The 57,671-nt window shown below is 45.7% G+C and carries 60 protein-coding genes (2 of these 60 cut by a window edge); 38 read left to right on the plus strand and 22 right to left on the minus strand.

The window, feature by feature from the left end; all coding sequences use genetic code 11:
• On the minus strand, positions 1–218 hold the beginning of the coding sequence (gene yiaK / locus ABIN91_RS03845; protein WP_348048629.1) for a 3-dehydro-L-gulonate 2-dehydrogenase. Its footprint begins 772 nt before the window's first position; the window shows 218 of its 990 coding nt (coding positions 1–218); the start codon lies at positions 216–218; its stop codon lies beyond the left edge, outside the window.
• A gap of 71 nt (positions 219–289) precedes the next feature.
• Between yiaK and coaBC the strand changes: the two genes are divergently transcribed.
• The 7 genes from coaBC to ABIN91_RS03880 all read left to right on the plus strand — a co-directional run bounded on the left by coaBC (position 290) and on the right by ABIN91_RS03880 (position 8,806).
• The gene (gene coaBC, locus ABIN91_RS03850) at positions 290–1,492 is read left to right on the plus strand and encodes a bifunctional phosphopantothenoylcysteine decarboxylase/phosphopantothenate--cysteine ligase CoaBC (RefSeq protein WP_348048631.1); all 1,203 of its coding nucleotides are present in this window, start codon (positions 290–292) and stop codon (positions 1,490–1,492) included.
• Entirely contained in the window at positions 1,489–2,388 is a 900-nt protein-coding gene (locus ABIN91_RS03855; RefSeq protein ID WP_348048633.1) for a DUF4835 family protein, read from the plus strand. Before coaBC ends, ABIN91_RS03855 begins: the two co-directional genes overlap by 4 nt.
• A 470-nt stretch (positions 2,389–2,858) precedes the next feature.
• Positions 2,859–3,230 carry a BlaI/MecI/CopY family transcriptional regulator gene (locus ABIN91_RS03860; RefSeq protein WP_348048635.1) on the plus strand — a complete coding sequence of 124 codons (372 nt, stop codon included), beginning with the start codon at positions 2,859–2,861 and terminating at the stop codon, positions 3,228–3,230.
• A 3-nt stretch (positions 3,231–3,233) separates the two neighbouring features.
• Entirely contained in the window at positions 3,234–5,231 is a 1,998-nt protein-coding gene (locus ABIN91_RS03865) for a M56 family metallopeptidase (protein ID WP_348048637.1), read from the plus strand.
• Positions 5,232–5,295: 64 nt separating this feature from the next.
• A complete protein-coding gene (recN, locus tag ABIN91_RS03870) occupies positions 5,296–6,957 on the plus strand; it encodes a DNA repair protein RecN (RefSeq protein ID WP_348048639.1) in 1,662 nt (553 codons plus the stop codon).
• A gap of 62 nt (positions 6,958–7,019) precedes the next feature.
• Positions 7,020–7,832: an energy transducer TonB gene (locus tag ABIN91_RS03875; protein ID WP_348048641.1), complete on the plus strand. Its 813-nt coding sequence runs from the start codon at positions 7,020–7,022 to the stop codon at positions 7,830–7,832.
• 161 nt (positions 7,833–7,993) lie between these two features.
• Complete coding sequence (locus ABIN91_RS03880) at positions 7,994–8,806, plus strand: SDR family oxidoreductase (protein ID WP_348048643.1); 813 nt, start codon at positions 7,994–7,996, stop codon at positions 8,804–8,806.
• 91 nt (positions 8,807–8,897) lie between these two features.
• On the opposite strand, the gene ABIN91_RS03885 is transcribed toward ABIN91_RS03880, so the two are convergent.
• Positions 8,898–9,563, minus strand: a complete 666-nt coding sequence (locus ABIN91_RS03885) for a dihydrofolate reductase family protein (protein ID WP_348048645.1) — start codon at positions 9,561–9,563, stop codon at positions 8,898–8,900.
• Between the two features lie 101 nt (positions 9,564–9,664).
• Positions 9,665–11,689, minus strand: coding sequence for an HRDC domain-containing protein (locus tag ABIN91_RS03890; protein ID WP_348048647.1), 2,025 nt, complete (start codon positions 11,687–11,689; stop codon positions 9,665–9,667).
• A 95-nt stretch (positions 11,690–11,784) separates the two neighbouring features.
• Between ABIN91_RS03890 and ABIN91_RS03895 the strand changes: the two genes are divergently transcribed.
• Positions 11,785–13,098: a protein kinase gene (locus ABIN91_RS03895; protein WP_348048649.1), complete on the plus strand. Its 1,314-nt coding sequence runs from the start codon at positions 11,785–11,787 to the stop codon at positions 13,096–13,098.
• Between the two features lie 68 nt (positions 13,099–13,166).
• Positions 13,167–14,378: an ABC transporter substrate-binding protein gene (locus ABIN91_RS03900; protein ID WP_348048651.1), complete on the plus strand. Its 1,212-nt coding sequence runs from the start codon at positions 13,167–13,169 to the stop codon at positions 14,376–14,378.
• 63 nt (positions 14,379–14,441) lie between these two features.
• On the opposite strand, the gene ABIN91_RS03905 is transcribed toward ABIN91_RS03900, so the two are convergent.
• Both ABIN91_RS03905 and ABIN91_RS03910 read right to left on the minus strand, forming a co-directional pair.
• A complete protein-coding gene (locus ABIN91_RS03905) occupies positions 14,442–15,026 on the minus strand; it encodes a DUF4142 domain-containing protein (RefSeq protein WP_348048653.1) in 585 nt (194 codons plus the stop codon).
• A 66-nt stretch (positions 15,027–15,092) separates the two neighbouring features.
• Positions 15,093–15,467: a response regulator gene (locus ABIN91_RS03910; protein WP_348048655.1), complete on the minus strand. Its 375-nt coding sequence runs from the start codon at positions 15,465–15,467 to the stop codon at positions 15,093–15,095.
• A gap of 70 nt (positions 15,468–15,537) precedes the next feature.
• Between ABIN91_RS03910 and ABIN91_RS03915 the strand changes: the two genes are divergently transcribed.
• Both ABIN91_RS03915 and ABIN91_RS03920 read left to right on the plus strand, forming a co-directional pair.
• Complete coding sequence (locus ABIN91_RS03915; RefSeq protein ID WP_348048657.1) at positions 15,538–15,717, plus strand: hypothetical protein; 180 nt, start codon at positions 15,538–15,540, stop codon at positions 15,715–15,717.
• A 1-nt stretch (position 15,718) separates the two neighbouring features.
• Positions 15,719–16,480, plus strand: coding sequence for an HAD-IIB family hydrolase (locus ABIN91_RS03920; protein WP_348048665.1), 762 nt, complete (start codon positions 15,719–15,721; stop codon positions 16,478–16,480).
• An 11-nt stretch (positions 16,481–16,491) separates the two neighbouring features.
• On the opposite strand, the gene ABIN91_RS03925 is transcribed toward ABIN91_RS03920, so the two are convergent.
• Entirely contained in the window at positions 16,492–16,710 is a 219-nt protein-coding gene (locus tag ABIN91_RS03925) for a hypothetical protein (protein WP_348048667.1), read from the minus strand.
• A gap of 229 nt (positions 16,711–16,939) precedes the next feature.
• On the opposite strand from ABIN91_RS03925, the gene ABIN91_RS03930 reads away from it, so the two are divergent.
• The 4 genes from ABIN91_RS03930 to ABIN91_RS03945 all read left to right on the plus strand — a co-directional run bounded on the left by ABIN91_RS03930 (position 16,940) and on the right by ABIN91_RS03945 (position 21,556).
• Positions 16,940–18,814, plus strand: a complete 1,875-nt coding sequence (locus ABIN91_RS03930; protein WP_348048669.1) for a beta-L-arabinofuranosidase domain-containing protein — start codon at positions 16,940–16,942, stop codon at positions 18,812–18,814.
• 508 nt (positions 18,815–19,322) lie between these two features.
• Positions 19,323–20,555 (plus strand): glutamyl-tRNA reductase, encoded by a 1,233-nt coding sequence (hemA, locus tag ABIN91_RS03935; protein ID WP_348048671.1) that lies wholly within the window; start codon positions 19,323–19,325, stop codon positions 20,553–20,555.
• Between the two features lie 140 nt (positions 20,556–20,695).
• Positions 20,696–21,067 carry a 6-carboxytetrahydropterin synthase QueD gene (gene queD, locus ABIN91_RS03940; protein ID WP_348048676.1) on the plus strand — a complete coding sequence of 124 codons (372 nt, stop codon included), beginning with the start codon at positions 20,696–20,698 and terminating at the stop codon, positions 21,065–21,067.
• Between the two features lie 81 nt (positions 21,068–21,148).
• Complete coding sequence (locus ABIN91_RS03945; RefSeq protein ID WP_348048679.1) at positions 21,149–21,556, plus strand: hypothetical protein; 408 nt, start codon at positions 21,149–21,151, stop codon at positions 21,554–21,556.
• A 314-nt stretch (positions 21,557–21,870) separates the two neighbouring features.
• Here ABIN91_RS03945 and ABIN91_RS03950 read toward each other — a convergent pair whose 3' ends face one another.
• Positions 21,871–22,248 carry a response regulator gene (locus ABIN91_RS03950; RefSeq protein ID WP_348048681.1) on the minus strand — a complete coding sequence of 126 codons (378 nt, stop codon included), beginning with the start codon at positions 22,246–22,248 and terminating at the stop codon, positions 21,871–21,873.
• A gap of 248 nt (positions 22,249–22,496) precedes the next feature.
• Here ABIN91_RS03950 and ABIN91_RS03955 point away from each other — a divergent pair, with 248 nt between their 5' ends.
• The 16 genes from ABIN91_RS03955 to hemN all read left to right on the plus strand — a co-directional run bounded on the left by ABIN91_RS03955 (position 22,497) and on the right by hemN (position 37,703).
• Positions 22,497–22,745: an alcohol dehydrogenase catalytic domain-containing protein gene (locus ABIN91_RS03955; RefSeq protein ID WP_348048683.1), complete on the plus strand. Its 249-nt coding sequence runs from the start codon at positions 22,497–22,499 to the stop codon at positions 22,743–22,745.
• Positions 22,732–23,532 carry a zinc-dependent alcohol dehydrogenase gene (locus ABIN91_RS03960; RefSeq protein ID WP_348048685.1) on the plus strand — a complete coding sequence of 267 codons (801 nt, stop codon included), beginning with the start codon at positions 22,732–22,734 and terminating at the stop codon, positions 23,530–23,532. Before ABIN91_RS03955 ends, ABIN91_RS03960 begins: the two co-directional genes overlap by 14 nt.
• Before the next feature lie 96 nt (positions 23,533–23,628).
• A complete protein-coding gene (locus ABIN91_RS03965; protein ID WP_348048687.1) occupies positions 23,629–24,096 on the plus strand; it encodes a 5-fold beta-flower protein in 468 nt (155 codons plus the stop codon).
• Positions 24,097–24,257: 161 nt separating this feature from the next.
• A complete protein-coding gene (locus ABIN91_RS03970; RefSeq protein WP_348048689.1) occupies positions 24,258–24,692 on the plus strand; it encodes a hypothetical protein in 435 nt (144 codons plus the stop codon).
• A 6-nt stretch (positions 24,693–24,698) separates the two neighbouring features.
• The gene (pta, locus tag ABIN91_RS03975) at positions 24,699–26,816 is read left to right on the plus strand and encodes a phosphate acetyltransferase (protein ID WP_348048691.1); all 2,118 of its coding nucleotides are present in this window, start codon (positions 24,699–24,701) and stop codon (positions 26,814–26,816) included.
• Positions 26,813–28,060, plus strand: a complete 1,248-nt coding sequence (locus ABIN91_RS03980) for an acetate kinase (protein ID WP_348048693.1) — start codon at positions 26,813–26,815, stop codon at positions 28,058–28,060. Before pta ends, ABIN91_RS03980 begins: the two co-directional genes overlap by 4 nt.
• A 48-nt stretch (positions 28,061–28,108) precedes the next feature.
• The gene (locus ABIN91_RS03985) at positions 28,109–29,032 is read left to right on the plus strand and encodes a universal stress protein (protein ID WP_348048695.1); all 924 of its coding nucleotides are present in this window, start codon (positions 28,109–28,111) and stop codon (positions 29,030–29,032) included.
• A 41-nt stretch (positions 29,033–29,073) separates the two neighbouring features.
• On the plus strand, positions 29,074–29,664 hold the full coding sequence (locus ABIN91_RS03990; RefSeq protein WP_348048697.1) for a YceI family protein: 591 nt from the start codon (positions 29,074–29,076) through the stop codon (positions 29,662–29,664).
• A gap of 14 nt (positions 29,665–29,678) precedes the next feature.
• Positions 29,679–30,098, plus strand: a complete 420-nt coding sequence (locus tag ABIN91_RS03995) for a hypothetical protein (protein WP_348048699.1) — start codon at positions 29,679–29,681, stop codon at positions 30,096–30,098.
• A 2-nt stretch (positions 30,099–30,100) separates the two neighbouring features.
• Positions 30,101–30,508 carry a hypothetical protein gene (locus ABIN91_RS04000; protein ID WP_348048701.1) on the plus strand — a complete coding sequence of 136 codons (408 nt, stop codon included), beginning with the start codon at positions 30,101–30,103 and terminating at the stop codon, positions 30,506–30,508.
• Positions 30,509–30,777: 269 nt separating this feature from the next.
• Positions 30,778–31,422, plus strand: a complete 645-nt coding sequence (locus ABIN91_RS04005; RefSeq protein WP_348048703.1) for a YceI family protein — start codon at positions 30,778–30,780, stop codon at positions 31,420–31,422.
• A gap of 6 nt (positions 31,423–31,428) precedes the next feature.
• Positions 31,429–32,811, plus strand: coding sequence for a hypothetical protein (locus ABIN91_RS04010; protein WP_348048705.1), 1,383 nt, complete (start codon positions 31,429–31,431; stop codon positions 32,809–32,811).
• Between the two features lie 162 nt (positions 32,812–32,973).
• Positions 32,974–34,161 carry a PAS domain-containing sensor histidine kinase gene (locus ABIN91_RS04015; protein WP_348048707.1) on the plus strand — a complete coding sequence of 396 codons (1,188 nt, stop codon included), beginning with the start codon at positions 32,974–32,976 and terminating at the stop codon, positions 34,159–34,161.
• A complete protein-coding gene (locus ABIN91_RS04020; RefSeq protein WP_348048709.1) occupies positions 34,158–35,210 on the plus strand; it encodes a response regulator in 1,053 nt (350 codons plus the stop codon). Before ABIN91_RS04015 ends, ABIN91_RS04020 begins: the two co-directional genes overlap by 4 nt.
• 82 nt (positions 35,211–35,292) lie before the next feature.
• Entirely contained in the window at positions 35,293–36,321 is a 1,029-nt protein-coding gene (locus ABIN91_RS04025; protein WP_348048711.1) for a 2-hydroxyacid dehydrogenase, read from the plus strand.
• Complete coding sequence (hemN, locus tag ABIN91_RS04030; RefSeq protein ID WP_348048713.1) at positions 36,318–37,703, plus strand: oxygen-independent coproporphyrinogen III oxidase; 1,386 nt, start codon at positions 36,318–36,320, stop codon at positions 37,701–37,703. Before ABIN91_RS04025 ends, hemN begins: the two co-directional genes overlap by 4 nt.
• A gap of 289 nt (positions 37,704–37,992) precedes the next feature.
• On the opposite strand, the gene ABIN91_RS04035 is transcribed toward hemN, so the two are convergent.
• From ABIN91_RS04035 to ABIN91_RS04080, 10 genes are all read right to left on the minus strand, one after another.
• Positions 37,993–39,903 (minus strand): hypothetical protein, encoded by a 1,911-nt coding sequence (locus ABIN91_RS04035; protein WP_348048715.1) that lies wholly within the window; start codon positions 39,901–39,903, stop codon positions 37,993–37,995.
• Entirely contained in the window at positions 39,846–40,199 is a 354-nt protein-coding gene (locus ABIN91_RS04040) for a hypothetical protein (RefSeq protein ID WP_348048717.1), read from the minus strand. Before ABIN91_RS04040 ends, ABIN91_RS04035 begins: the two co-directional genes overlap by 58 nt.
• Before the next feature lie 96 nt (positions 40,200–40,295).
• Positions 40,296–40,985 (minus strand): sulfite exporter TauE/SafE family protein, encoded by a 690-nt coding sequence (locus tag ABIN91_RS04045; RefSeq protein ID WP_348048719.1) that lies wholly within the window; start codon positions 40,983–40,985, stop codon positions 40,296–40,298.
• A complete protein-coding gene (locus tag ABIN91_RS04050; RefSeq protein ID WP_348048721.1) occupies positions 40,982–41,401 on the minus strand; it encodes a FixH family protein in 420 nt (139 codons plus the stop codon). The genes ABIN91_RS04045 and ABIN91_RS04050 overlap by 4 nt, the downstream gene beginning before the upstream one ends.
• A 4-nt stretch (positions 41,402–41,405) precedes the next feature.
• Positions 41,406–42,785 carry a cytochrome c oxidase accessory protein CcoG gene (gene ccoG, locus ABIN91_RS04055; RefSeq protein ID WP_348048776.1) on the minus strand — a complete coding sequence of 460 codons (1,380 nt, stop codon included), beginning with the start codon at positions 42,783–42,785 and terminating at the stop codon, positions 41,406–41,408.
• Positions 42,786–42,812: 27 nt separating this feature from the next.
• On the minus strand, positions 42,813–43,733 hold the full coding sequence (locus ABIN91_RS04060) for a cbb3-type cytochrome c oxidase N-terminal domain-containing protein (RefSeq protein WP_348048723.1): 921 nt from the start codon (positions 43,731–43,733) through the stop codon (positions 42,813–42,815).
• On the minus strand, positions 43,730–43,921 hold the full coding sequence (locus tag ABIN91_RS04065) for a hypothetical protein (RefSeq protein WP_348048725.1): 192 nt from the start codon (positions 43,919–43,921) through the stop codon (positions 43,730–43,732). The genes ABIN91_RS04060 and ABIN91_RS04065 overlap by 4 nt, the downstream gene beginning before the upstream one ends.
• 4 nt (positions 43,922–43,925) lie before the next feature.
• Positions 43,926–46,055 (minus strand): cytochrome-c oxidase, cbb3-type subunit I, encoded by a 2,130-nt coding sequence (gene ccoN, locus ABIN91_RS04070; RefSeq protein WP_348048727.1) that lies wholly within the window; start codon positions 46,053–46,055, stop codon positions 43,926–43,928.
• 63 nt (positions 46,056–46,118) lie between these two features.
• Complete coding sequence (gene ccoS, locus ABIN91_RS04075) at positions 46,119–46,298, minus strand: cbb3-type cytochrome oxidase assembly protein CcoS (RefSeq protein WP_348048729.1); 180 nt, start codon at positions 46,296–46,298, stop codon at positions 46,119–46,121.
• On the minus strand, positions 46,295–48,667 hold the full coding sequence (locus ABIN91_RS04080) for a heavy metal translocating P-type ATPase metal-binding domain-containing protein (RefSeq protein WP_348048778.1): 2,373 nt from the start codon (positions 48,665–48,667) through the stop codon (positions 46,295–46,297). The genes ccoS and ABIN91_RS04080 overlap by 4 nt, the downstream gene beginning before the upstream one ends.
• Here ABIN91_RS04080 and ABIN91_RS04085 point away from each other — a divergent pair.
• Positions 48,605–48,736, plus strand: coding sequence for a hypothetical protein (locus ABIN91_RS04085; RefSeq protein WP_348048780.1), 132 nt, complete (start codon positions 48,605–48,607; stop codon positions 48,734–48,736). The two genes, ABIN91_RS04080 and ABIN91_RS04085, sit on opposite strands and share 63 nt — an antisense overlap.
• Before the next feature lie 59 nt (positions 48,737–48,795).
• Here the strand turns inward: ABIN91_RS04085 and ABIN91_RS04090 are convergent, their stop codons facing one another.
• Together ABIN91_RS04090 and ABIN91_RS04095 are read right to left on the minus strand one after the other, a co-directional pair.
• Complete coding sequence (locus ABIN91_RS04090; protein WP_348048731.1) at positions 48,796–49,680, minus strand: universal stress protein; 885 nt, start codon at positions 49,678–49,680, stop codon at positions 48,796–48,798.
• 29 nt (positions 49,681–49,709) lie between these two features.
• Positions 49,710–51,197: a L,D-transpeptidase family protein gene (locus tag ABIN91_RS04095; RefSeq protein WP_348048733.1), complete on the minus strand. Its 1,488-nt coding sequence runs from the start codon at positions 51,195–51,197 to the stop codon at positions 49,710–49,712.
• A gap of 144 nt (positions 51,198–51,341) precedes the next feature.
• Between ABIN91_RS04095 and ABIN91_RS04100 the strand changes: the two genes are divergently transcribed.
• Positions 51,342–52,187 (plus strand): universal stress protein, encoded by an 846-nt coding sequence (locus ABIN91_RS04100; RefSeq protein WP_348048735.1) that lies wholly within the window; start codon positions 51,342–51,344, stop codon positions 52,185–52,187.
• A gap of 22 nt (positions 52,188–52,209) precedes the next feature.
• Positions 52,210–52,431: a hypothetical protein gene (locus tag ABIN91_RS04105; RefSeq protein WP_348048737.1), complete on the plus strand. Its 222-nt coding sequence runs from the start codon at positions 52,210–52,212 to the stop codon at positions 52,429–52,431.
• 68 nt (positions 52,432–52,499) lie between these two features.
• Here ABIN91_RS04105 and ABIN91_RS04110 read toward each other — a convergent pair whose 3' ends face one another.
• Positions 52,500–52,898, minus strand: coding sequence for a hypothetical protein (locus ABIN91_RS04110; RefSeq protein WP_348048739.1), 399 nt, complete (start codon positions 52,896–52,898; stop codon positions 52,500–52,502).
• 64 nt (positions 52,899–52,962) lie between these two features.
• Positions 52,963–53,130 (minus strand): hypothetical protein, encoded by a 168-nt coding sequence (locus ABIN91_RS04115; protein ID WP_348048741.1) that lies wholly within the window; start codon positions 53,128–53,130, stop codon positions 52,963–52,965.
• A 72-nt stretch (positions 53,131–53,202) separates the two neighbouring features.
• Between ABIN91_RS04115 and ABIN91_RS04120 the strand changes: the two genes are divergently transcribed.
• The 4 genes from ABIN91_RS04120 (at position 53,203) to ABIN91_RS04135 (ending at position 56,970) form a co-directional block, all read left to right on the plus strand.
• Positions 53,203–53,766 carry a DUF1569 domain-containing protein gene (locus ABIN91_RS04120; RefSeq protein WP_348048742.1) on the plus strand — a complete coding sequence of 188 codons (564 nt, stop codon included), beginning with the start codon at positions 53,203–53,205 and terminating at the stop codon, positions 53,764–53,766.
• Between the two features lie 32 nt (positions 53,767–53,798).
• Entirely contained in the window at positions 53,799–54,563 is a 765-nt protein-coding gene (locus ABIN91_RS04125) for an SDR family NAD(P)-dependent oxidoreductase (RefSeq protein ID WP_348048744.1), read from the plus strand.
• 38 nt (positions 54,564–54,601) lie between these two features.
• The gene (locus tag ABIN91_RS04130; RefSeq protein WP_348048746.1) at positions 54,602–56,017 is read left to right on the plus strand and encodes a coniferyl aldehyde dehydrogenase; all 1,416 of its coding nucleotides are present in this window, start codon (positions 54,602–54,604) and stop codon (positions 56,015–56,017) included.
• 65 nt (positions 56,018–56,082) lie between these two features.
• Positions 56,083–56,970: a helix-turn-helix transcriptional regulator gene (locus ABIN91_RS04135; protein ID WP_348048748.1), complete on the plus strand. Its 888-nt coding sequence runs from the start codon at positions 56,083–56,085 to the stop codon at positions 56,968–56,970.
• A 135-nt stretch (positions 56,971–57,105) separates the two neighbouring features.
• Here the strand turns inward: ABIN91_RS04135 and ABIN91_RS04140 are convergent, their stop codons facing one another.
• A protein-coding gene (locus ABIN91_RS04140; RefSeq protein WP_348048750.1) for a family 78 glycoside hydrolase catalytic domain crosses the window boundary here: on the minus strand, positions 57,106–57,671 show its 3' end. It continues 2,677 nt past the right edge of the window; only the last 566 of its 3,243 coding nucleotides appear in the window; the start codon falls outside the window, past its right edge; it ends in the stop codon at positions 57,106–57,108.

Here is a 57,671-nt window from a genome sequence, read left to right on the forward strand (position 1 = left end):
AAATGGTTTTCCAGTACGGGTTCAGCATCAATCCTAATCAAGCCTTCCTTTATCAACTCAACAAAAACAGGGAAACGGTTCAACCCATGCGTATAAACACCATCCCTGCTGTTTTCAGCAAATATGGTAGCGCATTGTTCAGCTTTCGCGGGATGCATGTTCAGCTTAATCAGTATCCTTAAAAATTCAGATCGTAAAGTATCAAATGGTATTCTCATAGCAACTGTTTTAATAGAAGTTCACTAAATTAAGCAACAATATATTGACAGATAAAACATATTTTTGCTTTATGCTTGAGGGTAAAAAAATTGTGCTGGGCGTTTGCGGAAGTATTGCCGCCTACAAAACCGCTTTCCTGGTGCGCCTACTGGTTAAGGCCGGTGCCGAAGTACAGGTGGTAATGACACCCGACTCAACCAATTTTATCACGCCCTTAACTTTATCCACCCTATCCAAAAAGCCCGTATACGTTCAATACTTTGAACCCGAAACCGGCGAGTGGAACAACCACGTCGAGCTTGGCCTCTGGGCCGATCTTATGATCATCGCCCCTGCATCAGCAAACACCATGGCCAAAATGGCTACCGGATTAGTTGATAACCTGCTCACCGCTGTTTACCTATCGGCCAAATGTCCGGTTTATTTTGCCCCAGCCATGGACCTCGATATGTGGAAGCACGAATCTACGTTACATAACGTAGATCAACTTAAAACATACGGCAACATTTTCATCCCGCCCGGCTACGGCGAACTTGCCAGCGGCTTAGTAGGTGAAGGCCGCATGGCCGAACCCGAAGATATGATCAGCTTTATTGAAGCCGACCTAAAAAAAGGCTTACCGCTGCTCAATAAAAAGGCTTTGGTTACCGCCGGGCCAACTTACGAGGCCATTGATCCTGTCCGTTTTCTCGGCAATCATTCATCCGGAAAAATGGGTTTCGCTATAGCGGATGCATTGGTTAAGCTTGGCGCAGATGTAACCTTAATATCCGGACCAACATCCCTGAAAAGCAAATCAAAATCCATCAAACGCGTCAACGTAACTTCTGCCGATGATATGCTGAACGCATGCCAACAGCATTTTACAGATGCCAGCATCTGTGTAATGAGTGCCGCTGTAGCTGATTATACTCCGGTTACGGTATCCGATATCAAGATCAAAAAGAAGACCGATGAATTCAGCATCGATCTCAAAAAAACCACCGATATATTAAAAACACTCGGTGCCATAAAACGCCCTGATCAAATACTGGTTGGCTTTGCTTTAGAAACTAACGACGAGGAAACCAACGCCATCGAAAAACTCAAAAAGAAGAACCTTGATTTCATCGTACTCAACTCTTTGAACGATACAGGTGCAGGTTTCCAAACAAATACCAATAAAATAACTATAATTGACCGCCATTTGCATAAAACCGATTTTGACCTTAAAACCAAAGACGAGGTTGCTGCCGATATTTGCCGTAAAATTATTGACCTGATCAACGCATGAAAAAAGTATTCGCCTATATCGTCATACTCACCAGCTTTGCCCTATCGGCACAAGCGCAGGATCTGAACGCGCGTATACAGGTGTTATCACCCAAAATACAAACCAGCAACAAGCGGGTTTTCCAGGTACTGGAAAATGCCATGAAAGATTTTCTGAACAACCGCCGCTGGAGCAACGACCAAATTTTACCGCAGGAGCGTGTTGATTGCAACTTTGTACTCAGCATAACCGCCTGGGATGGCAGCAGCAAATACAGCGGCGAATTGCAGGTACAATCAACCCGCCCCATTTACGGCTCAACCTACACCAGTACCTTATTGAGCGTTAACGATCGTGATTTCGACTTCACCTACACCGAGGGCCAGCAACTGGATTTTAACGAACAAACTTTCCAAAGCAATATCACATCGGTATTAGCCTATTACGCCAACGTCATCATGGGTATGGATTACGATTCCTTTTCCCGCTTTGGCGGTACGCCTTATTTCGCCCGTGCCAAAACCATTGTAACCGCGGCGCAAGGTGCATCTTATAAAGGCTGGAACGCCTTCGATAGCAACCTCAACCGTTATTGGCTAACCGAAAACCTAAGCAACAAACGCTACGCCGTTATCCGCGATTTTATCTATAACTATCACCGTTTGGGGTTAGACTTAATGTCTGACAATGCGGCCAACGCCCGCAAAGCGATCTCTGCCTTCCTGCCCGATTTATCCCAAATAGATCGCCAGGGTTTAGGCGCCATGCTTCCGCAGATCTTCTTCGCCGCCAAAAGCGATGAGTTCGTATCCGTCTTCAGCGCCGCCGATCCACAATCCCGCATCAAAGCCTACAACATCCTCAACGAAGCCGATCCATCAAACGGCAACAAATACCAGTCCCTGCAAAAAAACTAATCCTAATAATTCCGCTAACCCGGATAACAAATTATGCTTGCCTTCGGCAGACCGGGGTATATATGGTATTTTTTAAGTTGTCATTGGCTGTGAGGCACGAAGCAATCGCGAACTATGCAAGGCCGCTTTTTCTCTGTGTCCTTGCTTCGTACCTCGCAATGAACAGAGAAAAAGGGGGATATTGTAAGATTTTTTTCAAGTCTTAACTTAATTCCCAAGCGCCCGCTCGTGACTAATATTCCCAGGCCTCCGGCCTTAACTAGCAATACAGGGGGAAATAGTAGGAATATTTCACACCTTGATTCCTGAGTCTTACTTCTTGCTTCTTCTTCCATACAATATACAAATAAACCCGCAATCCGCCAAAAAAAATCCGAAATCGAACATCAGAAATCCGAAATAAAAAAATAATTTGAAATTACGAAATCATTCGTATATTTGAATTACGAAAATATTCGTATAATAAATTTATGGAACTGAAACCCACCGAAAGCGAGTTAGAAATTTTACAGATCCTTTGGAAAAAAGGCCAGTGCAGCGTTCGTGATGTGCACGAAATATTAGCCGCTACCAAAGATGCCGGCTATACCACAACCCTAAAGCTGATGCAGATCATGCTGGAAAAAGGATTGGTAGAGCGCGATGCAACCAGCCGCACACACATCTACAAAGCGTTGGTAAAACAAAGCGATGCCCAAAAGCACTATCTCGATAAAATGATCAACAACGTATTCAACGGCTCGGCTGCCAATTTGGTAATGCAGGCCCTGGGTAACCACCGTTCATCAAAAGCCGAGATCGACGCCATTAAACAATATTTGGATAACCTTAAAAACCAATAGGCCATGCAAACCTTATTCGATCAATACAGTCAGGTGCTGGGCATCACATTGCTGCACTCACTATGGCAGGGGCTAATTATTTATGCGCTGTTACGTATGGTTTTACTGTGTATCCCTTCGGCAACATCAGCCAACAAATACAACGTTGCCTTGTTGGCTTTAACCGCGTCGATATTATGGCCTTTAGCTACCTTATTAATTGAAATAAGCAAGCATCAAACCTTTGATGTTATCATCGATAATAAATTTGAACCGCTTGATTTTGTCCCCCTCGCCCATACGAACGCGGTATCAGTACCCAACACCTGGTCAGTAACTATTGATCATTTCATACCTTATCTGGTTGTACTATGGTTCATCGGCATCATACTTAACTCAACTCGTTTACTATGGGGATGGCGCAATATTTACCACATTAAACAAAACGTAATTAACGATCCCGCTTTCCAGGAAAGCGTACAACTCATAGCCCAACTACTGCAAATCCCTCAAAAGACAAAGGTTTTTTTGAGCGATCATATTGACGTACCCTGCATTATAGGCTATCTAAAACCAATGGTAATTTTGCCCACAGCCATCATCACCCAGTTTTCGGCCGAGCAGATCAAATCTATTTTAGTTCACGAGATGGCCCACATCCGCCGTAACGATTATATCATCAATCTGCTACAGCAATTTATTGGTATCCTGTTCTTTTTCAATCCATTCACACACCTTATCAATAAGATCATCTACAGCGAACGTGAGCATTCCTGCGACGATCTTGTTCTGCAGGTAACCGGCGAACCTTTGGTTTATGCCCAAACCCTGCTACAACTCGAAGAAAACCGTGCTCAAAACTTTCAACTGGCCTTAGCCGCAACTGGCAAAAAATATCATTTATTAAACCGAATTAAACGCATTATGGAAACCAAAAAACAAGCAAGCAATATCCGCCACATTTTAGCGGCAGTATTATTACTGATGGGCAGCATGGGCACCATAGCCTGGCTCAATCCCGAAATTAAAGACGGTAAGGTAACAATATCACCGGCAGGCAAACTTCCGTTCTTCTCAAACCTTACCGATACAACTAAAAAAGCATCTGTTAAACCTAAAAAAGTTAAACATACAGGCTCCCATGTTGCTCCCGGCAAAATTGCTTTCCCAAAACCAAAATCAGTAAGCGCAAAAGTAGTCTCTCATGATCTGTATACCGATAACCCCATATTGGATAAGCTTTCTGCCGAAGTTGATAAACAAGCCAAAGAACTGGAAAAGGTTTACCACAGCGCTCAATACAGAAGCATCGAAAAACAAATGGAGTTAAAAGGCCGTACCCTCGATTCCATTTATAATAACCCGCAATTGAAAAAGCTACAGGAAGATATGGAGCAACAAAGCAAGGCTTTCAATAAGATTAATGAAAGCCTTGAAGTAAAAGAGATAGAGGAGAAAATGGAGAAGTTAGGCAAAAATCAGTCTGCCTATTTTAATACTCCTGAATATAAAAAACTCCAAAAAAACTTTGACAACGAGGGCAAATGGTTTGAAAAAGAGAATGCCTCAAAAAGCCCCGACTTTCAGGCACATAGCGATGCCTTAAAAAAGGCTGGCGAAGAGCTGCGCAATTACACCAGCAACTCCCAATTTAAAACAGATAACGAGCAGATAAGGGAATACAGCAAAAAAATGCAGGAATATTACAGCAGCCCTGAGTATAAAAAACAACGCGAGGAACTCAATAAAACCAGTCAGAAAATTCGCGAGGCTTTTAACGACCCGGTTATTAAGCAACAGCAAAAAGAGTTAAACGCGCTAAGTAAAAAAATGCGTGATTACACTAACGGTCCGGACATCAAAAAGCAAAAAGAGCTATTTAATCAGGCCCGCGCTCGTTTAGTTGCTTATACAAACAGCCCGGCATTCAAAAAACTGCGTGAAGAAACCATCAAAAACCTGAAAGCCATGAACGGTAACTACACTTACAATACCGACACAGTAAACAAAGGAAGCAAATAAATAAGGTCAGTTATTAAGCGCCAAATTTGTAATTTAGTATCCTCAAAACGGGGGTACTTTTTTTATGCTTCAACAGCTCAAAATAAATAACTATGCTTTAATTGATAACCTCGAGATCAGCTTCGGCTCGGGGTTAAACATCCTTACCGGCGAAACCGGTGCAGGTAAATCAATTATTTTAGGTGCGCTTTCGCTGATATTAGGCCAGCGTGCCGAAAGCCGTTACTTTTTTAACCAGCAAAAAAAATGCATCATAGAAGGTACTTTCCAGATAGGTCAGTTTCATATCAAAGCTTTTTTTGAGGATAACGATCTGGATTACGCTGCCGAAACCGTTCTTCGCCGCGAGATCTCCGCCGATGGTAAATCACGCGCCTTTGTAAACGATACCCCGGTCAACTTAAACACCCTGAAACAACTTGGCGAAAAGCTGATCGATATTCACTCACAGCATGCCACGCAAGAGATCAACGATGCTACTTTCCAGTTATTGGTGATCGATTCGGTATCCAAACACCCTGATCTGCTGAACGAGTACCACGCCACGTACCGCGCCTATAAAACATCCACAACAAAACTCAAAACTTTACAGGAGGAAAGCGACCGCGCCAAATCCGAACTGGATTACCACCAGTTTCAATACGACGAATTAGAAAAAGCTTCGCTTACCGCAGATGAGCAAGAAAAACTGGAACAAGAATTATACGCCCTAAACAACGCCGGCGATATCAAACGCAACCTGGCAGGCGCCTACTACTTAATGGACCAGGGCGAAACCTCGGCCCTGCTCCAACTCCGCGAAGCAGCGCATCAGTTATCCGCCTTAGAAAAATTCAATCCCTTTATCGAAGAGTTGAACCAGCGCCTGAAAAGCGCGGTGATCGAGTTGAAAGACATCGCGTCCGAAATTGAGATCCTGGAGCAAAGCACCATCATGAACGAAGGCCGGACAGTTATCATTAACGATCGCCTAACCATTATCTACAATCTCCAAAAAAAGCATCGCGTAAGCAGCAATGCCGAACTATTACAGATTCAGGACGATCTCTCAGAAAAGATCCAGCAAGTACTCTCCGGCGACGAAGAGATAGAAGCTTTACAACAACATATCAACACCCAAAAAGACACGCTACAAAAACGGGCCAAACAACTCTCAGATAACCGGGCTAAAACCATCCCTGTTATCGAAAAGCAGGTACAGCAAACTTTAGCCGAAATGGGTATGGGCAATGCTACCCTAAAAATAGAGAACACCATTTCAGCTTCCGCGGATTTCGACCAGAACGGCATCGATCATATCCGCTTCCTGTTCTCGGCCAATAAAGGTTATGCTTTGTCCGAAATGAGCAAGGTAGCATCCGGCGGCGAGTTATCCCGCTTAATGCTCAGCATCAAATCGCTCATCGCAAGCAACACTGCCCTGCCAACCATTATATTTGATGAGATAGACACCGGAGTATCCGGCGAAGTAGCCAACAAAGTGGGCCAGGTAATGGAACGCCTATCGCAAAACTTACAGGTAATTACCATAACCCACTTACCACAAATAGCCAGCAAAGGCCAAAGCCATTACTTTATTTATAAAGACGATAGTGCCGCCACAACCTATACCCGCATCAAACCACTAAATAACGATGAGCGGGTATTAGAAATAGCCAAAATGCTAAGCGGCGCCAACCCCGGCAATAGCGCCCTGCAAAATGCAAGGGAATTATTAACACAATAACCTTATTCCTACTCAACCGTCATGCCTAATTTATTTCGGCATCCCACAGAACAAGGTGTACAATGGAGAAAGTAACCTATTTATGGAAAAGCAAAGGCAGCATGCATCTTATAAGCATGAAAACCATTGGTACATTATTAATCATTCTAATTGCTTTTACATCGGCATTAGCGCAAAAAACAGATACGCTGACCATCCGGAAAGACACCATCAACCTGAGCGGTATAATTTACGATGCCACAGGTAAGCCTGCACAACGGGTAATGCTGATATCTAAACAAAAAGACATTAAGCACGATCAGTACAACATAATTACTCATACAGATACCAATGGCCATTTTAAAATAGAAGGCGCAAAGTTTAACGATACCATTACCGTGCAGCGGGCTTTTGATAAATACACCTACCTCAATAACGGCAGCCGGTTTATCACCATACACTTACCCTTGCAAACCATTACTAACATAACACCACTCCAGCCAGTCGAAGTCTATGCCCTAAGGATACATCCCAAAATAACGCCAACTTTTAAAGTGACTAAGGAAGATAACCCCGAGATATTTGCTGCTATCGAAATACGCCCGGAGTTTCCTGGTGGCATCGAAAAATTCAAAGCTTATATCAAAACCCATTTAAGCTATCCCGAAAAGGCCGTCCAAAACAATATTGAAGGTACGGTGCAAATTGCTTTTACCGTTGAGCGCGATGGTACTTTAACAGCATTTGAAGTATTAAACGGTATAGGCTACGGCTGCGATGATGTAATAATAAACATCCTTAAACAAAGTCCGCACTGGAAGCCCGGCATCGCTTACGGCAGGGTGATAACTTGCCAGCAAACCGTTTCGGTTAAATTTGCTTTAACTGATAAATAGCTCATTCGCCCCAAACTCCTGTTACTTCTTCTATTTTTAATCACATCATCAATAGCCTGATCAGATTTTCGCAATACAGGCGACAAAGAAAACCAGCGGCATAATAATTCTCATTACCGATAAATAATTTTAATTTTACGCCGTAAATCAAAATACATCAAATGGCATTTAACTTATTAAAAGGTAAAAAAGGAATCATCTTTGGCGCATTAGACGAAAACTCTATCGCCTGGAAAACAGCTCAGGCATGTCATGCCGAAGGCGCCCAACTGGTATTAACCAACGCCCCTATCGCCCTGCGCATGGGTACTATTAATAAACTGGCCGAAGAAATTGGCGCACCGGTAATACCTGCCGATGTTACCAGTAACGAAGATGTAGAAAACCTGTTTGCCAAAAGTATGGAACATTTTGGTGGCGGTGTCGATTTTATTTTACACTCTATCGGGATGAGTATCAATGTGCGTAAAGGCATTCACTACACCGAAAACAATTACGATTTTACCCATAAGGGATTAGATATATCAGCCCTGAGCTTACACCGCGTATTAGCTACCGCCATGAAAATGGACGCGCTAAACGAGTGGGGATCAGTAGTGGCCTTAACCTACATCGCGGCCCAACGCATATTCCCTGATTATAACGATATGGCCGATAACAAGGCGTACTTAGAAAGTATTGCCCGTAACTTTGGTTACCAATACGGTATCAAAAAGAATGTACGTATCAACACCGTATCACAATCACCAACCCGCACCACAGCAGGTAGCGGCGTTAAAGGTTTCGACGGTTTCATTAGCTACGCCGAAAAAATGAGCCCGCTTGGTAACGCCACTGGTGATGATTGCGCTAACTATTGCGTATCCCTTTTCAGCGATCTAACCAAAATGGTTACCATGCAGAACTTGTTCCACGATGGCGGTTTCTCTTTCACCGGAGTTAGCCAGGCTGTTATTGAGCAAATGGAGAAATAAGAAAACAGTATGATCTTATATAAACAAATCGGGCCTTCAATTGAAGGCCCGATTTGTTTTAGATAGGTTTGTTATGATAGGCAGAACAACACTACCACTGTCCTCTTTCTATCCTTTCGCGCCTGGCTTTTTCTTTCTCACTGGGATCATCCGCAACGAACGAGCCCAACTTAACATCGCCATCAGGCACATAGCTGGCTATAATTACACCGGTGCTGGCAACTATGCTATTTGTTAGCTTCCAGTTTGCGGGCTGGGTTCCTTCTTCAAATAATTTTTTACCGCCGCCTAATGTTATCGGGTGTATCCAGGTATGTAACTCATCAATCAAATTGTGCTGCAATAACGTTTGCACTAACTTGCCACTACCGTGTACCAACAGGTTAGGCCCATCTTGCTGTTTTAATTTTTTTATACCTTCCACCACATCCCCGGTGATAAGCGTTGAATTTTCCCAACTCAGATCAGGCGATTGACTCGATACCACGTATTTTCCGATACTGTTAAACTTTTCTGCCACGGGATGATTTTCCTGGTAAGGCCAATAAGCCGCGAATATCTCGTAAGTGCGTCTGCCCAGCAGCAAGTCAAAGGGTTGATGCATTAATTCAGCTATAGCTTTATCCGTCACATCATCCCCATGCGGAAACATCCACCCGCCCCATTTAAAACTGTTAGTTCTGTCTTCTTCAGGCCCGCCGGGTGCTTGTAGCACCCCATCCATTGATATAAATGTGGTAACAATAATTTTTCTCATGGCTTTTGTTTTTGTTTACACACAAATTTAATGGGCTTTGGGTAATTTATAGCGGTGTGAACACGACATTAAAAGGGTCAATTCGCGACAAATTCCACCCGTTAAAACAAAGTCCCCTGCTCGGTATCAGCAGGTTGTGTTTCTAGCTGATAGGCTCTTATCAGCGCGATGATATCCGGCCCATATTGCACAGCTTTGGGTTGGCCAACACCCTTAATAGCACCGAGCACTTTCAAGGTTTGCGGCAGTTTCTCTGCAATAGTAGCCAATGTTTTTTCTGATAGTACCATATTCGGCATAATCATACTTTGCTCCGCCACATTTGCCCGCCATATCATCATATCATTAAATAGCTTCTCGTTAGGCTTCGCGTTCAACGCCTTCACATACGACCGCGATTTATCCGAAGCAGATTTAGCATTCGCATCCTTTTTAACCTGCAAATATGCTTCGGCAGTAAAACTTTCATTTGCAAAATAAGCCATCAGCTCAATCCGAGCCATAAAGCGTAGCATCAACTGATCAGCTTTAGCCGCAAGTACTTTTTGTGCTGATGATTGCTTCACCATATCCGGTATCAGCCCATGTAAAACCTCCGTTATGGTTTCCAGCTTCTGTTTAAAGTAACCTGCCGCCTTCTTAACTCTATCCGCATCTACATTATCAATTTGCCTGCATAGTTTCTCAGCTACGGCAATCACATCGGTTTTAAAAGTTGGGATAACTTCCCCAAAATCACCCATCCGGCTTTGAATAGGTGCAAAATTAAAAAGCTCTGTCAGTAAAAACCGGCAATACAGTTCCTGGTCCAGTACTAACTTTTCCCGGTTGGGCCGGATAACCTGCGTCTGCTCACTAAATAAAGCTACCGCCCTATCGCCAATAATATTATGAACAGCCACAGGGTTTCTTAAAACCATACCCTGCAAAGTACGGCACCGGCTCAAAGCCACATAAACCTGCCCATGCGCAAAAGCCTCGCTCACATCAATAATCGCTTTATCAAAACTTAAGCCCTGGCTTTTATGAATAGTAATTGCCCAGGCTAACTTCAACGGAATTTGCGCAAAGCTCCCCGCGTTGGTTTCGTTGATCTGCTCCTCATCCAATTGATATTTAATATTGGTCCACTCCAATGCTTGTACTGCTATTTCCTTACTTTCATTTCCGCATTGTACAAACACGGTGTCACTTTCAATAGCGGTAACCAAACCTATCTTACCGTTATAAAACAGTTTCTCTGCCGATGTATCATTCTTCACAAACATCACCTGCGCGCCTATCTTCAATTTCAAATTAACTTCCGTAGGATAAGCGTCCTTTGGAAACTCCCCGCGAATGGTAGCCTTAAATTCAAGCTCCTTACCTTCAAGTGCCTCAATAAACTCATTATTTAGTTTTTGCGCTATGCCGTTATGCGTGGTAAGCGTAATATAAGGTTCTTCTACCGTTGGCCGGAAATTGGGTTGATACCGTGCGTTAAGTACCGCCAAACTTTCGGCACTGATGGCGTTATTGCGCACCTCGTTCAAAATATCAACAAAGGCCTGCTCCTTCTGCCTGAAAACATGATCAAGCTCAATCCGCACAAACGGTGTTCTTTGTAAAACCTGGCTGCTAAAAAAATACTGATTGGCATAATAACGGCTCAGCATCATCCATTCTTCATCACGAATAATAGGACTAAGCTGCGACAGATCGCCGATCAAAAACAACTGTACCCCACCAAACGGAAACGAAGAATCTTTAATATTGCGCAAAACCAGGTCAATATAATCCAGCACATCCGGCCTAACCATACTCACCTCGTCAATAACCAATAATTCAAGGTTAAATAACAACTCCTTTTTCTCCGGACTAAAATGCACCTCGGGCCGGGCCGTACTCGATGGAATGATAGGGCCAAAAGGCATCTGAAACATCGAGTGTATCGTCATCCCTCCGGCATTAATGGCAGCCACCCCGGTAGGTGCCACAATCGCCATCTTCTTTTTTGAGTTTTTCTTTACAAACTGAAGGAAAGTTGTTTTACCTGTACCCGCCTTTCCGGTTAAAAAAATTGTAGTGTTGGTTGTTTCTACATAGTCATAGGCCAAAGCCATCGCCGGGTTCATCTCTTCCATCATCTCAGCTACAATTTTATACAGAATAAATTGATCAACCCAATTTGTTGGCGTTTTTAAAGTAAAATTCTCCTGCTTTTTTTGTTACTTTAAAGCCAATGCAAACGTTACAACAACTACAAAACGGAGAGTTAAAAGGAGCAACCTCGCTTAAACTTTCCGAAGAGCTTTCACACTTCCCGCAAGAGATATTTGAACTGGCAGATACACTTGAAATTCTCGATCTGTCGCGCAATAATTTAAGTTCGCTACCTCCCGATTTCGGCAGACTAAAAAAGCTCCGAATCCTTTTCTGTTCCGAAAACCCATTCACCACGCTACCCGAAGTATTAGCCGATTGCCCGTTGTTGGATATCGTTGGTTTCAAGTCAAATCAAATCGGAGTAGTACCGCCAAAATCAGTCAATCCCAATATACGCTGGCTAATTCTCACCAATAATAAAGTTGAAAAACTACCTGCCGAAATAGGCAATTGCCACCGCATGCAAAAACTGATGCTTGCCGGGAATAAACTTCAGGAATTACCGCAACAGCTTAGCCAATGCCGTAACCTGGAGCTGTTGCGCATCTCGGCCAACCAGTTAAAAGAGTTGCCATTATGGTTATTAACTATGCCTAAACTATCCTGGCTGGCATTTTCAGGCAATCCCTTTTGCAAAAAGCCTGCTGCTCAACTGCTTGATCTCATTCATTGGAATGAATTCCAGATCAGCCATTTGCTTGGCGAAGGTGCATCAGGCATCATATCCCAAGCCACCTGGAATAACGGTAATGAACCAAAAGATGTAGCCATCAAAATTTTCAAGGGCGCGGTAACCAGCGATGGCCTTCCTGAAGATGAGATGAACGCCTGCATCATCGCGGGCGCGCATCCCGGTTTGGTACAAATTATCGGTCAAGTAACCGCGCATCCCGAAGACAAAAAAGGCCTGATCATGGAACTCATCCCCCAGCGTTTTTACAACCTGGGCCTGCCCCCAAGTTTTGAAAGCTGCACCAGGGATGTTTTCACAGAAGGTTTGAGTCTTTCGGCTGAACAAGTATTAAAAATTGCAACTACAATCGCATCGGTAGCCACGCAACTACATAGTAACGGAATTATGCACAGCGATATGTATGCCCACAATACTTTGATAGATGATAAGGGCAACACCCTTTTCGGAGATTTTGGAGCAGCCTGTTTTTATGAGCTGTCAGGCAAAGAATCTGCCTCTGCGTTAGAGCGCATCGAAGTGAGGGCTTATGGCTGCCTGATAGATGATTTGCTGGGTTTATGCCACCAAGCAGATCAAGCCTTAATTAAACTCGCTAAATTAAGAGATGCCTGTATGAATAAGGATGTCGCATCCCGGCCAGATTTTCAATATCTGGAAAATGAATTGCTAAATTGCAATACAAAACAGGATTCTTAGTAACTGATTCGCAATATTTTATGTATTTTTAACACCACATTGTCCTAAGTTATCATACATCACTATCAATGAAAAAACTACTTATTCCTGTAATTGCATTATTGGCAATTGCGATCACATTCAACGCCTGTACCAAACACGACGGCGTTGACCCTCAAACCATTAATATTACCGGCCTTTTCTCGCTAACGGGCAACTGGTCGTCATTAGGTATTACCTCAAAAGCGGCTTTAGAACTGGCTACCGATGATATCAATGCTTATCTCGCTAACAAAAACGCGGGTTTCCGGATGGCGGTTTCCGTATCGGATACCAAGCTCGATACCACAATTGCCAAAACGTTTTTCACCAAAGCCAAAAACGATAAAGTAAGCTTTGTGATCGGTCCGCAATCAAGCGCCGAACTGGCAGCCATTAAACCATTGAGCGATGCTGCCCAGATTATTGTAGTAAGTCAAAGCAGCACAGCAGGTAGTTTGGCCATAGCCAATGATGCCATCTTCCGCTTTTGTCCGTCTGATAAAATTGAGGGTGCCGCCATTGCCGCTACCATAGCCAAAAAAGGCTTTAAAGGTTTGGTTACCGTATCACGCGATGATGCGGGTAATAAAGGTTTACAAACCTCAACAGGTACGGCGTTTATCGCCAAAGGTGGTATAATCTCGGCCATTGCACCCTATGCAACAACCACTACAAATTATGCCGCATTAATAGCAGCAATTAAAACACAGGTTAATACCTTGATCGCCTCACAAGGTGCCGATAAAGTTGCCATTTACTTATCATCATTCGACGAAGGTGCCGATATTTTTAAACTAGCCGCTTTAGATCCCGTTTTGAGTAGCGTGAAATGGTTTGGTGGCGATGGTGTGGTTTTAAGCACCGCCTTTACAAGCGATGCCGCCGTGGCCGATTTTGTGATCAAAACGGGTTTCTTCGCGCCATCATTCGGTTTACCAACTGCTAATCAATCCAAATGGAAACCCATTGCCGATAGGATCAAAGCCAAAACCAATACAGACCCCGACGCTTTTGCACTGGTAGCTTACGACGCCATGTGGACCATAGCCTACACTCTGGAAGCCACCAAAGGAAGCGTTGCAGATTTTACCGCGCTTAAAACATTGTTTATTCAGCAAGCAAACGCCAATACCGGGATAGTAGGCGCGGAAGCTTTAGATGCTGCCGGCGACAGGGCCAATGGCACCTTTGATTATTTCAGCATCGCCAAAACCGGAACTACGTATAGCTGGACTTTGGTTGGAAAGTCTGACGATTAAGAGTACAAAAAAGGGGGAACAAGCATAACCTGTTCCCCCTTTCAATCAAACAAAAGTTTTTGATTATTTCATTGCATCATGGATCTTGTTGATATGATCCAGGTGTGTTTGTACAACCGGAGCTGTTTTAGCGGCAAACGCTTTCAATTCAGCATCTTTACCGTCTTTGGCTTCGTCATTCATTAAGTCCAATGTCTTTTTGTGGCCATCAACCATGGCATCAACATAAGCTTTGTCAAAGTCTTTACCGTTCATCTTGGTCAGCTCATCCATTTTTTTCTGGTGTGTTGAATCAACCGCGGCTGGTAACGTAATATTTTTAGCTTTGGCAATAGCCATTAATTCATCATTTGCTTTACCATGGTCTGCAACCATCATGGTAGCAAATTCTTTAATGCTTGCATTGCTGGTTTTACTTAATGCAAGTTTACCCAAAGCAACCTCGGCCATACCACCATCGGCGGCTGTAGTGGCAAATTTTGCATCATCATTAGTAACTGCAATACCACCGGTATTCATGGCATTGGTTGTGGTGTCTTTAGTTTTGTTCAGGCTGTCGGCAGTTTCTTTGGCATCTTTGTGCCCACCGCAACCCTGAAACGTGTAGGCGGCAGCCGCAATCATCAATAAATAGCTTAGCTTTTTCATAATGTGGTTTGTTTAATTTTTAATTAACGCACGTTATTAAAATAAGTTTGAACGATTAATAATAAACTATAAGTTATTATTCGTTAATTGCTTTTTGATTCTTTTAAGTACATTATCAATATCAAAAGGCTTGGCTATAAAATCATCGGGCGAACCAGGTTCACCAAGTTTTGGCCTCAGGTCTGATCGTGCCGATATCATGATCACCTTTGTATCCTGAGTTGCAGGGTTTTCTTTAATAGCGCTGCAGATAGACCGTCCATCCAGATCAGCCAGCATCAGGTCCATCAATATCAGGTCGGGTTTAAATTCTTTGATCGCGTACCATATGTTATCGCCATGTGAGCTACCACGGATGTCGTACCCGTCTTCCTTCAATAAATAAGAAAGTATATCCAGTATATCTTCGTCATCATCAAGTATCAATATCTTATTTTTCATAGCCGTGGCAGGTATATTTTTTAATAAAACCACAATGAGCCCAAGTTGTTGTAAATAAAAACAGAATATTATGCCCTGGATAAAAGGCGACTATCCGCCGTCAATGAAAAACCTGCCTTTACCTATCCGCAACAAGGCGGTGGAAATAGCGAACGCCTTGCTTGCCGAAGAAAATATGGACGAAGGTATAGCCATTGCCATTGGTGTAAAAAACGCCAAAACATGGGCAAAAAAACAATCCAAAGCATAATATGAAAAAATTAATTGTGTTTGACCTTGACGGGACACTGGCCGAAAGCAAAGCTGCTATTGATAGTGAAATGGCAAGTATATTAAGTGATTTGCTGGCTGTTGCCCATGTCGCCATCATATCTGGCGGCGACTGGCCCCAGTTTGAAAAACAGGTTTTATTACACCTTCCCAATAAAAAGCTCTTTAAAAAATTATCTATCCTGCCAACCTGCGGCACTAAGTACTACCAGTACAAAAAAGGATGGAAAGAGCTCTACGCCGAAAACTTTACCGAAGAACAAAAGCATATTATTATAGACACCCTGAACGAAGCCGTTGCCGCATCGGGCTTTAAAGCCAGCAAAACATGGGGTGAGCAGATAGAAGACAGAGGCAGCCAGATCACCTTTTCGGCATTGGGCCAAAAAGCGCCTCTGCCGCAAAAGAAAAAATGGGACCCTAAATTTGCCAAACGCCAAAAGATCAAAACAAAACTGGATAAAACTTTATCGGCATTTTCGGTGCATTTGGGTGGCGCTACATCTATCGATATCACCAAACCCGGAATTGATAAGGCTTATGGCATCCGCAAACTCAAAAAAGTACTGGATATTAAAATAACCGAAATGATTTTTATTGGCGATGCCTTGTTTAAAGGCGGCAACGATTACCCTGCTCGTAAAACGGGTGTAAATTGCATACAGGTAAGAGACCCGGAAGAAACTAAAAGAGTTATTGAGGCGATAACTGCATGCCTTGCTGTAAAACAGAAAAAGAAATAAAAGCAAAAGTATTAGCCACCTGGAAATAAGTTTCCATAGTTATTAGCTAACACGCTGGTACCTATAGATGCGCCTGGCGGTTTGCTATGGCCTTGTATACCACCGCTATCGTAAACCAGGCCTGTAGGCCAACACCGCCTGCCGTCCAGGTGGCGCCTACCAACAAATAGTTTTTTGCGCACATCGCCGGCAGGCATTAATCGCTGTATGGTGGAAAAACCACAGACCATTGACCCCTCCTGCCAAAATTGAATTCCCTCTTCGCATCCTGATAATGAGTTTTATACACATAATTTAAAATTGGCGAAGAGGGGTCAATCAAATTATTTTCTCCAGTAAACATCACTGGCTATGATCTATTTGGCTTCCATAAAACTACTATTGAGCAAAACTTAAACAGTTTCTAATATCAAATTGATATTTTTACGAACACGTTTGCACTAAAGAAAAACCATCACGTTGAAAAAATCGCATACTAAGCTGTCCATCACCCGGTATTTATTTGTTTACTTATTATTGGGTGCTAATTCGGCGTTAAAAGCGCAGCAGGCCTTTCAACCTCCCGCGCTAAAAGCGGTTACCTTTGAAAGCTCAGCCGTAACGCTCGATTCATCGTGGGTGCAGCGTCGCGAAGACCTCAACACGGCTTATTTAAAATCGCTCGACCCCGACCGCTTGCTGCACAACTTCAGGGTGAATGCCAAACTCCCCTCAACCGCCAAACCGCTCGAAGGCTGGGAAGCGCCTGGCATTGGAATACGGGGGCATTTTGTTGGGCATTATCTTTCGGCAATTTCAAGCCTGGTTGAGCGCTATAAAGACCCCTTATTAATCCAGCGATTAACTTACATGGTAGATGAGTTAGATAAATGCCAATTGGCCCTGGGTAACGGTTATCTGAGTGCATTTCCCGAAAGAGATTTTGATGTACTGGAAACCCGCTTTGGCGGTGTTTGGGCACCTTATTATACTTACCATAAAATAATGCAGGGGCTGCTTGATGCTTATGAACGCACGGGTAACAAAAAAGCCTACGGTATGGTTATTAATATGGCCTCGTATGTTGAAAAGCGTATGGCCAAACTGGATGCGGCAACCATTGATAAAGTGCTGTATAGCGTTGAAGCCAACCCTGGTAACGAAGCAGGTGCCATGAACGAGGTTTTGTATAAGTTATATACAGTTTCTAAAGACCCTCGACACTTGGCCTTGGCTAAGTTATTTGATCGCGACTGGCTATTGCAACCATTAGCCCAAAATAAAGATATGCTATCGGGCCTCCACGCTAATACCCACTTGGTGTTGGTTAATGGCTTTGCGCAACGATATACCCTAACAGGCGAAAAGCAATATCATGATGCGGCATGCAATTTTTGGGATATGCTTATTGGCAGCCACGCTTATACCAACGGATCAAGCAGCGGGCCACGGCCAAACGTTACTACCCCCACCTCGCTTACAGCCGAGCATTGGGGAGTACCTAACCAGTTAAGCAATACCATGACCAGAGAGATAGCCGAATCCTGTGTATCACATAATACACAAAAACTTACGGCTTCGCTTTTTGAATGGACTGCGAATGCAAAATATGCCAATATGTACATGAATACTTTTTACAATGCGGTTATGGCCTTACAAAATGCCCATACCGGGCAAGCTGTTTACTACTTGCCACTCGGCTCGCCAAGAAGTAAGGCGTTTTTAAAAGACAACGATTTTCGCTGTTGTAACGGCACCACTGTCGAAGCGTTTGCCATGCTTAACAGTAATATTTATTTCCATAATGATTCTGCCTTATGGGTTAACCTGTATGTGCCGTCAAAGGTAAATTGGCTAAGCAAAAACATCACACTAATGCAAACAGGTAGTTTTCCGGCCGACACTGTAGTGGAGTTTAGTCTCACAGCCACAAAGAAAACCACATTCGCGTTAAAGTTATTGGTGCCAACGTGGGCAGGCAAGGCAGAGGTGTATATAAATGATCAAAAGCAAAATATTGGCATTTCACCCGGCACTTATATCAGCCTTAACCGCGAATGGAAAAATAACGACAAGGTTAGATTAGTGTTTCACTATAATTTTTACCTCAAAGCTATGCCGGATGATAAAAATGTAGTGGCCCTATTTTACGGCCCCACTATGCTGGCATTTGAAAGTAAAGCGGAGCTTATTTTAAAAGGCGCACAGCAGGACGTACTGAACAGCATTGCAGCCACAGATAAGTCCACTCTTACTTTTACATTAAACAATAATGGCAAGAGCTATAAATTGCGCCCTTTCTTTGATATTGATAACCAATCTTACGGTGTTTACGCAACTTTCAGAGATTTTTAACGCTATTGGCTGGCCGCGTATTTATGCCTTAATTAGTTTATCGTTGTTTGTATTGGTTTCTATTGAGGTATAAGTGGCCTTTCCTGGTTGGTCTGCCTTATTGGCATTGAGCGCAGAGCAGGTAATTGGCATTCCAGTATCGCCGAAGCCATAAATTTTCTATACACCATGCTTGGAAAAACCACAGACCATTGACCCCTCCTGCCAAAATTGAATTCCTTCTTCGCATCCTGATAATGAGTTTTATACACAATAACTTAAAATTGGCGAAGAGGGGTCAATCAAATTGTTTTCTCCAACCTGGGGCCAGGAAATGGTATTGAATGCCCGCTCGATTAACGTTGGATAATTGATTATTTTGATCGTTTTTTCCGAGCTTTGGTGTTTTGAAATATGAGCATTATCACATTTTTCCATGATGGTCATCAGGAACGGTCCTCTTGCATTTGATGACTTTTATGGCGGTCATAAATGGACTAAAAGGCCATATTCGCTGGAGAAATAACAGATGGTAGAAATCAATACGAACGGGCTTGCAGGTTTTTTTGTCGCTGGCATCAGTTACAGAAATATGGATGCAGAAATGCGCGGCACATTTGCGATAAGCAAACAAAAGTATGAGCGTATCTTAAAAGATGCACAAGCAGGCGGCATCTCGTCGCTATTTGTGCTATCAACCTGTAATCGTACCGAGATATACTGTCTCGCCGAAAATACAGATCAGGTTCTCACTATGCTATGTGGTACGGATCCAGATCCATTAGCGCTGTTTGAAACTTTTGGGTATATCAAACACGGGGTACGGGCGGTTGGGCACTTATTTGAGGTCGCGGCAGGCATAGACTCCCAGATATTAGGTGATTATGAAATTATAGGACAGCTAAAGTGTGCGATCAGATTTTCCAGGGAGCGTAACATGATCGACCACTTTTTGGAGAGATTGAGCAACTGTGCTTTGCGGTCATCAAAACGGATCAAAAATGAAACCCAATTGAGTAACGGGAGTGTTTCGGTCGCGTTTTCTGCGGTACGATACATCCGGGAAAAATATGACATCACCAAGCACACCAGCATTCTTGTGATCGGGACGGGTAAGATCGGTCGCAATACCTGTAAAAACCTTATTGATCAAATAGGGATCACCAATATCACTTTGATCAACCGGTCATTTGACAAAGCTTTGGCATTAGCGAATGAATTAGGTTTAGATTGCCGGGAGATAGGCGAGTTAAAGGCGGAGATAGCCAAGGCTCATATCATTCTGGTAGCCAGTAATTCTCCCACCCCTGTACTACTGAAAGAACATTTCACCGCTGATAGCAAAAAACTGATCATCGACCTTTCTGTTCCCGCCAATGTGGCCCCGGAAATAAAAATGTTAGCGGGGGTCGAACTGGTAAATATTGATACCATTTCCGCCCTTCGCGATGCGACCATAGAACAACGTAAAGCGGAAATACCCAAAGCCATGGCGATAATTTCGGATGAGATCGATTCCTTTTTGCAATGGGAAAGATCGCAAACGAATGCACGTATTCTAAAATCCTTAAAAATGCAGTTGCAAAGCATCTACCGTCAACATGCGATCATGGTCGTACCGTCACATGATCCGGTGTTGACCATTCAAAAAACCGTTAATGACCTTGCCGGTAAAATGCGGCATCATGATCAGATAGGTTGCCATTCGATCAACGCGCTTAATGAATTTATGGTCAGCACCTGCATTATCAATAGGTCCTGATCTTTTTGATCATCAATTCCAGTACTTGGATAATGACCTGGTATTTGACATAATGTGGTAATTCATAATTTCATGCACCGGTAAACGACACCTGCGCGCAACTATGATATCCGGTCTGGTTAAAACGTCACAATAAAAATATGCTGATCTATAAACAGTTTTCTTTTGATTCCGCCCACTTTCTTCCGAATGTCCCTGAAGGCCATAAATGCAAAAACATGCATGGGCATACTTATCATTTGACAGTCTATGTCGAAGGTGAAATCCTGGATCACGAGGGCTGGGTGTTTGATTTTGGCAACCTGAAAGAGATTATGCGGCCGGTACTCGAAAAACTGGATCATCATTTATTGAATGATGTTGAAGGCCTGTCTAACCCTACCGCTGAATTGCTGGCTGTTTGGATCTGGGATCAGGTCATGCCGAACGTAGCCGGACTTATCAGGATCGAATTAAAGGAGACCATTTCCTCCGGAGTGATCTATGAGGGGACACGACCGGTTAAGCCCTGATCTTTGTTTCAGAGGGGCGTTACCGATCAGCATGGCCTAAATTTGAGGAGGTATCGGTATTACGACCAATGTCTTTTTGCAATGCCTCATGACCTCTTCGGCCACACTACCCATGATAAAATGGGAAAAGCCCTTACGACCATGCGTACCCATTACGATCATATCCGCCTGCCATTCTTCTGCTATTTTGTTGATCGCTTCGCCGGGTTTACCCATTTCAATAAAACACCTGACCGGAACATCTTTAAAGACCCGGTTAATGACACGCTGCTGCGAAGCGTGGTTATAGTTGTCGATCATATCCTCGATCTCTTTTGGCGTAGCATCGTCATAGTTGACAGGCAGCAGCGGGTTAATGATGCTGACCAAACCTATTGCCGCATGGAACTGGTTGGCGAGTTGAAGCCCGTTCAGAGCGATCATTTCCGCGCTCGGCGTATCGTCGATAGCGATCAGAATTCTGTGAAGTTTCATTTTATTGATGATTAAGTTGAGCTACTTTTTCTCTGGCCTTTTTCTTTTGTTTTTCGAGGTCTTTAAAGTACCCTTTAAATAGAAAATTATATTTTATCGCTTCCATGGAGAACCGGGAACTCTTTCCAGTCTCGTCAAAAAAAACTTTTGTTTTTGCAGATAAAGCCATCGTAGGGCCAAAGTTCGGTACTGTTCAGGCAAAGAAATGTGACCGGCATCAACCAAAGTCATGATAAGGGTCATATTATGAGCTGTCCCGCGGCAAGCCTGGGCCACCTGTTTTAAAGTAACTTCGCCCTATTAAACAGGGCGACATAATGACCGCTGTCTTACATGCCTAAACATTTCCGGATGCACCGGATCAATTCGTCTTCATCGAAGGGTTTAACCAGGTAATGATGAACTCCGATCTTTTCAGCCCTCAAGCGGTCTGAATCCTCCGCTTTTGCTGTCGAAAACAGTAGGCAGATATGAGCCGTCAAGTGGTTTTGTTTTAATGAGTTGTACACTTCATAGCCGTCCATTTCAGACATCACGATATCGCAGATCACCAGGTCGGGCTGAAGTTCGATCGCCATCACCAGACCTGTTTTTCCCGAATCCGCGATATGGGTGTGAAACCCGGACAACTGCAGCAGCTCTGCGGTACTCTCCCTGATATCCTCGTTGTCGTCTATAAGCAGGATCGTTTTATTACGATAAGGCATGTCAAAATGGGTTCTTCGGTACAAATCAAAAAAACATTGACCGGTTGTAAAATGCCATACTAATGTACGGTTTTTATTTCTACATAAGGACGAAAAATAAAGTTGATAGGTTAAGGTAAACAGTAATACAGATGTGCTTAGTGTCAGACTTTTATTGTGATGTTAGTCATTCATATTGATGATGACCGTCATTTCTGTTTACCCACCCAGTCACAACCTTAGCTGTTACATTTTTAATCCATAAACTTATGATCCCTAAAACAATGAAGGCAGCGGTTGTCCGCGAATTTGGAAAGCCATTGCAGATAGAAGAAATGCCGGTGCGCATGCCCGGCAAAAATGAAATATTGGTCAAGGTCATCGCCAGCGGGGTGTGCCATACCGACCTGCATGCTGTCGACGGTGACTGGCCGGTCAAACCCAAAATGCCACTGATTCCCGGCCACGAAGCTATCGGCTACGTTTGTAGCTTTGGGGCCCGATGTGAAAGATGTTAAAGAAGGTGACATCGTTGGTGTCCCCTGGCTATACAGTGCCTGCGGTTGCTGCGAGTTCTGCATCACCGGCTGGGAAACATTATGTAAAGATCAGCAGAACGGCGGGTATAGCGTGGACGGCGGATATGCCGAATACGTGGTCGCCGATGCCCGGTACGTGGCACACCTTCCCGCGAATACCAACTGCATCGAGATCGCCCCGATCGTTTGTGCCGGGGTCACGGTGTATAAAGGATTGAAAGAGACCGAAGCCAAACCGGGGGAATGGGTGGCTATTTCAGGCATTGGCGGTTTAGGTCATCTGGCCGTGCAATACGCCAAAGCGATGGGCCTGCACGTGGCGGCCATAGATGTGGACGATGATAAACTGGACCTGGCAAAAAGCCTCGGTGCAGAGTTGACCGTCAATGCACGGAACACAGACCCCGGCGCGTTCCTGCAAAAGGAAGCCGGAGGTATGCACGGTGTATTGGTAACGGCCGTATCACCGATCGCCTTCAAACAAGGCCTTTCGGCACTGCGCAGAAAAGGAACGATCGCCCTCAACGGATTACCACCGGGCAGTTTCGACCTGCCGATATTCGAGACCGTACTCAATCGTTATACCGTACGCGGTTCTATCGTCGGCACCCGTAAAGACCTGCAGGAAGCGGTCGGCTTCGCGCTCGAAGGCAAGGTAAAAGCTACCGTACATACCGCCAAACTGGAAGATATCAATACGGTACTGAGCGACCTCAAAAATGGGCACGTCGAAGGGCGCATTGTTTTGGATATCGCCAAGCAGTAATACCAAATAATCTAAATACGACCATGTTTTTACATGATCAGTAATCGTTAACAAGTTTATTTTCACGATCAGGTTTGCCTGAGAAAACTAAAATCCATGAAAAAGATAAATATAATATGCGTCAGCATTTTAGCTATTTTAATGATATGTACTATCAACACATTTGCTCAAAAACCGCCGGAAAAAGCCAAACCAGCTCAAATTCGCATTAATGCAAAAGGAGGCATTTATGATCAGGCGGGTACCAAATTGGGTTACATCACAAAAAACGATATCGTAAAAAACAATAAAGGAGAAAAACTTTATTTTATTGATAACAACGGGAACGTAATAGATTCGAAAGGCACCAAATTAGGCATGGCAAAGAAGAATGGCAATTATTACAACAATCAGGGACAGGTTGTGCTTCAGTTGAAAAACATTAACGAAACTACCTGCGAATTATTAGACCCCGAGGGGCATAATATGGGAACTACGCACAAAAATTATAAACTGCACGCCTGCGCTGCCCATTGCTTTTTTCTACAACAAAAAAAGGACAAGGAGAGTCCGCATCACATGTAGCCGAAAGTTAGCTGACGTAAGAATATGAACTTACGTCAGCTTTTCACATTTAGGCAGGCAAACTTTGCTATCCCTAAAACTGATCTTGATCACTCTTATTGGTGACCCCGGTCAACATTTACAAGGTGATCATTCCTGAACTTTGAATAAAAATAAAAATCATGACAACGATCATCGAAGACAACCAACTCAACACTGAATTACAGGAACTTTACCTCGTCAGCAAACAATGGCTATCTGAACTGGCCTTTTTAGAAACTGAATATGAATTTTTAAAAAAGCGCGCCGCGGACCTCCTGGCAACCGAAGCTCACCCTGCGGAATTTGAACAGATCGCCGCTATCGGCATCAGGTACCATGACCTTAAACAAACCATAGAAACTTACCTGCACCAACTGGAACCACTAATCACCACGGCCAGTTCAGCACTGCACCTCACCCTGATCGAGCAGTATGCTGGCATCGAAAAAGAGCTTGCCGGATTTACGGAAGAGCTGCATACCACCAAAAGTACTGTACTGGAACTGACCAAGGCGGAACATTTAAAGATCCGCCAGATACCAGCCACGCCGGGAGCACCCACCCTAAAAAAATAACACGCCATGGCAAAAAGTATCTTCGTCGCCTCGTCTGAACCGTATAGCGGCAGATCCGTGGTCACACTCGGACTGATCAATGCCCTGATAGTTAATGGCCATAAAGTCGGTTATTTTAAACCGATCATCACGACCGGGCTGAACGAAAGCCAGGATGTACACATTCAAACGGTGTTAAGCCAATTCGCGTTGGCCGCTACCTACCAAGATTCTTATATTTTCACCCGTCAGCAGGCGATGGAATACCATGAAAAAGGGATGGACGGTGACATGATCAAGCTATTGGTCGCGAAATACAGAATGCTGGAAGAGCGGCACGATACGCTTGTCATCGAAGGTAGTGATTTCACAGGCGAAGGTACGGCATTTGAGTTTGAGATGAATCTGCTGATCGCGAAAAACCTATCCTGCCCTGCCGTGCTGGTCGTTTCTGGTGAAAGTAAGACCGCCGATCAGATCGTGCATGAGGCGCTTAGCTTTTTGCGCGGCTTTAAAGATCATGGCGTAGATGTTCTTGCTATCGTGATCAATAAGGTCGATCCTAAAATGCAGACCATCCTTGAAAAAACCATTAAAACGGTATTAGATGCCGATGTTTTATTGGTCGTGATCCCGTATTCCGCGCTTTTAAAAAATCCCACCATCGAAGATATCAACGATACCCTAAAAGGGCAGATCCTATTTGGCGCCGGCCAGTTAAAGAACAGGGTGGATAATTACGTGACCGGGGCCATGCAGCTACCCAGCTTCCTGGGTTACCTGAAAGAGAACGTCCTGATCGTAACCCCGGGCGACCGGGGCGATATCATTCTCGGCGCGTTGCAGGCGAATGTGTCGGACAGTTATCCGAGTATCGCCGGGATCGTGCTGACCGCGGGTATCCAGCCGGACGACCAGGTCATCCGCCTCATCGAAGGCTCTCATCATGTTGTGCCCATTATCGCCGTGACTACGGGAACCTTTGAGACCATCAACGCCATCGGCAACATCAAAACAAGGATCAAACCGGACAATAAACAAAAGATCGCTTATGCTATCCAACTGTTCGAAGAACATGTGCCGGTCAGTGAACTCGAAGAGCGGCTTCAGGCTTACCACTCCAACAGGATCACGCCGCCGATGTTCCAATACCAGATCGGGCGTTGGGCCGCACAACATCAAAAACATATCGTTTTACCTGAAGGTAACGACGACAGGATATTGAAGGCCGCTGCGCAACTGATCAGGCAAAACATCGTGACCCTGACCTTATTGGGCGATCCTTTAGTTATAAGCGCGTCGGTCAAACGTCTGGGCCTCGATCTGGACATGAATGGGGTCACCGTGATCGATCCTAACCATGCGGGAAATTCGGAAGATTACGCCCAAACCCTCTTTGATCTTCGTAAAAGTAAAGGCTTGTCCTTACCAGAGGCAAGGGAGCTGATCCGTGATATTTCATACTACGGCACTATGATGGTTTACAAAGGTGATGCCGATGGCATGGTATCGGGTGCTGAACATACTACACAGCACACCATTAAACCAGCTTTACAGTTCATCAAGACACAGCCGGGCGTTTCTACGGTATCCTCGGTATTCTTTATGTGCCTGGCCGATAGGGTATGCGTATTCGGCGATTGCGCCGTTAACCCGGACCCAACCGCGCAGCAGCTGGCGGAGATCGCCATCTCATCCGCGCGGACAGCCGAGCGTTTTGGTATCGAACCACGGATAGCCATGTTGTCTTACTCGTCCGGAAATTCCGGTATCGGTGAGGATGTGGACAAGGTCCGGATGGCTACGAAGATCGTTAAAGAGACCCGTCCCGATCTTTTGATCGAAGGTCCGATCCAATACGATGCGGCGGTAGATCCATCCGTAGCCAAACAGAAAATGCCGGGATCCCCGGTAGCCGGAAAGGCCAATGTGCTCATCTTCCCCGACCTGAATACGGGGAATAATACTTATAAAGCGGTGCAGCGGGAGACCGGCGCGCTGGCGATCGGCCCCATGTTACAGGGCTTAAATAAACCGGTCAATGACCTAAGCCGCGGCTGTACCGTGGACGATATCTTTAACACAGTCGTGATCACCGCCATCCAGGCACAGGATATCCACGAACCACAAACCGTAAACCAATGAATATATTGATCATCAACTTCGGGAGCAGTTCCATCAAATATCAGCTGTTTAAAATGCCTGCCATCAGTCCTGTTTGCAGCGGGTTGATCGAAAGGATCGGCTCCCCGGATGCCAGGGTCATTCACAAGGTGCTTCAGGATAACCTGGTGTATACGGGGACAGAGGACCTCCCGGTGAAGGACCACGAAGCCGGGTTATTGAAAATAGTTGCCCTGCTGACCGACCGGTTTACCGGCGTCATCAAAAATATTGACGAGATCGAAGTGGTCGGGCACCGTGTCGTGCAGGGCGGGAGAAACCTATCTGCTACCACCGTCATCACAGAATTCGTCAAGGCTGAGATCAAACGCCTGTTCCCTCTGGCCCCGCTGCACAATCCCGGCCATTACCAAGGTATCGAGGTGTCCGAAAAGATATTCTCCGATGCCGTTCAGATCGCGGTTTTCGACACGGCATTTCATCAAACCATGCCTCAAAAAGCTTTCAGGTATGCTATCCCCAACGCTTTATATACCGAGCACGGCCTGCGGGTCTATGGCTTCCACGGCACCAGTCACAAGTATGTGGCTGAACAGGCCCTGAAGCATCTTGGCAATCCTGATGCGAAAATGATCACCATACACCTGGGCAATGGTTGCAGCATGGCCGCTGTAAAAGGCGGGAAGTGTATCGACACCAGTATGGGCCTTACACCTTTAGACGGACTGATCATGGGGACGCGCTGCGGATCCATCGATGCCTCGGTGGTGACCTATCTTTCTTCACACCTCGGCTACACGACCGCGCAGATAGACACCCTGCTGAACAAACAAAGCGGGATGCTGGGCCTGACCGGTTGCAGCGACATGCGGGATATCGGGAGGTTAGTGGACGACGGCGATGAGAACGCTGTTTTGGCCTATGATATGTACGCCTATCGCATCCAGAAATTCATCGGCTCCTATGCGGCCGCGTTGAACGGGCTGGATGCAATCGTGTTCACCGCAGGTGTGGGCGAGAATGATACGCGTACACGCGACCTGGTCTGCACCGGTATGGAATATTTCGGTATTAGGCTTGATCCGGAAAAAAACGGCCTGAGAACCGACGGGATCAGGGATATTGGCCTCGAAAGGTCGAAGACCCGGATCCTGGTCATACCGACCAATGAAGAACTGGAGATTGCCACGCAATGTATGGAACTGCTGACCGCAGCCGAAAATAAGGGAGAAGCATCACTTTTACAGATGACGGCGGTCATATAGCTCCCCGATGTATTGCGCGACCTTTATCCTAAACCAATTGACAAAAACATGAAAACGATCCTTGTACTGACCGACTTTAGCATCAGGGCCGGATATGCGGCCAAATTTGCCACCCACATGGCCATTAAGGCCGAAGCGAATGTTTTATTATGCCATGCCATCGAGGGCACGGCCGCCGTGACTGATGGTAACGGCCTGGATTGGCCTGTGCCTACACATACGGTATTGACCAAAGAATGTGACCACGACCTCGCTGAAATTGTCCAAAAACTGGAAAAACTGATCAAGAATGACGCCGGTACCTTTAAACCAAAAGTCCATTGCAGATCGGTGATCGGTTCACTGGCGGAAATTGCCGCTAAGATCGTTTTGGAAAAAAAGGTCAGTCTGGTAGTGATGGGTTCACACCGCACAAGTCTTTTAGGCAAAGTATTGACAGAAAATCACGCCCATACGATCATCGATCAGTTGAACTGCCCGGTCTTAATATTGCCAGAATCCTATAGCTTTAAAGGGATCGGCTCCATCGCCTATGCCACTGATCTTACTTTCGGCAACGCTAAAGTGATCAGCTATCTTGCTGATATCGCAGTAAAGTTCGATGCGCTGCTATCCGTCGATCATATCACTACATCTGCCGACGGTTCCGCGCAGTTTGAGATCGCGGAACGCACTTTTCGTACAGAACGTGCGCTTTATCCGAATCGGAACATCAGATTCCGCAACATCAAAAGAAACAGCGTTAAGAACGGCCTGCTGGAAATGGTCAATTATATTCAGGCTGACATCCTGGCCCTTGTCCATAAACGTTACGGATTTTTTGAAGGCTTATTTCATACAAGCCTAAGTAAAAAAATGGTGGATATCGCACCCGTGCCGATACTGATCCTTCCACATTACTTTAGCCAGGATGTGGCAGATCTGTCCGAGGCACAACTGGAAAGCTTCTGCTTTGAGACCGGGAACCGCTAACCATACTTTGGAACTGAAGATCGTTTATGAGAGGGCTGTTCATGTTGTTAGTACTCGGGTTCGTCATCACTGCCGGAACCGTCGCGGAGCAGAAACGCCCGGGTACGGTAAAATGGGTATTGAACAAAGAGTGTTCGCTCACCGTGAACGGCAGTACCAATATCAATCACTTTAGCTGTGTGATCGCCCATTACAACAAGGCCGACACCATCAGCATCGGTAAAGGGGGCGGCAATGATGCGGTAAGCCTGAAAGGCGCACTTATTCTGGACATCCTCGATTTTGACTGTCACAACAGGATGATGACCGGCGACCTGCGCAAAACACTCAAACAAAAGGATTTCCCGCAACTGAAGGTGTCCTTTATCGGCCTCAGCAGGTACCCGCACTTCAGCGATCCGTCAAAAGCGATCAGAGGGTTCGTGGACATCGAACTGGCCGGGGTGGTCAAACGGATCGAGGTCAATTATAAAGCCACCTTTCAGAATGCCGGTGCCTTTACATTGGTTGGCACACAGGACGTCAATTTTTCTGATTTCAATATCATTCCGCCCAGCCGCCTGGGTGGGATGATCAAAACGAACCAGTTGCTGAACGTAGCGTTCAGCCTGAATATTAAAACGATCGATTAACCTTTTCAGGAACGATGATGATACAGGAAACAACGCAGGTGTTACAGGTGCTTCACCAGGTAGCCAAAGAACAAAGGTCGAACCTGACCTTTTTGGATGTAGAAACCGGCATCATCAAAAGCCTGGTGGAGAACCATTGCCAATGGTTTAGGGATGGTCCCGATATGTATAAATTTCAATTCATGTGCGGACAACTATCGCAGCTGGCGATGCTGAAACTGAATATCACAAGGGATGTGATGCACTATCATGATAGCCTGAACGCTACAATAGATGGTTCCCATGTGAAAAGTGATGATTTTTTAATGCACGAGAATGAAAGGATCAACAAGGAGCTGATCGATCTCGACAAAAGTTTCAAAAGATTAAAAAAACAACTGCTGACGCTGAAAAGATCGTTCGCCATACAGCCTGTCCATAAAAATCAATGCTGATCATGAAAAAAATAATTATCAACGGAATATTGGTCGGCCTGATCCTGTTCATCGTCAGTTATGGCGGATTATATATCACAGTCAGGTTCTTCCCGCAACTATTTGTTCAGTACAATAATCCGCTGTTCAAGTCAGATGGCAGCCGTGACATCCTTTTCTATCTCCATGCGTTTGTGATCAGCTTATCTTTATCCTGGTTCTGGGAACGGTTCAAGTCCCTATTTCACGGCCCTTTTTTACTGCGGGGGATTGAGTTCGGATTGGTTTACGCCCTGGTAGCCCTGCTTCCCGTGATGTGGATCACCTTCAGTTCGCTGGATATTTCTGTGACAACAGTAGCCAGTTGGTTCATCTATGGCCTTTTACAGGCGATCATCGCCGGTATCGCTTTCGCCAGGATAAACCCTTGACCGGCACTTTTTAAATTGACACTCCTGCGCGGGGGCCGACCGGTAGCCGTGCTAAACCCTTTACCTTTCATCTGTTAACATGGAGCGCCCCCCGGCTGCGCGTTATCGGTTCCCCTACCCCGGCATTTTAATTAAGTGTTTCCTGTCAGTAAAATGGGTGATCCCTGTCACTTAAATCCCTGTTCACCATCATTCCCCAGGGACCATGGACCCGGTACTTTTGGGTGTCGATCAAATGGTCGATCAAACAAAAATCAACCCACATAAAAATGAAAGATCAAAGAACACAGCGAGATGGATACCGAATGATCAGATCGCTAATTATCGCTTCAGTGTTAGCCGCAGTTTGCTTTTACACCGCAAAGGCGCAAACCGCATACAAGCTCTCGGCCTCACCCGAAAACGTGATCAAGGTACTGGGATCGTCCAATGTACACGATTGGGAAATGAAATCATCGACACTGGTGTGTGAAGCGGATTTCGTAACTGCCGGCGGCGAGGTAAGGTCACTGAAAACCTTAAGTTTTACGGTGAACGCCAAAACCCTTAAAAGCGAGCACTCGTCAATGGATGACCGAACTTATAAGACGATCAAAGCGAACGACTTCCCACAGATCAGTTTCAAACTTTCATCGGCCACCATCAGCCAGGGCGAAAAGAGCAGGTTCACCATCAAAGCAACTGGTACGCTAACCATCGCAGGGGTAAGCAAGGTGGTCACTTTGCAGGTCAACGGCGATACCAAAGCTGATCAATCGATCCTTTGTACCGGCGAAGAGAAGATCAAACTGACCGACTTCAAGATCACTCCGCCCTCCTTTATGCTTGGTGCCATGAAGGTCAAAGATGACCTGACCATACAATACACCCTGAACTTTAAAAACAGCAACAAGATCGTTTCACAAATAAATTAAACAACTATGAAAACTAACAGACTAATAAGAACCATAACAGGGCTGACATTGACCGCCTTTGCCATGGCACCACTATTTACCAGCGCACAGGAACAGCAGCTACAGTTCTATCGCCCGAACAATAAATTAGGTATCAATACCTTTGAAACAAGTAAAGTTGATACGATCCCATTTACCGGATTAAAAGTTAAGGTAAACGGTGGCTTTACGATCAACTTTCAATCATTGAGAGCTTCGAACACGGCTACGCCGCTGATCAAGACCGTAGGTACCGCGACCGGGAATGTCAACAGCCTGACACCGCTGATCGACGGCTTTAACCTGCCGATGGCCAATCTTGGCTTCGATGTACCGCTGGCTGACGGTGTGCGCCTTAACCTGACGCTATACCTGGCCTCAAGACACCACGAAGAGACCTGGGTAAAAGGCGGTTATTTACAGATCGACAAAATGCCCTTCCTGCACAGTGACCTGATCGATAAGGTCATGAAAAACGTCACCTTTATCATCGGTCAGAACGACATTGATTACGGTGACCAGCATTACAGAAGGTCCGACGCCGGTAATACCATTTACAATCCGTTTGTAGAGAACTACGTGATGGATGCCTTCGCTACTGAAATGGGTATGCAGGTTTATTACAAATGTCAAAAAACCGGACTTTTTGCTATGGCAGGTATTACTAATGGTGAGTTGAACCCAACTACGATCGAACCGACCAAAATAGACGCGGCGACTGGCAATACCAATAAATATCCACCTGCATACCTGGGTAAGTTAGGTTTTGACAAACAACTGAACGCTGACCTGAGGTTAAGATTAACCGGGTCGTTTTATACTGTGAATAGCGCAAACAGCAGTACTTTATATGGTGGTGACCGTTCCGGTTCAAATTACTATAATGTTATGTCAAACCCAACCACCGCTGCAGGTACCGCGCTAACCCAGGCTATTGATTATAATGCGTTTTCAGGAAGGTTCAACCCGGGCTTCAGCGAAGAGGATCATTCTTACATGGCCAACCTGTTCGTGAAATACAAAGGGCTGGAATTTTTTGGTACGATAGAAACTGCCAAAGGCAGAACCATTAATGAGACCAGCAACCGTTCTGCTAAACAGTATGCCGCCGATGTGGTGTACAGATTTCCGGCTCAAAAGGAGAATTTCTGGGTAGCCTATCGTTACAATACCGTTAGCGCTACTATCGTTGGTAACCCGGATGATGTGACCGTGAACCGTTCAGTAGGTTCAGCAGGCTGGTTCATGACCAAAAATATCTCCTTAAAAGCAGAGTATGTTGACCAGCAGTATAAGAATTACGCAGCGACCAATATCCTGAACGGCGGCGAATTCAAAGGATTTATGGTTCAGGCAGCCATCAGTTTTTAATTAAAATATTCATTTTTCCTAATTTGAAGACCCGCCACCCTGCGGGTCTTTTTTGGGTTGATCTTCAAAAAGTGAGATTCATCACTTTTTCACATGTTTGTTATCATTTCATAACCTATCAGTTATTATTGATATTTGTGAGCAATATCACATAGATCAAACATGGAGAACGCCGCCTTACTCAAAGCCATCATTGAAAACGCAATCGACGGTATCATTACGATCAGTGACCGGGGGATCGTCGAATCGATCAACCCCGCGGCCTGTAATTTATTTCAATGCGTTCCCGAAGATATCATCGGGAAAAATATTTCGGTATTGATGCCCCCGCCAGACCGGAACCTCCATGACGCCTACCTTCACAGGTATCAACGTACGGGAGAGCCTCATATTATCGGTATAGGACGCGAGGTTACCGGGCTGCGAAAAGATGGTACGATATTTCCTTTCCGCTTAGGGGTAAGTGAGGTGCAATACTCTGGACGAAAGATATATACCGGCTTTATCCATGACATCAGCAGGGAAAAAGAAGCCGAAACAAGGTTAAAAGAATATGCTTCCCACCTCGAAGAATTGGTGGAGCAGCGAACCATCTCCCTGAAGCGATCGGTACAAGCTTTGTTAATGGCCAAGGAAGAGGTCAGTCTTTCGCTGGAAAAGGAAAAGGAGCTTGGCCAGTTAAAAAGCCGCTTCGTTTCCATGGCCTCCCATGAATTCCGGACACCTCTTAGTTCCATTCAGCTATCGTCGGTACTAATAGAAAAATATGCTCAGGAGTTTAGTAACCCAAATATCACCAAACATATTGCCAAGATCAAAATGTCTGTCAGCAATTTAACGGGTATATTGAATGATTTTCTATCGCTCGAAAGATTGGAAGCGGGCAAAACGGAAGCTTTGGTAACTGAGTTCGATATCGTAAAGTTCGCCGAAGAAATCACTGAGGAAATGCAGCTGGTGGCCAAACAAAACCAAAGCATCATCTACCAGCATACCGGAACAGCGAGTCTGTTCAGGATCGACCAAAGCCTGTTGAAGAACTGCATCATCAACCTGGTTGCTAACGCGATCAAATACTCCGGCGAAAACACGTTTATCGAATTTAACACGGAGATTACCGGTAAAACATTGACCGTGGTGATCAAAGATAATGGGATCGGGATACCGGACAGTGATCAGAAACATCTGTTTGAACCATTCTTCCGGGCCCATAATACCGGCAATATTCCGGGGACAGGGTTAGGACTCAATATCGTATCCCGCTATGTAGACTTAATGAACGGCGCGGTCGCATTCGAAAGCAATGTCGATCACGGTACATCATTTACATTAACATTTTCAAGGCCATGAGTAAAAGCGTATTAATCATCGAGGACAACAACGACATCAGGGAAAGTACGGCGGAGATTCTGCAACTGGCAGGTTACCAGGTACAGGAAGCCAGTAACGGAAAGATCGGGGTGGACCTGGCCCTCCAACACAGGCCGGACATCATCCTATGCGATATCATGATGCCGGAACTGGATGGCTATGGCGTGTTGTTTTTATTGAGCAAGAACCCTGAAACATCGACGATCCCTTTTATCTTTCTGACCGCCAAAGCGGAACGTCTTGATTTCAGGAAAGGGATGGAAATGGGCGCCGATGACTACCTGACCAAACCCTTTGATGATATTGAGCTGTTAAACGCTATAGAAAGCCGGTTGAACAAAAATGAAAAGCAAAAGGCTTATTTCAGTAGATCGCTTCAAAACCTGGAGACTTTGGCAACAGGCGCGCGCAGTGGCGGTGCGGAACTAAGATCGATGATAGCCGGGCGAAAGATCAGGCAGGTCAAGAAGAAACAGGTGTTATATTACGAAGGCGATACCCCTCAGGGAATCTACCTGATATTGGAAGGCAGTGTGAAGACCATCAAGATCGCGGAGGACGGAAGAGAGTTGATGACCGGCCTTTTTAAAGCCGACGAATATATCGGCATGAATGCGGTACTGCTCAATGATACCTTCAATGAAACAGCTGAGGCCACCGAAGATACGGCCATTTGTATGCTGCCGCGGGAAATGGTATTGTCCTTACTGGACCGCTACCCAGACATTGGCCGCCAATTCCTGAAGATATTGTCCAATAACATCCGGGAAAAGGAAGAACAGCTGATCGAGCTCGCGTACAATTCTGTACGCAAACGCCTGGCGCAGGTGATCATCCGGCTGAATAAGCAATCCGGGGAGGACCTCCAGTTCAAAATATCACGTGAGGAACTTGCCACCATGGCAGGCATGGCAACGGAAACGGTTAGCCGCACGCTGACCGATTTTAAGGATGAAGGCCTGATCGAGAAGAAAGGGTCCTCGATCCATATCATGGACCTGAACAAGCTGGCCAGAATGAAAAACTGACAAGGATCATCTTTTTCGCTGACCGGAATCATGGGGTAATATTTGCTCAGGGGGTAAATTTGCAAGATAAATACCCTGACAGATGAAAGTTGTAGCGTACAATATCAAACCCTTCGAAAAGGAATTTTTGGCGAAGGCGAACCAAAAAAAACACGATATCACGCTGATATCAAATCCCCTCACGGCCGAGACCGCTGCTTATGCTGAGGGAAAGGACGCCGTGATCGTCTTCGCTAATGATGACGTATCAGCCCCGATCATCGACCGGCTTGCCGGCCTCGGTATAAAATATATCGCTACACGTTGTGCAGGTACCGGTCACATTGATAAAAAAGCGGCCGCGTTACGCGGTATCAGATTGGCCAATGTACCTGACCATGCGCCCGAATCCGTCGCCGAGTATACGGTGGCGCTTGCACTATCGCTCAGCAGGCATCTCACCAAAGCGGAAGAGCAAATTCACCATTTCGATTTTACATTGGACGAACTGGTCGGTTTCGACCTCGGGGGAAAAACCGTCGGCATCATCGGGCTCGGCGATACCGGTTTGGCGACTGCCAGGCTGTTCCATGGGTTGGGATGTATTATCGTTGGCTATGACGATGAGATGCCAGCACTGCTCCGCAACATCACGCCTGTCAGTTTACAGGATCTTTTATCCAGATCCGATATCATATCCATTCATACATCAACATCGCCCCGGAACGGCCACGTGATCAATAGTAAGATCATCGACCGGATGAAGACCGGGGTCATGTTACTCAATACGGCAAGAGGTGCCCTGATCGATACCATCGATGTTTTACAGGGCGTAAAAAGTGGTAAGATCGCCTATCTGGGCATCGATACCTACGAATACGAAAAGGAACTGTTATTCGCCGATCATGGGAACGATCGTACCAAAGATCCACTGCTGCAGGAGCTCCTGTCTTATCCAAATGTCATGGTCACACCTCATCAGGCCTTCCTGACCAGGGAAAGTTTACAACTGATTGCTGACCAGACCATCAAAAACCTGGACCAGTGGCAACAGCAAAAATGCGTGGGTAACGCCTGCATCTGTGATCAAAAATGCGATGAAAAGTCTATCGCAAAAAGCGGACGGTTATGAGCAGGAACACGATAATTCCGCTGCCGGATGAACTGGTACAAAAATATAATGTAGCGGCCCCACGATACACCAGCTACCCGACCGTGCCCTATTGGGATAAGGAGCCTTTCGGCGTCGACCAATGGAAAGCTTCCGTTAACAACTCGTTCAACGAATCTAATGAACGTGACGGCATCAGCCTGTATATCCACCTGCCTTTTTGCGAAAGCCTGTGTACCTATTGCGGATGCAATACCCGCATCACTAAGAATCACAAGGTGGAAGAGCCCTATATCAAAGGTTTATTAAAGGAATGGGACATGTACCTCGAAGTTTTTGGTAAAATGCCGCTCATCAAAGAGATCCATCTTGGCGGTGGTACCCCTACCTTTTTTAGCCCGGAGCATTTGCAGCAGTTGATCAACGGCATTTTAAAGACGGTTCAATTGCATCCCGAGGCCGAATTCAGTTTTGAGGCCCATCCGGGCAATACCACGACCGAACACCTGCAAACTTTATTTGACCTCGGTTTCCGCCGCCTGAGTTTGGGGATCCAGGACTTTGACCCGGTTGTCCAGTTCATCATCAACCGGATACAAAGTTTTGAACAGGTCAGAAATGTGACCCACCAGGCGAGGCTGATCGGTTATACCTCGGTCAACTTTGACCTGATCTATGGCCTTCCGAGGCAAACACTGGCAGGTTTAAAAAACACGGTGAGGCTGATGAGTGACCTGATGCCTGATCGGATCGCCTTTTACAGCTATGCGCATGTACCCTGGATCAAACCAGGCCAGCGAAGCTTTACCGAAAAGGACCTGCCTGACCCTTACGAAAAGCGGAAACTTTATGAACTGGGACGGGACCTGTTCACAGATCTCGGTTACCGGGAGATAGGAATGGATCATTTCGCTTTGCCTCAGGACAGCTTATTCCTGGCAGAGCAGGCTGGCCATCTGCACCGCAATTTTATGGGCTACACCCACCAATACACCCAACTAATGGTGGGTATCGGCGTATCTTCCATCAGTGATAGTTGGTACGCGTTCGTCCAAAATGTAAAAAATGTTGAAGAATACCTAAAACTGGTCAATAACCATAAACTGCCCGTTGTAAAAGGGCACATCTTAAGTGCTGAGGATCTGACCATCCGGCCGCATATCCTCAACATCATGTGTAAGGGCAAGACTTCCTGGAACATTCATACCGGGCAAAGCCAGGCGCTTATGGATGGTTTGGAAAGGATGCAGACCCTCGCCGATGATGGTCTGGTCGAGCTCAGTTCCTATAACTTAAAAGTGACACCGACCGGGAAGCGTTTTCTGCGGAATATCTGCATGGCGCTTGATGCCCGCCTTTGGGCGGACAAACCATCGACCCAGCTATTTAGCATGACCGGGTAACCTTTGTTTTACCTTGCGGTAGAACCGGATGATCATCCCGCAGGTGAAAGAGCCTAAAAGGAACATCAACATCCAGATGCCTGTTATCCAGGCGGCATCGGTATCACCAGTCGCAGGTTTCTCCGCAAAAAAGGGCCACGTGCCCGGTCACGTTCGTGGTAAAGATAAAAGAAAGACAAATAGCCGGCTGCTTTCACCGACCCGGCGGTCAGTGAAAGCAGCGCGGTTAATTTGATATTATGGACGTAAGTGCGTTTTTGCCCGGTATGACGGAGCATCTTGGGGTCGTTTAGTGCATTTCTATTTGAATGGACGACAGTTCCTGCTCCGACAGCGCCAGATCCAGTATCATCTGATCAAGATAGGCCTGGGTTTGGTTACTGATCTGCGGGATCAGCTGCTTGTAATAATCGATGCCAAGCTGAAGCTGATCTTTAAATTTCATCAGGTACTTAGCTTTCTTCTCATTGAGGTTTTTCATGTATACGCTGATGTCTTTCTTCAGGTAGTCGATATACAAATTAAGCTCGTTGATAAAAATATTGGGACGAGCGACATCTGCCAGCAGGTTCAGCTGGCCGTAAATATGTTTGACCATTTCGTCAAGGGTATAGATACGGGAAAAGTAAGCCAGGTTAGGCCCTGGGCAAATGGTAACGGCCTTGCTTTCACGGGGCCTGATCATATCGTTCTTGATATAGGCGGAAGCACAAAGCCCCTCGCACAAACAAACTTTCTCGACGATATCATCGTAACGTTCTTTAAATTCTTCAGCAGGTAAGAGGTACTCCTGTAATTGCCTGATCTTTAAATGCTGAAATTCACGTGACGCGGTGCAGATCGGCAATTCGGTAAATTCCGTATTGGTGGAAAGGTACTTTTTGACACACGGGCTGCCCGGTCTTCCTTTAGCGATCCGTTCCAGGCGCTGTTGTTCTCCGGAACTTTTTCTGAAATTATTAAATAGGATACCGAGCGGCGAGGAAGAGCTGATATAATAATCATCCGGGCTGGCACCGACCAGGTTTTGGAGGGTTTGTTCGTCAACATTGGTCGCTTCCGGCACCAATAAGAAGGTGCTGCCCCAACCAGTACCGTTCAAATGATAGTGCTCCAGCAAGAACACATTTTCATCGGCGGTACCGATACCACCCTGCACACTGATCCGCTGTAAAGGGGCAACACTGATCTTAAGGCCTTTATTATCGATCGCCTGGCTGTACATTGTGTAAAGCTCCGCTACCATGTCCTGTTTCTTTAATTTGAATTCTTCCAATATCGGGCCCAGCAGCAGGCCATCGGTAGCGAAAGCATGACCACCGCAGTTCAGCCCGGATTCGATCCTGAACTCAGAAACCCACAAACCTTTTTTGGCCAGGAACTTGGCTTGAATAATAGCAGATCTAAAGTCGCTAACCTTTAGGATGATCCTCTTTTTAAGCTCTCCTTTTTCATCGGGAAAGAAATCAGGAAAGGTTTCCAGGTAACCGTACAAACGTGGGTTCATCCCTGCCGATAAGACGACCGATGACCGCAGCTTACTTTCTGCAAAACCCCGGAGCGCGGAAAGCGCGTCGGTATTTTCATCCCCGGCATAGTCGCCATTCACTGCGTAATTCATTTTATCGACTTTGGCCATGATATTGACATCGATCGCTCCGCAACGCATTTGCTCGCGAAGCACGGTCTGGAATATCTGCTTATTCTCCGGGTATTCCATCATCAGCTCATAACCCTGCTTTAACAAGGAGCGTTCCGGCAGCAGGTCAAAATAGCGGCAAATGTCATTCTCTTCTTCAAAGGGCATGTGTTGCAATGCAGCGAATTGTTCATTGACCAGTTCGTTTAAAAGATCGAGGTAGGCCGTGATGCGTCTCGCCCGGCTATCCGGGTCCTGCTTTAAGATCGGCGTGTAGGCGATGCCGTTCTCATCGCAATGAAATTTACGCATCCGTTCTGTCAGCTCATCATCAACGATGGATACAACCGACGAGATGCCATATCGCGCCACCTTTAGCGGGGTGTCGATGGAGTAAGCTAAACCTAAAACGGGAATGTGGAAACTATGTATCATAGAACTTTTTGTAAATGTTAGGGTAAAAAAAGCGGCTGGCGACCGCTTTTTGAAAGGTTTGTATGGTATTAAAAAAACATAGCTACGATCATAGCCATGTTTAGGAAAATGCTCGCAACAAAGCAAAGGATGATCGTGCGTATTCCAGCACCACCCATTCCTGCAATGAAATTGGTAAAAAAGCACACCATGGTGACCACCAGGACAGCGATCGGCGCATCGTAATAATACATTAGTACCGCGGGTATCGGTAAAAATAAGACACCGTGAATCATCAGGCTGACAAAGAACCATAAGGTGCGGTTAGCCGCCTGGGTGTCAGCGAAACTGGTATATCTTTCCCAAATGCCCGTTAGTTTTTTGTTGGATATTTTTTTGTTTTCCGCCCAATTCATAGGCGCTGCTGTACTCAATGTTGACATGATGGTTCGTATTTATGAGTACAAATATCCGTCTGGCATCGCTACGGTCACGTGACGCCCGTCAGTTCAAAAGGTGACCTTACGCACATTTCAACATTAGTGACAAACGTTTACTCCGCCAACCTGAGCCTGCGGGCTTAGATAAGGTATGTCAAGGGATAATCCACGCAGGATGAACCAAATACCCAACAAGAGCATGAAATAAGGCACGATGGCGTTCAGGCGTTTTCTTACCTTTAAGTTCAATGAACCGGCGCCGATGGTAGCCGCGAGCATGAGCGGGATCGTACCGATACCGAAATAAAACATGTATTGGACCCCTCCGGATAGCGTACCAGTGTTTACCGACCCGAGCAATGCGAGATATACGAAACCACAGGGTAAAAAGCCGTTCAATATACCGATAATGAAATGTCCCGCTTTGTTTTTTAAGGCGTAGCTGATAAGCTTGTTGAAAGGAGAAAGCAGGACGCTCATCATCCGGCCACGGGTCAGCGGATACCGGACCAGCCTGGCCAGCGCAGCCAAAATGATCAGTATGCCACTGAAGATACTGATGTATTGCTGTAGACCGAACAACCAGAACTGGCGGCCGAGCAGGCCGGTTACTAAGCCAAGCAGGGAGTAACTGACGACCCGCCCTAAATTATAGACCAGCTTATCCCAGACCAACAGCCAAAAACCCGCGCTTGTCACCGGTATGGCGAAAGCGAGCGGGCCGCACATACCGATGCAATGCACGCTGCCGAACAGACCGACAAAAAAGGCGATCTCGTTATTGCTCACGGCAGGTCGATCTTTTGCGTAAACAGGTATTTTTTACCATAGCTTTCCCAGTTTAATACCATCTCCCAGCGACCTTTTTTTAGGTTGCCCAGGCGTATCAAGGCATTGTTGTCAACGTCGGCAGTCAGCGTGAAGTTTTGATCCATGGTTCCATCAGCCGGTCGCGACAGGTATAGTTGACCGGTGACCGGCGCGGTAAAATGAATATTCAGATCCCGGTGATCCAACCTGATCTCAGGCCGGGCATGATCAATAAGTACCTGTTTCTCCCGGTTATAATCTCTGTCAAACGCCAGGCCCTTTTCATAATAATGAGGGTCGGCTTCGTCCGGTTGCCTGAACATCACCACACTCATGGCGCCTATAAAGATTGTAAACGCAACTAATAAAATAACTATTCTTTTTCCCCAGTCCATAATTTTAATCGTTAATTGGTCCGATAAATGTTGTTTTAATGGTGTTCAACACCTGGTTTTTCCGCATCACCCTGATCCGGATCTCTGTCTTTGCGGCATGGATATTCACCGCTGGTATGAGGACAAAGAATACGGCCTTCGCTGAACTTTCTTTCCCCAGGACGCCGAGCTTCTGTATATATTCGATCTTGACGGCCGGGTCATCAGAGAGCAGCCGGATATCCTGTAACTGATCTGTCTTGTTGATAAGATCAGCATTGTAAATATTACTGACATAACCGCCTTTTCTTTCCTGGTAAAGCATTCCTGCGGATCGCATAATGGAGACATCGACATCTCCCCGTTGAAAAACAAAGTAAGTCAGTACGCCCAGCAAAACGACGATGATACCAGCGTATCCGTACATCCTGGGTGTCAGCACCTGTCTCCGCTTTTCTTTGATCATATCCTCCGAAAAGAAACCGATCAGGTTGGTCGGTTTGTGAATCTTGGTCATCACGAAATCACAGGCATCGATACAGGCGGTACAGTTGATACATTCCATCTGGCTGCCGTTACGGATATCGATCCCGGTCGGGCAGACATCGACACACAAGCCGCAATCCACACAATCACCCAACGGATTTTGTGTTTTTCGCGATAATTTTCCACGGGGTTCTCCCCGCTCATAGTCATAAGTGATACCTAAAGTATGTTTATCCGTAAAAACGCCCTGCAATCTGCCATAAGGACAGATCACCGTGCAAACAAGTTCGCGCACCTGGCTGTACACCAGGTAAAAGGTAGCGGTAAATATCCAGATGCTCGCAAAGCCTCCCCAATGCTGGCTGACCGGCTCTTCCATGATGGCGATCAGTTCATGGCTTCCGATGATATAGGCCAGGAAGGTATTGGCTATTAGAAAAGACAGCAGGATAAACAAAACGTGTTTGGCGGTCTTCTTCCATATTTTCTCCCGGGTCCAGGGGCCGTCGTCCAGTTTTTTACGTTTCCTATGGTCGCCCTCTATCCAGATCTCGATCTTGCGGAAAACCATTTCCATAAATATGGTTTGCGGGCATATCCATCCGCAGAACAACCTGCCGAAGGCGATCGTGAACAATACGATACAGACGATACCGGCGAGCATGGCCAGCACGAATAAAAAGAAATCCTGCGGCCAAAAAACCTGACCTAATATTACAAACCGGCGTTCTAATATATTAAGTAACAAAAACGGATGCCCGCCGATCCGTAAAAACGGACCGGCAAAAAACAAGATAAGATAGGCGTAACTTAACCAGGTACGATAATGGTAGTATTTGCCTTTACGAATGTCGGGGTACATCCATTTCCGGCCACCATCTTCGGTATTAGGCTGTTCTGTCTTATCATCTACAAGCATCGCGTTCACTCTATCAACAGTTTATATCTATTTCTTTTTAAGCATCGCGGTTTTTAAACCGACAGCAATATCTTTATCAGTTTCTTTTGTTCCTTGCGGTTCTTTTGGATTTGCAGGGTTTGTACCATGTATCGATTTGACAAAGTTGGCAACGTCAGATATCTGTTTCGGTGTCAGTTGCTTTTCCCAGGTCGGCATCCCTTTGCTTGGTACCCCGTATTTGATCGTCTTGAACAGATCACTCACCTTGTTGCCATGCAGCCAGAAATCATCGGTCAGGTTTGGGCCAACCTTACCTTCGGCATGGTCTCCGTGGCAGGCCACGCAGGTGGATTTGAACACGGCTTCACCTGCAGTGATCACGGTAGGGTCTTTCGTTAGTTTTACCGTGTTCTCATCGACAAGGTTGGCCGATTTCGAAAGGTAAGTAGCCCGGTCTTTAGCGGCGACGGCCATCTCGGTCTTGTATTCATCGTATTGTAATTGCCCGATACCAAAAACATGATAAATCAGCAGGTAAGCTACACCGAAAGCGATGGTTCCATAAAATAGCACCATGAACCAACGCGGTGTAGGGTTATCGAGTTCCTGTATACCGTCATAGTCGTGCGCGATGATCAGGGTATGCTCTTCGGAAAGCGGTTTCAGGGAAAGCAGTTTTTCGAGATGGTTGACCTTGGGTTTCTTAGGCTTTACCTTAGCCGCGGCCTCGTCGGCCAGGATCTTTTCGTAAGCCTCGGAACCGATCATCACCTTGGTCATTGCTTTGATCGCCCTGACGATCACAAGTAAAGCGGCGATAAAGACAAGTAGCGTCACTACGATAGCGCCGTAGCCTACAAAGTTCATGATCTGGCTGGTGGTCAGCTCCGGCAGGGCGCTGTCATCATCTGCGAATACCGGCTGTGCAAACAGCAACGGTATCAATATGTAGCGTAAACGGTTCATGGTTGTTCGATTTGGTCAGGTTCGCTAATGGTATCGTTCAGGGGCATATCACTCATGTATTCGATGTGCGTTTTTTTTAACCGGATGAGCATTATCGTCACAACGATAAAGAATACGAGGAAAATGCCTAATGAGAAAAGCAGGTATCCCTGGTTCTCCGAAATGTGTTCTGTGAACTGTCTGAACATGGTCTTATTTATTAGGTGTTTTATTGGCTTTAATATCTGTACCCAAACGCTGGATATAAGCGATGATCGCGATGATCTCCTTATCACTTTTGACCTTGATATGATCCTTGTACAGATTATCGGAGATCCCTTTGGCCTGCGCTGCCAGCTCACGGTTGGCTATTTTTTCATAACCCGGAGCATAGGGCACACCCAGCGTACGCATCGCATTGATCTTGGCTGCGGTGAGGCTGGTATCCAGTTTCTGACTGATCAGCCAGTCATAATTAGGCATGATGCTTCCCGGCGACATCAGACGTGGATCCATTAAATGATTATAGTGCCAGGAATCACCGTATTTACCACCCTCGCGTTGCAGATCGGGTCCGGTTCGTTTCGATCCCCAAAGAAACGGGTGATCATAAACAAACTCGCCGGCCTTGCTGTATTCGCCGTAACGCTCGGTTTCCGAACGGAACGGTCGCACCGTTTGTGAGTGGCAATTAGAGCAACCTTCCCTGATGTAGAGGTCCCGGCCCTGTAATTCCAGCGGCGTGTAAGGTTTTACACTCGCGATCGTTGGTATGTTTGATGATATGGTCAGTGTCGGCATCAACTCGATGAACGTACCGATCAGGATCACCAGCAGGGATAAGATCATGAACTGGATAGGTTTGCGTTCAAGGGCTCTGTGCCAGTGTGCTTTTTCGGCAGGCTCAACGGTCAACGGTGCCAGCGGCATCGCCTCGGCCGCTTCGTTGGCTAACAATTTACCCTTTAAAGCAGTTTTACAAAGATTGAATGCCATAACGATCACGCCCAAAAGGTACATGCCGCCTCCTACGGAGCGTACTACGTGCATCGGGATGATCCGCATCGTAGTTTCCAAAAAATTCGGGTACTTCAACATGCCTTCCGGCGTGAATTCTTTTAACATCAAACCCTGGGTAAAACCGGCCCAATACATCGGGACCGCGTAGAACAGGATACCCAGCGTGCCGATCCAAAAGTGGAAGGCGGCCATCTTCTTAGAATAAAGTTCGGTTTTGTAAATACGCGGGATCACCCAGTACAGGATGGCGAAGGTCAGAAAGCCGTTCCAGCCCAAAGCTCCGACATGGACGTGCGCGATGATCCAGTCCGTAAAGTGCCCCACAGCATTGATCTGTTTCAGCGAAAGCATTGGTCCTTCGAACGTGGCCATACCATAAGCGGTCAATCCGACCACCATGAATTTTAAAACAACGTCGTCACGTACCTTATCCCAGGCACCGCGCAGAGTTAACAATCCATTGATCATACCGCCCCAACTTGGTGCGATCAGCATGATAGAGAAAGCCACACCTAAAGATTGCGCCCAGCCCGGTAAGGTGGTGTACAACAGGTGATGAGGCCCGGCCCAAATATAGATGAATATCAGCGCCCAAAAGTGGAGGATACTGAGCTTATAAGAGTAAACAGGCCTGTTGGCCATTTTAGGTAAGAAATAATACATCATACCCAGGTATGGCGTGGTCAGGAAAAAGGCGACCGCGTTGTGCCCGTACCACCATTGTACCAGTGCATCCTGTACACCGGCGTAAACCATATAACTTTTGAAAGCCGAAACCGGTAACTCGACAGAGTTAACGATATGCAATACCGCGATGGTAACGAACGTGGCTATATAGAACCAGATGGCCACATACAAGTGCCGCTCTCGCCTTTTGAATATCGTACCGAACATATTGATACCGAAAACCACCCAGATCAACGTGATCGCGATATCGATCGGCCATTCCAGTTCAGCATATTCGTGAGAGGTTGTAAAACCCAGCGGCAAAGTGATAACCGCCGAAATAATGATCAGCTGCCATCCCCAAAAATGGATCTGGCTAAGCGCATCGCTAAACATCCTGGCTTTAAGTAGGCGTTGCAGTGAATAATAAACACCCATAAAAATGGCGTTACCTACAAAGGCGAAGATCACCGCGTTGGTATGCAAGGGGCGTATCCGTCCAAAACTGGTGTACTGGTTGCCCATGTTCGCGCCGGGCGAATATAACTGGATAGCGATGAGCAGGCCCACCGTCATGCCGATGATACCCCAGATCACCGTTGCGATACCAAAATTCCGGACGATCTTATTGTCGTAGTAAAACTTTTCGAGCTGCATAGTTTATAGTTTGATGAATGGTGTAAAATTAGCCGGGCTAATCTGCCCGGGGAATGACAGCGGTTATGAATTAATATGATCCGGGTCATTTTTCGGTTCGGTCAACTCATCATCCAGCAGGATTCGCACTGAGGGTGTGTACAGGTCATCGTTCTGGCCACTGTTTTGCGCCCAGAAAAAAGCGCCGAGGAAGATCAGGGCAAGCAGCACACTGCAACCGATCAGAAAAAAAATTATGTTCATAGCAGTCTTCTTTTTTTGGCCGCTATATGCGCGGCGATACTGGTAAAGGCGATGATAGTGGCTGTGCTTGCGGGCATCAGTACCGCTGCCATCAAGGGGGAAAGCCTGCCGGTAACCGCAAAGCTCAATCCAAACAGGTTATAGCATAAGGAAATCAGGAACGAAGCGTGAATGATCTTGACCGTATCCTTGGAAAAACGCAGGAAGAGCGATAGTTTATCAAAGGCGCTTCCATCGAGGATCGCGTCGCTGCCCGGCGAAAAATTGTTGACGTTATCGGTTATGGCAATGCCCAGGTCACTTTGTTTCAATGCTCCGGAATCGTTCAAACCGTCGCCGATCATCATCACGATCTTTCCTTCGGCTTGCAGTGAGCGGATGAGATCGAGTTTTTCCTGCGGGGAACGTCCGAAATACATGGAGTTCTGATCGGGGAAAAAACGGGTCAACAACTCCAGTTCATGATCCTTATCACCGGAAAGCAAATAAATATCATAACGCTTGCGGAGTTCGGACAGTTGATCCAGTCCTTTACGGAACTGATTTTTAAAGCTGAAATAACCGGCGTAATATTCATCTATCTTCAGGTGTACTTTAGTGAACAGGCCTGCATCCTGGTCCACCTGCCCGTGGAAGATCAGTTTGTGATTACCGATGAGCACGATATGGCCGTTGATCCGGGCCGAAATACCCTGCCCAGCTATCTCGGTATACTCCGATGGTTCGATGGGCGCGATATTACCCAGGAACTGGCAGATTTGCCTACTAAGGGGATGCGTCGAATTATTACAGGCGCTATAAATCAATTGTTTACTTGCATCATCCAGTTTGGAATAAAGGATGACATGCTGATCAGCCGGGCTGGTGATGGTCCCGGTCTTATCGAAAACGATCGTATCGATCCGGGCCATTTGTTCCACTACCGCCGTATTCTTTAAATAGAAGGCGTTCTTATCGAAAACGCTCAAAGCTGCCGACATGGTGAATGGGGTGCTTAAGGCCAACGCGCAGGGGCAGGCGACGATCAGGACGGCTGTAAATGCCGCGATGGCCCTGTTCACGTTCGTCGGCAGCCACCAGATCAGGGATGCGAACGCGATCAGTAAAAGCACGTACGTAAAATATTTACTTACCTTTTGATTGAAGGTACCCATCCGGTTGTCCTGTTTCCGTGTAAAAGCTTCGTTATTCCATAACTGGGTGAGGTAACTTTGCGATACCGGTTTGATCACCTCCAGTTCCAGGGCTTCACCCATCTGCCTGCCCCCGGCGTACACGATCTCACCCAGCACACGCGCTACCGGTAGCGCTTCACCGGTCACGAAACTGAAATCGATACAGGCCTTTCCCTTTAACAGGATCGCGTCGGCAGGAATGATCTCGCTGTTGCGGATCAATATCCTGTCCCCGGTCTTCAGTTCGGATAATGGGACGGGCTTTTCAAGTCCGTTGACCAGCGTATGTACCGCAACGGGAAAAAAGGACCGGTAATCTCGCTCGAAAGAAAGGTGGTGATAGGTTTTCTGCTGGACGAACTTTCCGACCAACAGGAAGAAGACCAGGCCGCAAAGCGTATCTGCGAAGCCTGCGCCGGAATGCGTGGATACCTCGAAAACGGTACGCAGGAAGAGGACAGCGATGCCCAGCGCCAGCGGAAAGTCGATATTCAACACGCCGTTCCGCAGGTTATTCCAGGCCGAAGTAAAGTATTCGCGGCCGCTGTAAAGCAATACCGGAATCGCAAAAAGGACGTTGAGCCAGCCAAAGAAATACTGAAAGTTCTGCATCGAACCCGACAGGCCGAAATATTCAGGGAAACTTAGCAGCATCACATTGCCGAAGCAGAACCCGGCGACAGCGATCTTTTTGACCAATCCGTTCGAATTGACACCGGCCTGCTTTTTAACCACATCCTGCAAACTAATCAGGGGTTCGTAGCCGATATCGGCCATGGTTTCGACTACTTTCCGCAACGAGATCTCTCGGTTATCGAACCGGATCTGGACCCGCTTCTTTAAAAAATCGACCCTGCTGTAATAAATGGCCGGATCGATCTTGTTGATCTGTTCCAGTAACCAAATGCATGAACTGCAATGGATATAAGGGACGTAAAAGGTAATGGTAGTAACCTGATCGTCCTGAAAGTCGATCAGGTCTTTAATGATCGCCGGTTCATCGAGGTATGCGTAGCGTTTATCCACCCGGGCCCTGTTAGCACCGGGGTGGTCGTTGTAACGGTAATAATTACATAAGCCGCTTTTTGAGAGTATCTGGTAAACACTTTTGCAACCAGAGCAACAAAAGCTATGCTCGTCCAATCTGTGAACGGCCTCAACGAGATCATTACCGCAATGGTAGCAGAAGGCAATTGTTATAGTATCTGTCTGCATATTAAGGAATTAATTGATATCAAAGATGCGATGCAGCGCGATACATAAAAGTGACCCCTGCTCCCCTGAAAAGTGATCCGCATCATTTTTATTCCATACCCAGCGGTTTAGAAATGCGTGAGTGATAGCCCTTCCGGCAATACAAGCAGTGGAATAGCACATTGATGCGCCATCTTTTGGGTATGGCTGCCCTCAAATAATCTTTTGAAAAAGCCCTCCTTCCGGTGTACAATCACCAGTATATCCACATCGCCGTGCGCATTAAGCCAGTTCAGTCCCTGCTCTACAGTGTGGCCTTTCACATGCCTGTAATAGATCTTGGGATATAGCGCCTTGCTGCTTATCATGCTTAGAAAATCTTCGGTCCTGCGTTTATCATTCCCGGTCGGCTGTTCATCTCTGGTAACATGTGCTAACAATATCTCTGCATTAAAATGCCCGGCCAATGTGGAAACCGTTTGTAACAGGTCCATATCTCCTTTGTCCAGGTCGGTCGCAAAGGCGATCTTTTGGATAGGGCGGAATACCCGTTGGGGCGGGATCATCAGTACCGGGTAGGTCGCGGCATCAACGATCAGCCGGGCATTGCTGCCAAACACCATCTGTCCGATCGCGCCGTGCCCCGACATGCCCATGACCACCAATGAGGCTTTTTTCTGGTTAACGATATCTTCCGCGACCTCGCATAGCTGCCCCCCGATACTCAGAGATTCCAGCCTGACGCGGTTCGCCGGATTTTTAGACACCAGCTCATCTTCATGCGTTAGCTGCTCGGCAAGTAGTTTCAATTCCGCGGTAGTTTCCCTTTTCAGCGATGCATAACTTTCCATCGGCCAAACCACATGTTCTGCCAGCGGGGTATCAGCGGGTACTTTATCAATGGCGTGGCACAGTGTAATATCCATTCTCAATGCCTTGGCCAGGTGGACGGCATAATGGGCGGCGTTGTTCGCGGCAACTGAAAAATCTGTGGGAACGATAATGGTTTTCATGGTCTTCTTATTTAGTGTTTGATGGATACTCAGCGTTTGCTCAGGTTCTGCCCGATGTTGTACAATTGCATTTCAAGCCGCTCGTCCAGGTCGTAGATATCCTTGTAAACGACCGGGTAACCGTTAATGACCTCGCAGGTCAGGTAGGTGACTTTGATCGGTACCGGGGTTTTAAGTACAAAGTTTTTTGTCTGGTAATTATTGATCGCCTGCAGCAAGGTGAAGATCTTACCGGGCGTACCGTCATGGTTCAACAGAAGCGCGGCGAGCTTTTGGGCCTGCTCCACGCGGATGCATCCATGACTGAAAGCCCGTTCTTTTTTAGCGAACAGCTTTTGTTCAGGGGTATCGTGCAGGTAGATATCGTAAATATTCTTGAACCGGAATACGACCAGGCCCAAGGCATTATCGCAACCCGAAGACTGCGTCATGTAGTAATTCTCCGGATTCTTTTTGACCAAAAGCAGTGAGGCCCGGTCATCTACGAATCTTCCCTGACGGTCATAGATCGCGTAATGATTGTTCATTAAAAATGCAGTATCCCTAATGGCTTTGGGCAATAGTTCCTTCCTGAATATTTTAGCAGGCACCTTCCATTCGGGAGCGCTCGTAAAATGGGTGATCATACTTTCCAGAGTCGGTGTAGGTGTAGAGGGTTTACCGACCACGACCTTGAACTGATAGCTTGTATCAGGGCGGTAATAGGTCAAACTGTAAGAGGGAATGTTGATCTGAATATAACTGTCACCTTCGATACCGACCCAGCGGAGCCGCTCCATGTTGATCGCGATCCTGCGTACATCGGCTTCAGGCGTTTCATAACAATCTCCGGTATAAACCTCCTTGATCAGGTACATCTGGTATTGCAGGTCCTGGTATTGTTTTGAACGGGGCTGTACCGCGTTGATGTTGTTCATCAGGTCGGCCTCTCCAAGGGCTAAGGTGAGCACCTGGGCGGCATCGAAACCATTGATCATTTCGCTGTCTATCCTGGCGGAAGTGTAATAAGGGTTGAGTTTCCCAAAGTGCAGGTTATTCACCAGGTTAATCATCGCGTCCGTTAAAATAATATCGAAACGCGCTTTTTGCAGATTAGTGATCTTTTCCGGTTCCTCCAGAATTAGGTGCAGTTTATCATATAGTAACTCTTTGGGATGATAGTCCTCATGCGCCAAACCGTATTGCAATACGCAATCGATCATGAGCATAGCCGCCCAGGTACTTTTCTGGTTCTTTTGTTTAACGACCCATACCGGGGAGAATTGACGGGCCGTATAAAAACGTTTAACTGCGCTCGGATAATACAGGGAGGCTGATACCTGACGTTCGCCGAATTGTTTTTGTATAATGGCCGCCACCGAGGTGTCGGGTGATACCCGTTCCTGTGCATGGACCATTTGTTGCAAGCCGGCGATCAGGACGGCTGCGAGGAATACGATCATCAACTTTTTCATTTTCAAATGATTGTTGATGTAAAGTTGATGAGGAAAGGGATAATTAATAGTGATGACCGTCACCCGTTCGGATGATGATACGCACAATTCCGGATCTTGAGAATTCTTACAATATGTTCAACATCAATAACTAAAGTGATCAGGATCATAGGGTGTTCCATGTACTTCCCGCAAATTTGTATAACGAATTACTTAATTACCAAGATCATGAAAACAATATTGGTACTAACCGATTTCTCGGACAATGCCGGAAATACGGCTGTGGTTTTAGCCTCAAATATGCATGCTAACGTTCTTTTATGCCATCACCAGATCCTGATGCCGGTTCCGGCGTTTTACGCGGGCGGGGCCTATGTAAGTAGTGAGCTGGGCTGGGAAGAGGAACAGAACAAAAAGAGTATGGAACACCAGCGGGAAGCACTGGAAGCGATCATCGGGAATATGCCTACGGATCACAAGCCTGGCCTGCATACCATCTGCTGTGAAGGGGACCTTGCCGATAATGTGAACGAGATCATCAAAACCCGTGATATTGAAATGATCGTGATGGGTGAAGGTGATCATGGTTTCACCAGCCATTTCTTCTTCAGCAGTGAGATCACGGCTATTATCGAACATGCCTCTAAACCTATTTTAGTGTTCCCTTCCGGTCATGTTTATCAACCTATTGAAAAAGTTGCTTTCGCGACCACCTTTGATGAGGCTGAAATAGAACCGGTGCATTTTCTGACCAGCCTGGGAAAACTGTTGAATTTCGGGATCGATATTGTTCACGTTCATCAGTCTGGTGATCAGGAAGCGAAGGACCTGGAAAAACAGGATAGTTTCAAAAAGCGCGTAGCCAAATTCAACTTCGACCAGATCAATTACAAGATCGTCAATGGAAAGGATATCGATGATCGCCTCCAAAGCTATTGTAATGGATCCGATCCGGGATTGCTGGCCTTGTGCCATCACCAATATTCTTATTTGAAACGGCTGTTCCAGCATAGTACAACAAGGGATGCATTATCGAGGCAGAAATTACCGCTTCTGATCTTCCCCACAAAATAGGTGAATGCTTAAAAAACAGATTATGAGAACGCTTCGGTTTTATTTTTGTCACCCTGTCAAAGGCCGGGTGAGGTTAAGCAGCCCGCTCTGTCCGCTTCAAAGTAAGTACTTGCCTTTTAATACAGACAAGGGGCAAGTAGCTGACATTGTTATTGATGGTCTGGAATCAGGCCATTGGAAAGCCGCACTGGAATGGGAACATGACGGACGGAACTTCTTTTTAGAAAAGGAGTTCGCTATTTAGCAACGGCTTTTGTTGATAGTAAATCCCCCGCAATTTATGCGGGAGATATTTGTATGCTTAGCCGGTGATCAGGTTGTTTTCAACGATGACCCTTCGATCAGCTTAAATATTTCGCGTTTAACGGCCCGATATTCCTTGGTCAGATTGACCATCAGGTATTCAAGTTGTACCTGAACAACACTGATCTCAGCTGTGTTCTCCGGGATGATATCCTCTGCCATCAATTCCAACTGTTTCAACTGTTCATCCAGAATGACATCTGTTTGGCGGCTGTCTTCCTTTAGTTTGATCAGGTTCCTGCCCGCTATCTTCAGCAGGGCGCTATCCGGCAGATCAAGCGTATATTCTCTGATCAGGCGTTGCAAAAAGTTCGTTTCTAACTTAAAGAACTCCAGGTCCGACTGCCAACGTCTGCCTAATACGAAAAACTGTAGAGAACGGGTAGATAATGAAATTGCGGTATCCATAGATTTGATTTTTGGGCAAGGTCGTCAAAGTGATGGTCAGAAATATTGACGCAGAGCATCACGGTCAGTGATGCTGATCATTTTCTGTTTGCTGTGTAAGTGGTAGGATGATCTTGAAAGTGGTTAAGCCAAGGGTAATATCAAAGCTCACCGTACCCTTTATCAGTTCAACGGAACATTTGACAATGCTTAACCCCAAACCTGTCGCAGATGGTTTTTTTGTGTTAGACATTCCTCCTTTTGTACTACAAATCAGGCATTTAATCGGGCTACATTTGTATCATCAGAAGATAAAAGCATAAAAATGTCACCCAAAGCGAAACTTAAAAGAAACATCATCAACAGGTATTTAATAGCGAGTACCTGGCCGATCATTAAGGGTACATTAAAAGAACCTTTTGTGAAACGAATAAAAGGAAGGGATTTCTTTTCGCCGAAGATGCTGCAAACGTTAACCAGCAGGGTTAATAACCTTAGCCCACAATCCCAAAGGCAATGGGGAACGATGACACCCGATCAAATGCTGCATCATCTTAACCTGGCAACCGGCAGTGCATTAGAATATTTTGATCTTCCGGATGAAAGTTACCTCCTGTCAAGAACCTTATTTAAGTGGTTATTGATAGACGTGCTTTCAGTACAACCGAAAGGACTGCAAGTACCCCTAACTTTTAAAATACCGCCAAAACAACATTTTGACTTTGAGCACGAGAAAAAACTACTGCTCGAAATAATAACTAAAGCGTGTAACAGTAAAACCACAGCGAACTGGGGGCCCCACCCTTTTTTCGGTCGCATGAGTGATAATAAATGGGGCAGGCTGCTGACGATGCATATCGATTATCATTTAAACCAATTCGGTGTATAAATAGTATCAACCAATTTAAAATTATAAAAATCATGGAATTAAAAGGAAAAACAATATTGATCACAGGTGGTGCCGCAGGTATCGGATTAGAAGCAACAAAACAGTTTCTGGCCAATGGAGCCAAAGTAATTATCACGGGCAGGAACCAGGCAAAATTAGATGCTGTCAAAAAATCGTATCCAGCTATAACCGCGATACAAAGTGATGTAGCCGATGCCAACGATGCGCAATTACTTTTTGATAAGATTAAGGAACTTGGCGGGATTGATATTTTATACAATAATGCCGGTGTAATGAGCGGACCGGCGAATTTAGGTGTAGCAAATGATAAACATTTTGAAGCAGCAGAAAACGAGATCAATATTAATTATCTCGGAGTAATTCGCTTGACCAACTTTTTTATCGAAATGTTGAAATCAAAAAAAGAAGCTGCCATCATCAATACATCATCGGTGCTGAGTTATGTTCCATTTAATTTGGCCCCGACCTACTCGGCCAGCAAAGCGGCAATATGCTTCTATACGGTGTCGTTAAGAGATCATTTGCAGATACTAAACAGCAGGGTTAAGGTATTTGAGCTTTTGCCTCCTGTAGTAGCAACAAGCATGACGGAAGGCCTTGAAGCAAAAGGGATCCCTCCTGAGAAATTGATCAATGAACTGATCGCGGGTATTAAAAAGAATAAGTTTACCATACGTGTTGGCGACACCAAGTTGGTATACCTGATAAACCGGATTGCCCCTAAAATGGCATACGGACTAATTAATACTGCAAAAAACGCAAAACTGCTCAAATAACAGATCGCATTTAGTCGGACATTCAAAAATTAAATCAAATGGCTAACACAACAACAACGGATGCTGATCAACTCAGCAATATTCTCCATAGACAGCGCGCTGCCTTTTTGCGCGACGGCGCACCCACACTTGAACAGCGCAGGGCTGATCTGAAAAAGTTTAAAGCTGCATTGATTGACAGGAAAAAAGAGATCGAAGACGCGATCAATACTGATTTTGGCCATCGCTCACGGCACGAGACGGACATCGTAGAGATCTTAGGTGTGATTGAAGGTATTAAATACCTGGATCGCCATCTTCGCAAATTCATGCGGCCAACAAGACGCCATGTAGCATTGCACATGCGGCTTGGCAAAGCCCGTGTGGAATACCAGCCACTTGGCGTAGTTGGTGTTATATCACCCTGGAACTACCCCATTAATTTATCATTGATGCCTGTAGTAACTGCAATTGCTGCGGGTAACCGGGTAATCCTTAAGCCGTCCAAGTTTACGCCTGCAACTAATGCGGTGATCGAAGCCATGTTTAAGGATGTTTTTCCGGAAGAGCAAGTGACGCTTGTAAATAGCGATGGTGCAGCATTTTCTAAATTACATTTTGACCATCTTGTCTTCACCGGCAGTACATCAGTAGGGCGGTCTGTAATGAAGGCGGCAAGCGAGAACCTTGTGCCTGTTACACTGGAACTGGGCGGCAAATCTCCGGTCATTATCGCTAAAGGGTACTCGCATGACCAGGCTGTATCCCGTATCGTATATGGAAAATTGCTTAGTGGGGGGCAAACATGTATAGCGCCTGATTATGCGCTGGTACACGAAACTGAAATTGATGCCTTCATTAAGGCTTACGACAAGGGCGTAAAAACCGCTTATCCGGAAGGTCCGACAGGCATAGACTATACATCGATTGTGAACGAGCAACAATATGCCATATTAAAGGAATTATTGGACGATGCCCGCACACATGGAGCAAAGGTTATTGAAGTTGGTAACAGGCCTGGTGATGCATTGAGCCGGCCGCACACCATGCCTCCAGCAATTGTACTGGGTGTAACCGATGCCATGAAGGTTGCACATGAGGAGATCTTTGGCCCTATATTGCCTATACTTCCTTATCGTTCTATTGATGATGCTATTGATTATGTAAACAGACGGCCAAGGCCACTGGCACTCTACTATTTTGGTAACGATAATGACGATAAACGAAAAGTGCTGACTCGCACTACCTCTGGCAATGTTACCATCAATGGAACATTCTCACACATTGCCCAGGATGATCTCCCCTTTGGAGGAGTTGGAGAAAGCGGCATGGGGCAATATCATGGAATAGAGGGTTTCCGCACGCTGAGTCATGCCAAGGGCATATACGAGCAGGGACGCTGGAATGGTATGGACCTGCTACATGCCCCTTTTGGAAGTCTTACTGATAAACTGATCAGGCTTTTTCTTCGGTAACGATCGGGGTTACATACTTTAGATCATATCTTTATATTAAATTGATCATCTTAAAATAGCATACTATGCAACACTTTAAATCTATTAGTGAAATGGCGCGCGCCAACGGTATGGCACCGCCAGAGCATCCACTGATCGGATTGGTCAGGATACAAGAAAATATGGTGATAAACCACCCGGAGTATACCAGTGATTGTTATATGATCGGGTTAAAGCGGGTAAAGGCGGGGTTTATGATTTACGGCCGTACTAAACTTGACCACGAAAAGGGATCAATGGTGTTCCTGAAGCCCCGCCAGGTGATCGAAATGAGAAATTTGGAATTTGAAGAGGACGGGTATATCCTGTTTTTTCATGAAGATTTTTTGAATGGACATAGCTTACACCAGGAGATTCAAAAATATTCTTTCTTCGACTACGAAGCCAATGAAGCCCTGCACCTGGCACCAAAGGAAGAGAAAATTATCTGGAATATTTTTAATGCCATAGAAATGGAGTATAATAATAACGAAGATGAATTTAGCCGGGAGATCATTTTAGCCAGCATTAATTCGATGCTGAAATTGGCAGAAAGATTTTATAAAAGGCAATTCATCAACCGAAAACAACTATCGGGAAAAACCGTTACCGAATTTAACAGGGTTTTACTCAAGTATATTAAAGACGGGTCGCTTGATAAAGGTTTGCCAAGTGTGGCTTACCTGGCAGATCAACTCCATATTTCACGTCGTTACCTTACCGATCTGTTGAAAATTGAAACCGGCAGAACCGCTCAGGACCTTATTCATTTAGCACTGATAAATGAAGCGAAGAACAGGTTGACTGCAAATGACAAAGCGGTATCTGAAATTGCCTATGCCTTAGGGTTTGAGAACATGTCCTACTTTTCCAGGCTATTTAAAAGAGAAACGGGCATGTCGCCAAAATCTTATAAAACTCAGTATATAAGTTAAATAAACGATCATAAAAAATGCATTAATAACTGGTGCAAGCGTAAAAGATCGCATTTATACGGCTATTTACTAATAAAAATTAATCCAGTTCCTCAACAATTACCTACCACCCAGGGATGTAGCGCTTGTCCTAATTTATTTGGTATTCAAGATAAAATGATAATTGCCGGAGCTTACCTGGAATTTTAGGAGTCCATCGTTTTTCGTGATGAATGTTACGCCCTTTGCTTTAGCAGCAGAACCTGTACCTTCTGAAACTACTGACGGATCATTTCCAGGTAGATAAACAGTTGCTATGGTGTTTACCGGAATAGTAACATCAACAATGATCCGATCTCCTGATCTTTTCCATTCACTTTTTATATCACCGCTGATAGACTTAAAAGAACCTTTTACCCATTCCATATCTTTTAAAAATGCCGGCTTGACAACAAATTTCCGAAAGCCAGGCCCGTCCTCGTCCGGGGAGATCCCGACCAGATCATTAAATAACCATTCGTTAATTTGGCCCGACATAAAATGATTTTGTGATCCAAAATTACCGACACCCGCGTCCCATTTTTCGGTTAAGCTTGTTGCGCCCATTTTAAGCTGGTAACCATATCCCGGTTTATCCGACTGGTTGTTCATATCATAAACCACATCCGAGCGGCCGCCGTCGGCCAGGGCCCTTAACACGAACCGATAGCCTACTTCACCTG

It is taken from the genome of Mucilaginibacter sp. (genome assembly GCF_039921305.1).
Taxonomy (GTDB): Bacteria; Bacteroidota; Bacteroidia; order Sphingobacteriales; family Sphingobacteriaceae; genus Mucilaginibacter.

What these genes read in the sequence shown, in the direction of transcription:
- coaBC (WP_348048631.1), top strand. Translation starts at nt 290, where the DNA reads ATGCTTGAGGGTAAAAAAATTGTGCTGGGCGTTTGCGGAAGTATTGCC.
- ABIN91_RS03855 (WP_348048633.1), top strand. Translation starts at nt 1,489, where the DNA reads ATGAAAAAAGTATTCGCCTATATCGTCATACTCACCAGCTTTGCCCTA.
- ABIN91_RS03860 (WP_348048635.1), top strand. Translation starts at nt 2,859, where the DNA reads ATGGAACTGAAACCCACCGAAAGCGAGTTAGAAATTTTACAGATCCTT.
- ABIN91_RS03865 (WP_348048637.1), top strand. Translation starts at nt 3,234, where the DNA reads ATGCAAACCTTATTCGATCAATACAGTCAGGTGCTGGGCATCACATTG.
- recN (WP_348048639.1), top strand. Translation starts at nt 5,296, where the DNA reads ATGCTTCAACAGCTCAAAATAAATAACTATGCTTTAATTGATAACCTC.
- ABIN91_RS03875 (WP_348048641.1), top strand. Translation starts at nt 7,020, where the DNA reads ATGGAGAAAGTAACCTATTTATGGAAAAGCAAAGGCAGCATGCATCTT.
- ABIN91_RS03880 (WP_348048643.1), top strand. Translation starts at nt 7,994, where the DNA reads ATGGCATTTAACTTATTAAAAGGTAAAAAAGGAATCATCTTTGGCGCA.
- ABIN91_RS03885 (WP_348048645.1), bottom strand. Translation starts at nt 9,563, where the DNA reads ATGAGAAAAATTATTGTTACCACATTTATATCAATGGATGGGGTGCTA.
- ABIN91_RS03890 (WP_348048647.1), bottom strand. Translation starts at nt 11,689, where the DNA reads ATGATGGAAGAGATGAACCCGGCGATGGCTTTGGCCTATGACTATGTA.
- ABIN91_RS03895 (WP_348048649.1), top strand. Translation starts at nt 11,785, where the DNA reads ATGCAAACGTTACAACAACTACAAAACGGAGAGTTAAAAGGAGCAACC.
- ABIN91_RS03900 (WP_348048651.1), top strand. Translation starts at nt 13,167, where the DNA reads ATGAAAAAACTACTTATTCCTGTAATTGCATTATTGGCAATTGCGATC.
- ABIN91_RS03905 (WP_348048653.1), bottom strand. Translation starts at nt 15,026, where the DNA reads ATGAAAAAGCTAAGCTATTTATTGATGATTGCGGCTGCCGCCTACACG.
- ABIN91_RS03910 (WP_348048655.1), bottom strand. Translation starts at nt 15,467, where the DNA reads ATGAAAAATAAGATATTGATACTTGATGATGACGAAGATATACTGGAT.
- ABIN91_RS03915 (WP_348048657.1), top strand. Translation starts at nt 15,538, where the DNA reads ATGCCCTGGATAAAAGGCGACTATCCGCCGTCAATGAAAAACCTGCCT.
- ABIN91_RS03920 (WP_348048665.1), top strand. Translation starts at nt 15,719, where the DNA reads ATGAAAAAATTAATTGTGTTTGACCTTGACGGGACACTGGCCGAAAGC.
- ABIN91_RS03925 (WP_348048667.1), bottom strand. Translation starts at nt 16,710, where the DNA reads ATGGTCTGTGGTTTTTCCACCATACAGCGATTAATGCCTGCCGGCGAT.
- hemA (WP_348048671.1), top strand. Translation starts at nt 19,323, where the DNA reads ATGGTAGAAATCAATACGAACGGGCTTGCAGGTTTTTTTGTCGCTGGC.
- queD (WP_348048676.1), top strand. Translation starts at nt 20,696, where the DNA reads ATGCTGATCTATAAACAGTTTTCTTTTGATTCCGCCCACTTTCTTCCG.
- ABIN91_RS03945 (WP_348048679.1), top strand. Translation starts at nt 21,149, where the DNA reads ATGCCTCATGACCTCTTCGGCCACACTACCCATGATAAAATGGGAAAA.
- ABIN91_RS03950 (WP_348048681.1), bottom strand. Translation starts at nt 22,248, where the DNA reads ATGCCTTATCGTAATAAAACGATCCTGCTTATAGACGACAACGAGGAT.
- ABIN91_RS03955 (WP_348048683.1), top strand. Translation starts at nt 22,497, where the DNA reads ATGATCCCTAAAACAATGAAGGCAGCGGTTGTCCGCGAATTTGGAAAG.
- ABIN91_RS03965 (WP_348048687.1), top strand. Translation starts at nt 23,629, where the DNA reads ATGAAAAAGATAAATATAATATGCGTCAGCATTTTAGCTATTTTAATG.
- ABIN91_RS03970 (WP_348048689.1), top strand. Translation starts at nt 24,258, where the DNA reads ATGACAACGATCATCGAAGACAACCAACTCAACACTGAATTACAGGAA.
- pta (WP_348048691.1), top strand. Translation starts at nt 24,699, where the DNA reads ATGGCAAAAAGTATCTTCGTCGCCTCGTCTGAACCGTATAGCGGCAGA.
- ABIN91_RS03980 (WP_348048693.1), top strand. Translation starts at nt 26,813, where the DNA reads ATGAATATATTGATCATCAACTTCGGGAGCAGTTCCATCAAATATCAG.
- ABIN91_RS03985 (WP_348048695.1), top strand. Translation starts at nt 28,109, where the DNA reads ATGAAAACGATCCTTGTACTGACCGACTTTAGCATCAGGGCCGGATAT.
- ABIN91_RS03990 (WP_348048697.1), top strand. Translation starts at nt 29,074, where the DNA reads ATGTTGTTAGTACTCGGGTTCGTCATCACTGCCGGAACCGTCGCGGAG.
- ABIN91_RS03995 (WP_348048699.1), top strand. Translation starts at nt 29,679, where the DNA reads ATGATGATACAGGAAACAACGCAGGTGTTACAGGTGCTTCACCAGGTA.
- ABIN91_RS04000 (WP_348048701.1), top strand. Translation starts at nt 30,101, where the DNA reads ATGAAAAAAATAATTATCAACGGAATATTGGTCGGCCTGATCCTGTTC.
- ABIN91_RS04005 (WP_348048703.1), top strand. Translation starts at nt 30,778, where the DNA reads ATGAAAGATCAAAGAACACAGCGAGATGGATACCGAATGATCAGATCG.
- ABIN91_RS04010 (WP_348048705.1), top strand. Translation starts at nt 31,429, where the DNA reads ATGAAAACTAACAGACTAATAAGAACCATAACAGGGCTGACATTGACC.
- ABIN91_RS04015 (WP_348048707.1), top strand. Translation starts at nt 32,974, where the DNA reads ATGGAGAACGCCGCCTTACTCAAAGCCATCATTGAAAACGCAATCGAC.
- ABIN91_RS04020 (WP_348048709.1), top strand. Translation starts at nt 34,158, where the DNA reads ATGAGTAAAAGCGTATTAATCATCGAGGACAACAACGACATCAGGGAA.
- ABIN91_RS04025 (WP_348048711.1), top strand. Translation starts at nt 35,293, where the DNA reads ATGAAAGTTGTAGCGTACAATATCAAACCCTTCGAAAAGGAATTTTTG.
- hemN (WP_348048713.1), top strand. Translation starts at nt 36,318, where the DNA reads ATGAGCAGGAACACGATAATTCCGCTGCCGGATGAACTGGTACAAAAA.
- ABIN91_RS04040 (WP_348048717.1), bottom strand. Translation starts at nt 40,199, where the DNA reads ATGTCAACATTGAGTACAGCAGCGCCTATGAATTGGGCGGAAAACAAA.
- ABIN91_RS04050 (WP_348048721.1), bottom strand. Translation starts at nt 41,401, where the DNA reads ATGGACTGGGGAAAAAGAATAGTTATTTTATTAGTTGCGTTTACAATC.
- ccoG (WP_348048776.1), bottom strand. Translation starts at nt 42,785, where the DNA reads ATGCTTGTAGATGATAAGACAGAACAGCCTAATACCGAAGATGGTGGC.
- ABIN91_RS04060 (WP_348048723.1), bottom strand. Translation starts at nt 43,733, where the DNA reads ATGAACCGTTTACGCTACATATTGATACCGTTGCTGTTTGCACAGCCG.
- ABIN91_RS04065 (WP_348048725.1), bottom strand. Translation starts at nt 43,921, where the DNA reads ATGTTCAGACAGTTCACAGAACACATTTCGGAGAACCAGGGATACCTG.
- ccoN (WP_348048727.1), bottom strand. Translation starts at nt 46,055, where the DNA reads ATGCAGCTCGAAAAGTTTTACTACGACAATAAGATCGTCCGGAATTTT.
- ccoS (WP_348048729.1), bottom strand. Translation starts at nt 46,298, where the DNA reads ATGAACATAATTTTTTTTCTGATCGGTTGCAGTGTGCTGCTTGCCCTG.
- ABIN91_RS04085 (WP_348048780.1), top strand. Translation starts at nt 48,605, where the DNA reads ATGCTCGTCCAATCTGTGAACGGCCTCAACGAGATCATTACCGCAATG.
- ABIN91_RS04090 (WP_348048731.1), bottom strand. Translation starts at nt 49,680, where the DNA reads ATGAAAACCATTATCGTTCCCACAGATTTTTCAGTTGCCGCGAACAAC.
- ABIN91_RS04100 (WP_348048735.1), top strand. Translation starts at nt 51,342, where the DNA reads ATGAAAACAATATTGGTACTAACCGATTTCTCGGACAATGCCGGAAAT.
- ABIN91_RS04105 (WP_348048737.1), top strand. Translation starts at nt 52,210, where the DNA reads ATGAGAACGCTTCGGTTTTATTTTTGTCACCCTGTCAAAGGCCGGGTG.
- ABIN91_RS04110 (WP_348048739.1), bottom strand. Translation starts at nt 52,898, where the DNA reads ATGGATACCGCAATTTCATTATCTACCCGTTCTCTACAGTTTTTCGTA.
- ABIN91_RS04115 (WP_348048741.1), bottom strand. Translation starts at nt 53,130, where the DNA reads ATGTCTAACACAAAAAAACCATCTGCGACAGGTTTGGGGTTAAGCATT.
- ABIN91_RS04120 (WP_348048742.1), top strand. Translation starts at nt 53,203, where the DNA reads ATGTCACCCAAAGCGAAACTTAAAAGAAACATCATCAACAGGTATTTA.
- ABIN91_RS04125 (WP_348048744.1), top strand. Translation starts at nt 53,799, where the DNA reads ATGGAATTAAAAGGAAAAACAATATTGATCACAGGTGGTGCCGCAGGT.
- ABIN91_RS04130 (WP_348048746.1), top strand. Translation starts at nt 54,602, where the DNA reads ATGGCTAACACAACAACAACGGATGCTGATCAACTCAGCAATATTCTC.
- ABIN91_RS04135 (WP_348048748.1), top strand. Translation starts at nt 56,083, where the DNA reads ATGCAACACTTTAAATCTATTAGTGAAATGGCGCGCGCCAACGGTATG.